This window comes from Pseudoalteromonas sp. S16_S37 (assembly GCF_014694405.1).
GTDB lineage: Bacteria > Pseudomonadota > Gammaproteobacteria > Enterobacterales > Alteromonadaceae > Pseudoalteromonas.
In genome coordinates, this window is sequence record NZ_JAAUWV010000038.1 from 1 (window position 1) to 44,832 (window position 44,832).

The 44,832-nt window shown below is 41.3% G+C and carries 41 protein-coding genes and 1 other RNA gene; 35 read left to right on the top strand and 7 right to left on the bottom strand.

The window, feature by feature from the left end; translation table 11 throughout:
* Nucleotides 1-742: 742 nt before the first annotated feature.
* The 12 genes from HC733_RS15355 to HC733_RS23560 are packed head-to-tail and all read left to right on the top strand — an operon-like array spanning nt 743 to nt 12,767.
* On the top strand, nt 743-1,876 hold the full coding sequence (locus HC733_RS15355) for a citrate/2-methylcitrate synthase (RefSeq protein ID WP_190365895.1): 1,134 nt from the start codon (nt 743-745) through the stop codon (nt 1,874-1,876).
* 17 nt (nt 1,877-1,893) lie between these two features.
* Nucleotides 1,894-3,054: an MFS transporter gene (locus HC733_RS23555; RefSeq protein WP_190365896.1), complete on the top strand. Its 1,161-nt coding sequence runs from the start codon at nt 1,894-1,896 to the stop codon at nt 3,052-3,054.
* 31 nt (nt 3,055-3,085) lie between these two features.
* On the top strand, nt 3,086-3,607 hold the full coding sequence (locus HC733_RS15365) for a nitroreductase family protein (protein WP_342366020.1): 522 nt from the start codon (nt 3,086-3,088) through the stop codon (nt 3,605-3,607).
* A gap of 14 nt (nt 3,608-3,621) precedes the next feature.
* Nucleotides 3,622-4,815: a LeuA family protein gene (locus HC733_RS15370; RefSeq protein ID WP_190365898.1), complete on the top strand. Its 1,194-nt coding sequence runs from the start codon at nt 3,622-3,624 to the stop codon at nt 4,813-4,815.
* Between the two features lie 17 nt (nt 4,816-4,832).
* Entirely contained in the window at nt 4,833-5,528 is a 696-nt protein-coding gene (locus HC733_RS15375; protein WP_190365899.1) for an iron-containing redox enzyme family protein, read from the top strand.
* A gap of 8 nt (nt 5,529-5,536) precedes the next feature.
* The gene (locus tag HC733_RS15380; RefSeq protein ID WP_190365900.1) at nt 5,537-6,679 is read left to right on the top strand and encodes an amidohydrolase family protein; all 1,143 of its coding nucleotides are present in this window, start codon (nt 5,537-5,539) and stop codon (nt 6,677-6,679) included.
* A gap of 40 nt (nt 6,680-6,719) precedes the next feature.
* Nucleotides 6,720-8,129 carry a 3-isopropylmalate dehydratase large subunit gene (locus HC733_RS15385; protein WP_190365901.1) on the top strand — a complete coding sequence of 470 codons (1,410 nt, stop codon included), beginning with the start codon at nt 6,720-6,722 and terminating at the stop codon, nt 8,127-8,129.
* A complete protein-coding gene (gene leuD / locus HC733_RS15390; RefSeq protein WP_190365902.1) occupies nt 8,113-8,703 on the top strand; it encodes a 3-isopropylmalate dehydratase small subunit in 591 nt (196 codons plus the stop codon). Before HC733_RS15385 ends, leuD begins: the two co-directional genes overlap by 17 nt.
* A 23-nt stretch (nt 8,704-8,726) precedes the next feature.
* Nucleotides 8,727-9,407, top strand: a complete 681-nt coding sequence (locus HC733_RS15395; RefSeq protein ID WP_190365903.1) for a Sua5/YciO/YrdC/YwlC family protein — start codon at nt 8,727-8,729, stop codon at nt 9,405-9,407.
* 13 nt (nt 9,408-9,420) lie between these two features.
* On the top strand, nt 9,421-10,101 hold the full coding sequence (locus HC733_RS15400) for an L-threonylcarbamoyladenylate synthase (RefSeq protein WP_190365904.1): 681 nt from the start codon (nt 9,421-9,423) through the stop codon (nt 10,099-10,101).
* Entirely contained in the window at nt 10,094-11,152 is a 1,059-nt protein-coding gene (gene leuB, locus HC733_RS15405) for a 3-isopropylmalate dehydrogenase (protein WP_190365905.1), read from the top strand. The genes HC733_RS15400 and leuB overlap by 8 nt, the downstream gene beginning before the upstream one ends.
* Nucleotides 11,153-11,192: 40 nt before the next feature.
* A complete protein-coding gene (locus tag HC733_RS23560) occupies nt 11,193-12,767 on the top strand; it encodes a hypothetical protein (RefSeq protein ID WP_190365906.1) in 1,575 nt (524 codons plus the stop codon).
* Between the two features lie 49 nt (nt 12,768-12,816).
* On the opposite strand, the gene dapD is transcribed toward HC733_RS23560, so the two are convergent.
* The 3 genes from dapD to map are packed head-to-tail and all read right to left on the bottom strand — an operon-like array spanning nt 12,817 to nt 17,069.
* Nucleotides 12,817-13,644, bottom strand: a complete 828-nt coding sequence (dapD, locus tag HC733_RS15415; RefSeq protein WP_190365907.1) for a 2,3,4,5-tetrahydropyridine-2,6-dicarboxylate N-succinyltransferase — start codon at nt 13,642-13,644, stop codon at nt 12,817-12,819.
* An 11-nt stretch (nt 13,645-13,655) separates the two neighbouring features.
* Entirely contained in the window at nt 13,656-16,274 is a 2,619-nt protein-coding gene (glnD, locus tag HC733_RS15420; RefSeq protein WP_190365908.1) for a [protein-PII] uridylyltransferase, read from the bottom strand.
* Nucleotides 16,275-16,283: 9 nt separating this feature from the next.
* Nucleotides 16,284-17,069, bottom strand: coding sequence for a type I methionyl aminopeptidase (gene map / locus HC733_RS15425; protein WP_190365909.1), 786 nt, complete (start codon nt 17,067-17,069; stop codon nt 16,284-16,286).
* A gap of 268 nt (nt 17,070-17,337) precedes the next feature.
* Between map and rpsB the strand changes: the two genes are divergently transcribed.
* The 19 genes from rpsB to HC733_RS15520 all read left to right on the top strand — a co-directional run bounded on the left by rpsB (nt 17,338) and on the right by HC733_RS15520 (nt 38,136).
* Nucleotides 17,338-18,066: a 30S ribosomal protein S2 gene (gene rpsB, locus HC733_RS15430; protein WP_190365910.1), complete on the top strand. Its 729-nt coding sequence runs from the start codon at nt 17,338-17,340 to the stop codon at nt 18,064-18,066.
* Between the two features lie 104 nt (nt 18,067-18,170).
* Nucleotides 18,171-19,022, top strand: coding sequence for a translation elongation factor Ts (gene tsf, locus HC733_RS15435; protein ID WP_190365911.1), 852 nt, complete (start codon nt 18,171-18,173; stop codon nt 19,020-19,022).
* 172 nt (nt 19,023-19,194) lie between these two features.
* The gene (gene pyrH / locus HC733_RS15440; protein WP_190365934.1) at nt 19,195-19,932 is read left to right on the top strand and encodes a UMP kinase; all 738 of its coding nucleotides are present in this window, start codon (nt 19,195-19,197) and stop codon (nt 19,930-19,932) included.
* 23 nt (nt 19,933-19,955) lie between these two features.
* The gene (gene frr / locus HC733_RS15445; protein WP_190365912.1) at nt 19,956-20,513 is read left to right on the top strand and encodes a ribosome recycling factor; all 558 of its coding nucleotides are present in this window, start codon (nt 19,956-19,958) and stop codon (nt 20,511-20,513) included.
* Between the two features lie 76 nt (nt 20,514-20,589).
* Nucleotides 20,590-21,363, top strand: a complete 774-nt coding sequence (locus HC733_RS15450; RefSeq protein WP_190365913.1) for an isoprenyl transferase — start codon at nt 20,590-20,592, stop codon at nt 21,361-21,363.
* 12 nt (nt 21,364-21,375) lie between these two features.
* A complete protein-coding gene (locus HC733_RS15455) occupies nt 21,376-22,242 on the top strand; it encodes a phosphatidate cytidylyltransferase (protein ID WP_190365914.1) in 867 nt (288 codons plus the stop codon).
* On the top strand, nt 22,239-23,432 hold the full coding sequence (ispC, locus tag HC733_RS15460) for a 1-deoxy-D-xylulose-5-phosphate reductoisomerase (RefSeq protein WP_190365915.1): 1,194 nt from the start codon (nt 22,239-22,241) through the stop codon (nt 23,430-23,432). Before HC733_RS15455 ends, ispC begins: the two co-directional genes overlap by 4 nt.
* A gap of 3 nt (nt 23,433-23,435) precedes the next feature.
* Nucleotides 23,436-24,788: a sigma E protease regulator RseP gene (gene rseP / locus HC733_RS15465; protein WP_190365916.1), complete on the top strand. Its 1,353-nt coding sequence runs from the start codon at nt 23,436-23,438 to the stop codon at nt 24,786-24,788.
* Between the two features lie 71 nt (nt 24,789-24,859).
* Complete coding sequence (gene bamA, locus HC733_RS15470) at nt 24,860-27,331, top strand: outer membrane protein assembly factor BamA (protein ID WP_190365917.1); 2,472 nt, start codon at nt 24,860-24,862, stop codon at nt 27,329-27,331.
* A 10-nt stretch (nt 27,332-27,341) separates the two neighbouring features.
* Entirely contained in the window at nt 27,342-27,860 is a 519-nt protein-coding gene (locus HC733_RS15475; protein WP_190365918.1) for an OmpH family outer membrane protein, read from the top strand.
* A complete protein-coding gene (gene lpxD / locus HC733_RS15480; protein ID WP_190365919.1) occupies nt 27,860-28,903 on the top strand; it encodes a UDP-3-O-(3-hydroxymyristoyl)glucosamine N-acyltransferase in 1,044 nt (347 codons plus the stop codon). The genes HC733_RS15475 and lpxD overlap by 1 nt, the downstream gene beginning before the upstream one ends.
* Nucleotides 28,904-28,915: 12 nt before the next feature.
* Nucleotides 28,916-29,368 (top strand): 3-hydroxyacyl-ACP dehydratase FabZ, encoded by a 453-nt coding sequence (gene fabZ / locus HC733_RS15485; RefSeq protein ID WP_190365920.1) that lies wholly within the window; start codon nt 28,916-28,918, stop codon nt 29,366-29,368.
* A gap of 2 nt (nt 29,369-29,370) precedes the next feature.
* Nucleotides 29,371-30,141 (top strand): acyl-ACP--UDP-N-acetylglucosamine O-acyltransferase, encoded by a 771-nt coding sequence (gene lpxA / locus HC733_RS15490; RefSeq protein ID WP_190365921.1) that lies wholly within the window; start codon nt 29,371-29,373, stop codon nt 30,139-30,141.
* Between the two features lie 81 nt (nt 30,142-30,222).
* Complete coding sequence (gene lpxB, locus HC733_RS15495; RefSeq protein ID WP_190365922.1) at nt 30,223-31,377, top strand: lipid-A-disaccharide synthase; 1,155 nt, start codon at nt 30,223-30,225, stop codon at nt 31,375-31,377.
* Entirely contained in the window at nt 31,367-31,963 is a 597-nt protein-coding gene (rnhB, locus tag HC733_RS15500; protein ID WP_190365923.1) for a ribonuclease HII, read from the top strand. Before lpxB ends, rnhB begins: the two co-directional genes overlap by 11 nt.
* Before the next feature lie 2 nt (nt 31,964-31,965).
* On the top strand, nt 31,966-35,457 hold the full coding sequence (gene dnaE / locus HC733_RS15505; protein ID WP_190365924.1) for a DNA polymerase III subunit alpha: 3,492 nt from the start codon (nt 31,966-31,968) through the stop codon (nt 35,455-35,457).
* A 16-nt stretch (nt 35,458-35,473) separates the two neighbouring features.
* Entirely contained in the window at nt 35,474-36,430 is a 957-nt protein-coding gene (gene accA / locus HC733_RS15510; protein ID WP_190365925.1) for an acetyl-CoA carboxylase carboxyl transferase subunit alpha, read from the top strand.
* Nucleotides 36,431-36,482: 52 nt separating this feature from the next.
* A complete protein-coding gene (gene tilS, locus HC733_RS15515) occupies nt 36,483-37,796 on the top strand; it encodes a tRNA lysidine(34) synthetase TilS (RefSeq protein WP_190365926.1) in 1,314 nt (437 codons plus the stop codon).
* The gene (locus HC733_RS15520; protein WP_190365927.1) at nt 37,789-38,136 is read left to right on the top strand and encodes a hypothetical protein; all 348 of its coding nucleotides are present in this window, start codon (nt 37,789-37,791) and stop codon (nt 38,134-38,136) included. Before tilS ends, HC733_RS15520 begins: the two co-directional genes overlap by 8 nt.
* A 51-nt stretch (nt 38,137-38,187) precedes the next feature.
* On the opposite strand, the gene HC733_RS15525 is transcribed toward HC733_RS15520, so the two are convergent.
* Nucleotides 38,188-39,084: a GGDEF domain-containing protein gene (locus HC733_RS15525; RefSeq protein ID WP_190365928.1), complete on the bottom strand. Its 897-nt coding sequence runs from the start codon at nt 39,082-39,084 to the stop codon at nt 38,188-38,190.
* 144 nt (nt 39,085-39,228) lie between these two features.
* Here HC733_RS15525 and HC733_RS15530 point away from each other — a divergent pair, with 144 nt between their 5' ends.
* Nucleotides 39,229-41,196: a monovalent cation:proton antiporter family protein gene (locus HC733_RS15530; protein ID WP_190365929.1), complete on the top strand. Its 1,968-nt coding sequence runs from the start codon at nt 39,229-39,231 to the stop codon at nt 41,194-41,196.
* 90 nt (nt 41,197-41,286) lie between these two features.
* On the opposite strand, the gene HC733_RS15535 is transcribed toward HC733_RS15530, so the two are convergent.
* The 3 genes from HC733_RS15535 to HC733_RS15545 form a co-directional block, all read right to left on the bottom strand.
* Nucleotides 41,287-41,562, bottom strand: coding sequence for a helix-turn-helix domain-containing protein (locus HC733_RS15535; protein WP_190365930.1), 276 nt, complete (start codon nt 41,560-41,562; stop codon nt 41,287-41,289).
* Nucleotides 41,562-41,909, bottom strand: a complete 348-nt coding sequence (locus HC733_RS15540; RefSeq protein ID WP_190365931.1) for a type II toxin-antitoxin system RelE/ParE family toxin — start codon at nt 41,907-41,909, stop codon at nt 41,562-41,564. Before HC733_RS15540 ends, HC733_RS15535 begins: the two co-directional genes overlap by 1 nt.
* A 67-nt stretch (nt 41,910-41,976) precedes the next feature.
* Nucleotides 41,977-43,131: a patatin-like phospholipase family protein gene (locus HC733_RS15545; RefSeq protein WP_190365932.1), complete on the bottom strand. Its 1,155-nt coding sequence runs from the start codon at nt 43,129-43,131 to the stop codon at nt 41,977-41,979.
* Nucleotides 43,132-43,287: 156 nt separating this feature from the next.
* On the opposite strand from HC733_RS15545, the gene HC733_RS15550 reads away from it, so the two are divergent.
* The 3 genes from HC733_RS15550 to gmtX all read left to right on the top strand — a co-directional run bounded on the left by HC733_RS15550 (nt 43,288) and on the right by gmtX (nt 44,748).
* Nucleotides 43,288-44,187 (top strand): DUF3014 domain-containing protein, encoded by a 900-nt coding sequence (locus HC733_RS15550; RefSeq protein WP_190365933.1) that lies wholly within the window; start codon nt 43,288-43,290, stop codon nt 44,185-44,187.
* Between the two features lie 123 nt (nt 44,188-44,310).
* Nucleotides 44,311-44,407: signal recognition particle sRNA small type (ffs, locus tag HC733_RS15555), an RNA gene on the top strand.
* Complete coding sequence (gene gmtX, locus HC733_RS23565) at nt 44,395-44,748, top strand: gamma-mobile-trio protein GmtX (protein ID WP_203219215.1); 354 nt, start codon at nt 44,395-44,397, stop codon at nt 44,746-44,748. Before ffs ends, gmtX begins: the two co-directional genes overlap by 13 nt.
* The last annotated feature ends 84 nt before the right edge of the window (nt 44,749-44,832 follow it).

The window sequence follows — 44,832 nt, forward strand, 5'->3', positions numbered from 1 at the left end:
CAATTCAACAATTCAACAATTCAACAATTCAACAATTCAACAATTCAACAATTCAACAATTCAACAATTCAACAATTCAACAATTCAACAATTCAACAATTCAACAATTCAACAATTCAGCAATTCAACAATTCAGCAATTCAACAATTCAGCAATTCAACAATTCAGCAATTCAACAATTCAGCAATTCAACAATTCAACAATTCAACAATTCAACAATTTAGAAGAATTTTAATCATAAGAAGCTTCAAATCGTTTCAAGCTCACTAGTTCTCAGTGACATAAAAATTTAATGGTAAGACTCAGTTATATATAAAGTTCAGAGCTATGCTAATTAAATAACAATCTATATTAAATTAATCTTCTGTTCTTTGATGCGAATGATATGTTTTCGTATTTTTTGAAATGTTCTAGCTGTGATTTTATTCTTCATTTTTATAGAGGTTGGCATAAAAGATGAACCTAAAAGAGCTAGTTTTTAATCTAACTCACATTTACCTGCCCTCATCAATTCCTAACTTTTTTGTATTAAATATTTAGATACATAATTAAGTATTTTTTATATCTTCAATCTAAATCCATGAAATTCAAAGTTGTGATTAGTCTTGGTTAAATTTAATTAAATTAATCTTAATGTTTTTTCATATTATAATTTCTATTTAATTCATTATTAGCATTATTAATTTTACGAAAATAATTGTGGTTGATAATATTTTTAAAATTTTTTTGATAGGAGTAATTTATGAAAGAGATGGAAGGAATTTATTCACCTAGTTTAGAGGGTGTATATGTTGGAGAGACAAAAATATCAAATGTTGAAGGTGACATTGGTCGATTAAGCTATAGAGGGTTAGATATTGAAACTCTCTCAGAAATGTCATATTTAGATGTAGTTGTAATAATTTTATTTGGACATCATGTTTGTAATAAAGTTAAAGATAAAGTAAATACTTTTCTCTTAGAAAACCAAAAAATAAACGATAAAGACATAACGTATTTAAAATCACTTCCGAAAACATTACATCCTATGCTGATGTTACAGTCTGCGGTTCCTTTACTGTCTAAGCCTAAAGGTGATTTTAGCTTCCTAAATGGTGATGATCCAGACTTGATTTTAGGTTTGTATATTGCAGCGAAGCTTCCTGCTTTAGTTGCAGGGTGGTACAGAATACAAAATGGAATGGAACCATTAAAGGATGTATGTGAAACCGGGATTAATGAACGATTTCTTAAATCGTTCACGGGTAAATCGCCTTCAAAAGAACAAATCAAAGCGCTTGATTTAATTCAAATATTACAGTTAGAGCACAGCTTTAATGCGGGTACTTTTACCGGTCGAGTTTGTGCAAGCGCACATGCGCCACTTCAATCCGTTATATCAGCATCCATTGGGACGTTGTTTGGCAAGCTTCACGGTGGCGCAGATCAAGCTGCACTAGAAATGGCATTTGAAATTGGCTCAAAAGATAAAGCTGCTGATTACCTTTCTAAGACTATTGCCGCAGGTGAAAAAATTATGGGTATGGGTCATAGAGAATATCGAACTGTTGATCCTAGAGCAAAAATTTTGAAACCTTTTGCAAAGGAATTTTGCACTGAAGGTGAAGGTAAAAGGTTGTTTGAGATCCTATTAGAATTAGAAGATTTATGCCAAGCACACTTTTCAAAGAAAGGTAAAAATATATGGGCAAATTTAGAGTTTTATAAAGGCCCAGTATTATATTCATTAGGCATACCAGGCCAATATTTCACTTCTGTATTCGCAATGTCTCGTGTTTTTGGATATTTGGCACACTATTTGGAATTCAAAGAAAATAGAAGAATTATTAGGCCTAGAGCAAGGTACACGGGCGTCTTGGATGTGAGAAAGAAATGATTATATAAGGCGGTTATGTGAAATGTTTATACTTTTATAATTTAATATTTCTTTCGATAGTAATAAATATAGGTTTCGGTATTGTAATACCCGTAATGCCATTGATTATTGGAGAGGGAAGTGGGACTTCTATTTTAGGGGTTCCATTTATATCCCTTGTGATAGGAAGGCTTACATCCAAAAAGGTTACAGGGATATTAATTAATAAAGGCTTTGGTAAAAACATACTCTCAATTTGTTTTCTTGCTTATAGTGCTACTTTTTTGATGTATTCTCTCGAGACTAGTATATATCTCATTGCTTTTTATAGATTTATTGAGGGTGTGATAGAGGGGGTTGTAGTTATATGCTTAACTGCACTTGCTGTTGAGGCTACTAATAAAGACCCTGAACGTGGTAAGAAAATGGGTTTTTTTGGTGCTTCTTTTGGTCTCGGTATGGTTCTTGGGCCCGTTATAGGTAGTTTTATATTTAGTTATTATTCATATAGATATGTATTTTTCTTTGCTTCGTTATTTGGTTTTATTGGGTTTTTAATTTCTGTTTTTTTAAGAAAACATTTTTGCATTTCAAACTCTGCAGATGGTAAAACTATAATAAAAATTGGTGGGGTGGAAGAGTTGCGACTGTTGGGTGTTTATATTCCCAGTATTGTGAGGCGGTTTACACTATTTTCTTGCATGTTAATAGCGCCAGTTTACGTTGTTCAGAGTTTGAATGGTGATGTTAAAGATGTAGGGGTTATGTTCTCTCTGTCCGGTATTATTTCTACACTTTTAATGCCTTTTATGGGGGTTTTAGCAGATAAGTTTGATCCTCTTAAAATATCATCAATAAGCATGTTTATTATGGGTTTTTGCTTTTTGTTAATGTCAATGTCTAACGAGTTTTATGTTTTTGTTTTCTTTTTTTGTATAGAGACAATAGTTTTTACCATGATGCTCCCGTCAGGGCTTAAGCAATTTGGTGATGTTGTTGATAATTTTGGTGAAAGAGTGAGTGTTATAGGGAGGTTTTCAATTTATACAGAGTTTTCTACGATATTTCTTGCAATAGTTGTTTCTTTTTTTATTGGTGTTGAATCATATTTTTCATGGGTTTTTGTTTCTGTGGTTTGTATGGTTTTATCGGTTTTATACTTTTTTAGTGTTGTTAGTATAAGAAAATTTTATAAATAGTTTAAAGGAGTTTCCTATTAATAATTTAATAATAAATAGAAGGTCTAGTATGTCTTTTTTGCCGCAAGGACCTACAGAAGAAGAGTTGAACGATATTATTAGTGCAGCAAACTCAGCTCCTGACCATGGGGGGTTAAGACCCTGGAGAATTCTCATTTTGGCGGAAGATAGAAGAGAATATCTATACGATAAGTTACTAAAGCTAGTAGATGAAGAGGATGATCTAAAGATTAAAAGGTTAAAGTCTCTTTGTTTTAAATCGCCAGTTTTATTAGTAGGTATATTTAGTCCAAATTTGGATTCTAGAATACCAGTTGATGAACAATTAATTACATCAGGGTTAGCTTTATATAACTCAAGTTTAATTGCGAACGAACTTGGCTATGGAACTTTTTGGTCTACGGGTTCAGCGGCAGTAAATAAAGAGTATATGTATGAGCTGGAACTTAATGATAATGAAAAAATTATAGGCTTTTTACATATAGGTGTTGCGAAAAGTAAAAATAACACAGAAAGGCAATTTAATATAAATGAGTATTCTAAGTTTATATGATTGATGGTTTTTAAATGAGAAAAAGAAAAATAGAGATATATGACACGACACTAAGAGATGGTGAACAAGCTCCTGGTAATAGTATGTCTATAGATATGAAGTTAAAATATTTTGAGCAAATATCTTCAATAGGTGTTGATTATATTGAAGCTGGATATCCTACGTCAAATAGGTGTGATTACGAGGTTTGCAGGATTATATCATACGAAAGAGAAAGACCAACTTTAGTGGTTTTTTCTAGACCAACTCTTCAAGATATATTGACCTCATCTGAGTGTATTGTAAATAAAGAAAATGTTCAGCTTCAACTTTTACTGAGTGTATCTGACTTACATATAGAAAAGAAAAGAAAATACTCATTAGATGATGCTGTATTTGAAACTATTGAAGGGTGCAAGTTAGCTAGGGAGTATGGCTTTACTGATATTTCATTGGGTTTGGAAGATGCCTCTAGAGCGAGTAAAAAGAACTTAAAAGCAATTATTGAAGCTGGTATAGAACATGGTGCAAATACAATTGTTTTTGCAGATACGGTAGGTTGTGCAACGCCAAAAAGTGTTGATGACAGTGTTAGGTATATTCGCAGCTTAGTTGGAAACGAGCGTAAGGTTTCATGTCATTTCCACGACGACTTAGGGTTGGCAACAGCCAACGCGTTGTCAGCAATAGAAGCTGGTGTAGATATTTTGCAGACAACACTTTTGGGAATTGGTGAGCGTTGTGGAAATACCGCGTTGGAGCAAATTTCTGCAATTACTAAATACAAGTCTGAAAACATTGGTGCATATATAGATATCAATTTTAATCGGCTCGCTGAAGTGTGTTTTGAACTAGGAGAAGATTTAAATATTCCACTAAGCCCTAATCGACCGATTGTTGGGAAAAATGCATTTACGACTGCAGCAGGAATTCATATTAACGGTATTCTTAAAGATAGAAGTGTTTATGAATATGTTCATCCGGAGGACTTTGGAAGAAAGCTATCATTTTGTTTTACCAAACATTCCGGTTATACGCTAATAAAAAAAATACTTAATGATAATGATGTATTGCCATCTGAAAATCAACTGAAACTTATTTATGAAGAAGCAATGAAGCGCTGTTACAAAAGTAGCTCAATAGAGCCAGGTGACTTCATGGAAATTTATAATGAGTTATTTGGGCGTATACAAGTTGACGTGGAAGATTACGGTCTTGTTTGTATTTAGTATTTGAGGTTTTTATTGTGATTAGTGAAGATTTAAAAAAAATATTTATAGATATTGATTCGTATATCGATAACAACAGAACATCTGAAAGTTCGTTTATTGGAAAACTGGAAGAGGGTGTTAATCTCACTTCATTTAAGAACTGGGCTATACAAAAATACCATCAAACATATCGTCAAAATTGTGTTTTCAGTGCCATTCACTCAAATACCCAAATTGAAGGTATTAGGCAGTATATGATGGAACAGTTAATAGGTGAAGAAACATCTATATGTGATGGAAGTGACTCCCATTATAACTTAATGAAGCGAGTTGCGTTGCGAGCTGGTGCAACGGAAGAGGAAATCGCACTAAGTAGCCCTTGTGAGGGAGTTTTAAATTTCACTGATTATCTTATCGGTATTTGTAAAAACAAACACCCTGTTATCGCCATGCTTGCAATATATGTAAATGAAAAACAAACGCCTTCAACCTCTATAAGAGCAAAGGATATTATAAAGGATTATTTCAATTTCAATGATGGAGATCTCGAGTGGTTTGAATTACATGGTACTTTAGATATATCTCATGCAGAGGAAGGTAAGTTAAAAATTATGGAATATTCTAGCACTTATGAAAATTTTATGGATGAAGCAATGCCGACAGTTATTAATGGTGTCGAGCAGTGGAAAAAACTTCACAGTGCGTATATTGAAATACTTAATTTGAAATAGGAAAAATTATGAAAGCTGTATTTAAGAATAGTAACTTCCCTTTTATTGATGCGGATTCTCATTTAGAGGAACCTGAAGATGTATTTAAATATCTTGACGACAAATATTCCAACAGAAAACCTTTAGTTGTCGACATTGGTGACGCAGTTACTTGGTGTCCTGATAGAAATAAAGTTTGGCTTATTGATGGTGAAATAAGACCTAAACTGTTTGGACCTGGTGGTTCTTGTTATGGCACACCGGTAACTTCTAATTTTGCAAAGAAAAAGCCAGTATCAATTGAGGTTCAAAGCTTAGCGGATCCAGATGCATATTGCGAAGGTATGGATTCAATCGGTTTAGATGTTGCAGTAATTTACCCAACACTTTTCCTACACCCGCTGTCCGAAGATGCTTATTACGAAGCTGCTTTGATGAAAGCTTATAATTCATACATGGCTGAAGCGTGCAGTAAGCGTGAAGATCGATTGCGTTGGGCAGCAGTCATCCCAATGGCTGCACCAGATGAAGCTGTCAAGGAAATAGAAAGGGTCCACAAACTGGGTGCTAGCACAGTAATGATGTTGGGAACGGTCGGGAATAAGATGCTTCACGACCAAGCGCATGATCCAATTTTTGAAAAAATTCAATCACTAAATATGCCGATCTCTGTCCATGTAGGTTGGTCTCATACCGGTATTCAAGAGACTTCAGACAGTATCGCCGCAGGGTTATTTTTGAACTTCGAAATGAGCCCATTATTTGCGTTCTTCTCGTTCGTTTCTGGTGGAATCTTTGACAAATATCCAGATCTACGTGTGGCGTTTATTGAGTCTGGTGTTAATTGGTTCCCGGTGGCGTTGGAGCGTATGTCTAAGTGGTATAAAACTCAGACAGCCCAACCTTGGCCTGCAAAAAAATCCCCAGCGGATTATGTTAGGGATCACCAGATTTACTTTACAGTCGAAGGCGATGAAGAAAATTTAGTTGAATTTATCAACTTCGTTGGTGCAGATAGAATACTGGGCGCGGCCGATTTCCCACATGTCCATTATGAAGGTGCGTCTTTGAGCACCGCGTTTACTGACCTTAAAAATTGTGAAGGCATATCGAAAGAACAATTAGATAAGATCCTTGGACACAATTCCCAGCAATTCTACAACATTTATTAATATAAACAGCTAGGTCGAAAGGCCTAGCTATGGACTTTTTATGAAGTACAACAATTATTTCGACAAAATATGGCGAACTCATGTCGTTACTTCACTACCTAGTAGCGAAGATCTACTTTACATTGACAGCCACTTATTACATGAAGTTTCAAGTCCTCAAGCATTTTCTAGTTTGAAGGAGAAGGGGCGAAGTGTTCGTAGGCCTGATAAAACTTACGCGACAAGTGACCACATTATTCCGACTAAGCACTATGATGATCAAAGCATCCCCGTAAAGGCGAAAGAGCTTCTAACAGCGATGGTGGAAAACACAGCTAGCAATGATATCCAATACTATCAACCTGGCAGTCCAGATCACGGTATCGTACATGTTATAGCTTTGGAGCATGCACTAGTATCTCCGGGCATGACTGCGGTATGCGGAGATAGTCACACCTGTACACTCGGCGCAATTGGTGCACTAGGATGGGGGATAGGGACTAGTCAAGTTGAGCATGTATTGTGTACTCAAACTTTGCCAATGAAAAAGCCCGAAGTTGTCAAGGTTGTGCTATCAGGTGCGTTGAGTCAGTTTGTTACCGCAAAAGATATTATTCTTTATTTGATCCGGACTTTCGGAGTGACTTTCGGTAGTAACAAAGCGTTGGAATTTATAGATCAAACAGAAACTTCCCTTTCAGTAGAGCAACGCGCGACTATCTGCAATATGGGTATTGAAATGGGAGCGCGTTTCGCGTTATTTCAACCTGATAGCATCACCGCTGATTTTATGCTCGAAGTTGCCGCTAGAAGGCAGGATAAAAACATCATTTGTGATCCGCAAGCTTTGATGGACAGTGTGGGCGATAGTTATTGTAATGAGCTTCTAATTAATATCTCACATATCTTGCCTCAGATAACATGGGGAACGACACCAGAAGAAGCGGTTGATGTAAATGGTTTGGTGCCTGCCATTGATGATGAACACTTGGTGAAGAATTCTCAAGGTGAATTTGTTCACCGTTATATGGGTGTCAAACCTAACGTTAGAATAAACCAATTATCAATAGATTACGTTTTTATCGGCTCTTGCACTAATGGTCGATATGAAGACTTAAAAGCGACTGCTCAACTAATCAAAGGTCACCATGTTTCTAATCGTGTAAAGGCAATAATTGTACCGGGATCACAAAGGGTGAAAGAGCGGTGTGAAGCTGAAGGTATCGATAGGGTTTTTACTGACGCAGGGTTCGAGTGGCATATGCCTGGGTGTTCGATGTGTATCAGTATTAATGGTGATTTACTTCCTCCATATGCGAGGTGTGTCTCTACTGCGAATCGAAATTTTGAGGGAAGGCAGGGTAATAATGTAAGAACACATATCGCCAGTCCACTTACTGCAGCAGTATGTGCAATTAAAGGCCGAATTGCTAGCCCGTATGAACTGGAGGTAAATGATGCAGCGGTTTGAAGAAAGGTTGGTAAGTACTGCTATTCCTCTGTTAGAGAATGATATTGACACGGATATTATTATTCCACAGCACGCGCTTATCACCGTATCGAAAGGTGGTCTGGGTAAAGGTTTGTTTGCAAACTGGCGCTATCGTGAAGATGGCTCTTTAAATCAAGATTTTATATTCAACAAAGAAGACTACAAAACTTCCGAAATTATCTTTTCTGGAGACAATTTCGGCTGTGGAAGTTCTAGAGAACACGCTGTCTGGGCATTGTTAGACAGTAATATCAAATGTGTTATATCGACGAGCTTTGGACCTATCTTCTATAAAAATTCGATTTTAAACGGACTACTTCCACTCATTGTTAATAAAAGTGATTGGTTAGTTTTAAAAGAGGAATCTTTGAAGTTTACAACTTTGGAAATCGACTTAGTGAAAGAGAAGGTGGTTTACCAAAGTGGAGAATGTTCTAAAGAAGTACATTTTCATATTAATGAATTCGACAAGAAATTTTTACTCGGTGGAAAGGACTTGGTAGATATAACGTTAGATTATAGCAGTGAAATTGATAGCTATGAGAGTGCTTAAATAAAATATATAAAGGAGTAGTTATGGAAGTTTATGAACCACGTTTAGCGGTTGATTCAATATCTCAAGGTGGGTTAGCACTAATTAAAGCGAATATTGGTTATGGCCTGTTAGGTAACACTGAATCGTCGATTAAGAAAATGTATAGAATAAAAGGGAGACCTTATAGTAACCCTTGTATTATACCTGCGAACCTTGAACTTGCGTCAGAAATTGCAGTGATATCTGACACGACGATGTCTTGGCTTGAGGAAATTACAAAAAAAACGACATTGGCTGTTGTTTTTAAGCTAAAAGAAGATGCTAAGTATATTGATAAACTGGATCCGTGGGTTAAAAATCAAGCAACAGTGAATAACACCGTTGCTCTGTTTTTGAATACGGGAAACTATATTGAAGATATGATTAAAATCGCTATTAAAAAAGACATGTTGCTCGTTGGTTCTTCAGGGAATATGTCTGGTCATGGTAATCAATATGATATCAGAACAGTAGGTGATGATATCGTTAACGAAGCTGACTTCTTTTATGATGGTGGAGAATGTATCTATAAAAATGATCAAAAAATGGCAACTACAATTATTAACGACTCTAACAAAACAATTAGAAGAAGAGGTGTTAATAGTGAATCTATAATTGAATCTTATGAACGTTATCATGGAATAAAACTGGGTAGTTCCGAATTTTTTAAAGAGACATTGTAGTTAGGGGGTTATTTTGGAATATAAAATTGAAGAAATTGTCGATTGTTTATTGAACGGTGGTGTAGTGGTGCTTCCCACGGCTACTAACTATAACGTTTTTACTATTTTTGATAATAAAGAGGGAGTAGAACGAATATATGAGGCAAAGGAAAGAGGGAAGCACAAGCCTTTAACTCTTTGTTTTGGTGAAAAGAAAGATATAAAAAAATATATTGATACAACAAATGAAAATAAAAAAATAATCGAACAGATTTTGCCAAATAATATTAGCTTTATTGTTAAAAAAAGTTCCATTGTTCCTGATTTTGTTACGTCAGGCTTTAAGACAGTGGCTGTGTGCTCACAATCTCATGAATTTCTAAATACAGTAATAAAAAAAGTCGGAAAACCTTTGGCCGGTACGTCTGCCAATAAAAGTGGTAACGGAAATGTAAGATCATTTTCCATGGCAGTGTCTGAACTGTCAGGCAATGTTGATATGCTAATTGACGGCGGAGACATAGATAGTAGTGATGCTAATACGATAATTGACTTAACCGAAGAGCAGCCTTTGCTAGTTAGAGCTGGTGATTTAGGTTCATTAAACGCAATTGCACTAGTGCCCAATTTGAATACATCGATATCAGAATCAGAATATAAGGAAAAAAAGAAGTCTGAGTACATAAAAAGTGCGTCTGGAGCGCTTAATGAATAGCTATGATATTACGCTGCTACCGGGCGATGGAATAGGTCCTGAAGTAACTCAGTCAGTACACGCTGTGATGGAAGTATTACAGCAACGCTTTCCTGTGAGATTTAATATAGATATTAAAGCAGTGGGAGGCGAAGCGATAGATAAATTTGGTGAGCCTTTACCACAAGAAACTATCGATAGCTGTCTTAACTCTGATGCTGTATTTTTGGGCGCGGTTGGGGGGCCTAAGTGGGAAAATAAAGGAGTGTATGAATCTCCAGAGTGGGGGTTGTTGAAGCTACGTGAAACTTTGAAAGTGTTTTCAAATATAAGACCTTTGTCAATTTACGAAGATCTTAATCAGTTTTCACCATTAAAGAATGACTTAATCCAAGGAGTTGAAATGGTGATTGTTAGGGAGTTGACAGGAGGTATCTATTTTGGAAATAAACATCGAAGTGATTTATATGCAGTAGACCAATGTACGTATACCGAAAATGAGATTATCCGGGTGACGAAGGTTGCATGCGAGCTCGCAATGAAAAGAAAACGACGTTTAGTGTCGGTAGACAAGGCTAATGTTTTGGAAACTTCTAAGTTATGGAGAGAGGTAGTAACTCGATATGTAACAGAGGCATTTCCTCAGATCCATCTAGAACATCAACTTATCGATTCATGTGCGATGCACTTGGTTAGTAACCCGCGGCAGTTTGACGTGATACTCACAGAAAATATGTTTGGAGACATACTGTCAGATATATCTGGTGCATTGTCTGGTTCTCTAGGCATGCTGCCGTCTTCTTCTATTGGGCACAAATATGCTCTTTTTGAACCTGTTCACGGTTCTGCTCCGAATATTAAAGGCAAGGGGATTGCGAATCCATATGCCTCCCTACTAAGTCTGGAAATGATGCTGAGGTGGCTCGGAGAAAGCAAAATTGCAGATCATTTAGCAAGAGCAATTAAACAAGCAATTCAAGATAAGTGCTTTTCTAAAGATTTAGATAAAAACTCACACTTTAGCACTACCGATATAACTTTGTCGGTAACATCGAATATCTTATCTATATAAAATATGTAGATTAATAGTAATAACAATTAATGGAGGTTTAGTGAAAAAAGTAGTTGTAGTGATGACTTTTTGGCTTTGCTCATGTGTTTCAAATGTTCAAAAATCAAATGAGGGCATTGTTAACTCGTTATTGTTGGAAAGTAAAATAAATAGCGCTCAAGTTATAAACACACTCTATCATTTTCCAAAAGGAGCAGACTTGCATAATCATGCCAGTGGCGCGGAGTATATAGAGCATGCATTAATCTTTTCTATGGAAAATGGCTACAACTACAATATTGATAGAAAAGCCATTTTTAATCCAAAAAATCACTCAGAAATTCCAGTAAATGAAGTAGACCAAAACAAATGTAGTTACGCTTATGAAGGGATTAGATGTGCTATATCTGTGTCTGAATTAATTAATAGGAAAAATGAGCTTAACTTATACTTAAACCTAGTGAGCAATCGAGGTGTTGGTCATACTCAAGATTTACCGATTGATCATTTTTTCAATGTTTTTGATTACATTAAGGTGCCTAATAGAGGTGTGGAATACATTTCCAATATTATATATAGGAACTATGATCAAAATATTAGATATTTAGAGCTAATGACGGCAGTTGTTGATAGCAATATAACGGAAAAAGTTTATAGCCTGTTGCCTCGTGAAAATTTTAATGCTGAAAACTACGAGCAAAGCTATAGTTATATTTCTGGCTATTTAGACAGCGAAGAATTTAAAATATTAATTAATAGGGCAATGGATGAACAGGAGAATCGCTTAAACAGACTTTTACTCTCTAAATACGATATATCAATATCAGGTGATTATCCTGATGTTATTGTAAAGTATATTCCTCAGCTCTATCGCATCCAAGACCCTTATTACACTTTTCTGGATTCTGCTATTAATATGAAAGCATCGATGGTAGACAAGCGAATTGTGGCTACTAATATGGTACACAGGGAGTCTGCTATTACATCGCAACTTTATTTTGATAAACAGATGGAGATACTGGATTTTTTTTGGCGTAAGTATGAGCATCCAAATATCGCTTTGCATGCAGGAGAGTTGACATTGCAAGAGTCTCCAGTAGAGCCAATGAGAAGCAGAATAAGTCAGTCAATATACACAGGTAAAGCATCGAGAATTGGGCATGGAGTGTCTATTGGTTGGGAGCGCGACATGGACAATTTGCTAAAATATATGAGAACACATGGGATTGCCGTTGAAATATGTTTGTCTAGTAATGAATCTGTATTGGGAGTTGATACCAAAGATCATCCCTTATCGCTATATTTAAATGCGAACGTTCCCATAACGTTAGCGACGGACGACGAAGGCGTGTTTCGGTCGAATTTAACTATGGAGTATGTAAAAGCCGTTCAAGAGCATGGGTTAACTTATTATCAAATAAAGGAAATATCTAAAAATGGACTTGAATACAGCTTTTTAACAGGGGAAAGTATCTATGAGAAAGGCGGTGAAATTAAGAGAAAGTACCAGCCTTATAAGTCGGGTGATCTTCCCAGCCGATATGAGTTAGGTGAAAAAGCCTACTTACAAATTCGTCATGAGCGAGACTTAGCGCAATTTGAAGAATCTGTCATGATCAGTGTTAAGAGTCGTTAGAGTGATAAAGGAGAGTTCTTTACTCTCCTAAACCCAATATAAAAGTTAGTTACTCTTCTACGGAACGAAGTAAGGCATTAATACCCACTTTTTCACGAGTTTGTTGGTCTACTTTTTTCACAATGATAGCGGCATATAGGCTGTGTGAACCGTCTTTACTCGGTAATGAACCCGGCACCACAACAGCACCTGCCGGTACGCGTCCGTAGTGAGTTTCACCCGTTTCACGGTCATAGATACGCGTGCTTTGTGAAATATATACACCCATAGAGATCACCGCGCCTTCTTCAACAATTACACCTTCAACAATCTCAGAGCGAGCGCCGATAAAACAATTGTCTTCGATGATAGTTGGATTCGCTTGTAGTGGCTCTAAAACGCCACCTATGCCTACGCCACCTGATAGATGTACATTCTTACCAATTTGCGCACAAGAGCCAACTGTGGCCCAGGTATCTACCATGGTGCCTTCGTCAACATAGGCACCAATGTTGACGTAAGAAGGCATCAATACTACGTTTTTCCCTACAAAACTGCCTTGACGAGCTACGGCATTTGGCACAACACGCATTCCGCCTTGTTGAAATTGCTCAGGCGTGTAGTCACTAAATTTTAATGGCACTTTGTCAAAGTATTGGTTAACACCATCGTGCATTGGTTGGTTATCACGAATACGAAACGATAGTAATACCGCCTTTTTTAACCATTGATGTACTACCCATTCGCCACTGATTTTTTCTGCAACTCGAGCTGCACCAGAATCAAGTAGGTCAAGCACTTGAATAATAGCGTTCTTTACCGGTTCAGAAACCTGTGTCGGTGTGATGCTGTCGCGTTGTTCCCACGCTTGCTCAATGATTAATTTTAGATCTGACATAACGTCCTCTTTTATTCCGATTCAGCGTTTAATTTTTTCATTAAATCACGGTGTAGTTCTGCTTTGTGCTCTTCGCTTAAAGCTTGATAATTTTCATCCGATACCACAAAGAAATCCTCTGCGCGCTCGCCCACGGTTGTAATTCTTGCCGCATGAATATGCAGTGAATTTGCTTGAAATACTTCGGCAATTTTTGTTAGTAAGCCCTGAATATCAATAGCCTGAATTTCAATTAAGTTTCGATCGTTACGGGCATGCGGACGAACAATAATTTTAGGCTTGATATTAAAGTCTTTAAAGCGTTGCGAGCGATTCTTTTTCAAGCGAATTTTTTTCTTAGGATCTTCTAAAATTGCCTCAATGCCTTTGCGAATAGAGTTTGCTCGCGTGCTGGCAACGGGATTGCCGTTTACCTCTAGGATAACAAAGCTAAAAACCACATAACCATCTTTGGTAGTCATGACTTGCGCGTGTTGTATTTGCGCTTTTTTAGAGCCAATAACACTAACTAATTTGGTAAACAAGGTTGCTTCATAGGGGCTGTAAACAAAAACTTGTGTACCGCCATGCATTGGTTTTTCACTGACCACGACACTGGCTTGACTTAAGTCTTTTGACTTCAGTAAGTGTTCACTATGCCAAGATATTTGCTGTTCGCTGAATGCAGTAAAGTAATTCGCTTTAAAGCGGGCCCAGCTTAAATCAATAAACTCTTCTTCATAGCCTTTGTTGATCAGTCGCTGTTTGGCTTGATGCTTTTTATCGCGAATTTGGTCACGCATATCCATGGGGTTTTCAAGCCCCAAGCGCAGCGCTCTTTGCGCATGCAAATATAACTCTCGTAATAGTGTATTTTTCCAGTCGTTCCACAGATTGTCGTTGGTCGCTCGAATATCCGCAACGGTCAAACAATACAAATAATCTAGCTGACGCTCATTTTTAACCACAGAGGCAAATTCATTTATCACTTCAGGGTCATTAATGTCTTTACGTTGTGCCGTAACAGACATGAGCAAGTGGCTTTTTACTAGCCATGCCACAAGGCGAGAATCTGAGGTGGTAAAGCCATGCATTTTACAAAATGCTAACGCATCAACTGCACCAAGTTCGGAGTGATCTCCACCTCGACCTTTGGCAATGTCATGGAATATGGCAGCTAAATACAATAGTTCAGGCTTATCCATGCGAGTGACTATTTCACTGCAAATAGGAAACTCACTTGGCTGTGTTTTATCAAAGTATTTATAGATATTGTTGATTAGCTTATGAGTGTGCTCATCCACGGTATAGGCGTGAAATAAGTCAAACTGCATTTGTCCAAAGATATTACGCCACTGAGGTAAGTAGGCGGCAATTAAGCCGTGTTTATGCATTAACGTAAATGCTCTACCCATGCCATTGGGATGTTTTAACAGACGCAAAAAAGCGTCTCTACAGCCCGCATAGTCTTGTAGGTCGCCAAGCAAGCGGCGACGAACTTGCCTCATGGTACGAATGGTATTTGGGTCAATACTGGTGATTTCTGGGTTGTCGGCAATATGCTCAAATAAAACAAATAATTGCTCACGCCGAAAAAACACTGAGGGGTTTTTAACGCGAATTTTATTGCCAACACGCTCAAAGTTCCTATCCAACGGGACAACGGCTTGCTCTGCGTGGCCGGGTAAAATGCTTTGCTCAAAGTAAGAAAGTAGCATTTGGTTTACTTCCCGCACACGACTCATGATCCTAAACAGGCGCTTCATCATGCGCTCAACAGAGGCCTTACCCTCTGCGCCAAAGCCAAGCAATTCCGCGGCGTTTGGCTGATGATCAAAAAGCAGACGGTTTTCATTACGTCCTGCTGCCAAGTGCAGCGCAAAACGAATATTCCAAAGGTTTTCAATACACTCTAACAGCTCTTGATATTCTTCATGAGTGAGGTAGCCGTGACTGATTAGTTCTTCAAGGGTTTCAGCGTGGAAATGTTTTTTAGCTACCCAAAAAATAGTTTGTAAATCGCGCAGTCCACCTGGGTTTTCTTTGATGTTAGGTTCAAGGTTATAAGCCGTGCCATGGCACTTTCTATGGCGAACTTTTTGTTCATCAACTTTGGCAATAAAAAACTCGTCTGAACGCCATATTGGTGTTTCTACAATGTGGCTTTTTAAGCGCTCAAACTCGATATGGTTACCACAGATCAAGCGGCTTTCTAGTAAGCTTGTGGTAAAGTGAACATCTTGCTTTTTTTGTTCGAGCACTTGTTCGTGTGTTCTGACACTATGACCAATTTCAAGGTTCAGATCCCAAAGCATAGTGACAAACTTTTCGATATTACTTTGCAATTGCTCATCGGGTGGCGTTTGTACTAGCAACAGAAAGTCTATGTCGGAATAGGGGTGAAGCTCACCGCGTCCATATCCGCCTATCGCAATTAGTGCGATTTCAGGGAAAAGCGCCAGCCCAGTATCGTTGAACAGTTTAATGAGCAAGCGGTCTATGAACTCGGCGCGTGCATTGATTAAATTACGAACAGGTTGTTTAGAGAATTCGTTGCTCAGCCATTTATAAAAATACGCAGAACAATCTTTATAATCAGCAAGCTGCTCGGCATTATCGAGCAGCCTTTTTAATTTGTTAGGCAGTGCCACCTAAGGCTCCTAGTGTTCTATCACTCGGTCAATGGTTTCATCGTTACGTAAAGTTAAAATCTCAACGCCGTTGTCAGTGACCAGTAATGTATGCTCCCATTGGGCAGATAGACTACGGTCTTTGGTGACAACAGTCCAGTCGTCTTTTAAAAGCTTACAGTGACGCTTACCAGCATTGACCATTGGCTCAATCGTCAAGCACATACCTGCTTTTAAGGCCTCACCAGTACCCGGTTTGCCATAGTGCATAACCTGAGGTTCTTCATGAAATTCTTTACCAATACCATGACCACAATATTCGCGTACGATAGAGTAGTTAAATCCTTCCGCAAACTTTTGAATGGCGGCACCGATATCACCTAAGCGTACTCCGGGCTTAACCATTTTTATTGCCAGATACAGGCTTTCTTGGGTAATTTCGCTTAAGCGCTTACCTTGAATTGTTGGTGTGCCAACATAAAACATTTTTGACGTATCACCGTGGTAGCCATCTTTGATCACCGTGACATCGATATTAATAATGTCGCATTCTTTAAGTGGTTTGTCATTAGGAATGCCGTGACAGATCACATGATTTACAGACGTACAAATTGACTTTGGAAAGCCATGGTAGTTAAGTGGTGCGGGTATCGCATTTTGTTCATTGACAATATAATTATGACAAATTGTATTTAGCTCATCTGTAGTGACCCCAGGCTTTACATAAGGCCCAATCATTTCCAATACTTCTGCGGCTAAACGCCCGGCAACACGCATTTTTTCGATTTCATCAGGGGTTTTAATCACTGCACTCATTGAGACTCCAAGTCGATATTTTTTAGTTAGCAACAACGCACAAATTTTGTACTTATCGTTGAGTTACGCTCTTTTATATGGTATAAAGCGCGCCGTCTTTTTACAAATAAATCTTACGAGGTTGTTTGTAGTTAAGATAAACACATTCATATTAACACACACACATATCGACACATACACTTGGGTGCATGTCTTGGTAAAACGCTGAGCATGTTGGTGCTATGGGATATGTGGAGGCTTAACCCTAAACTATTAGAGGAAATTTAAAATGGCAAACGTTTCAATGCGCGATATGCTTCAAGCTGGTGTTCACTTCGGTCACCAAGCTCGTTACTGGAACCCTAAGATGAAGCCTTTCATCTTCGGCGCTCGTAACCGTGTACATATCATCAACCTAGAAAAAACAGTTCCTATGTTCAACGATGCACTTAAGTTCTTACAGAACACTGCATCTAACAAAGGTAAAATTCTTTTCGTAGGTACTAAGCGCGCTGCAAGCGAAGCAGTTAAAGAAGCAGCTCTTCAAAGTGATCAGTATTTCGTAAATCACCGTTGGTTAGGTGGTATGTTGACTAACTGGAAAACAGTTCGTCAATCAATCAAGCGTCTTAAAGAACTTGAAGTTCAAAGCCAAGACGGTACTTTCGAGAAACTGACTAAGAAAGAAGCGTTAATGCTAACTCGTGAAATGGAAAAGCTTGAAAAGAGCCTTGGCGGTATCAAAGATATGGGCGGTCTTCCTGACGCTATCTTCGTTATCGACGCTGACCACGAGCACATCGCAATCCGCGAAGCTAACAACCTAGGTATTCCTGTAGTAGCTGTAGTTGATACTAACTCGAACCCAGATGGTGTTGATTACATCGTACCTGGTAACGACGACGCTATCCGCGCTATCCAGCTTTACACTGGCGCTGTAGCTGCTGCTATCACAGAAGGTCGTGAAAGCAACATCGTTGCTCAAGCTGAAAACGACGATTTCGTAGAAGCTGAGTAATTAGCTGTCATCAAGCCTTCATCTAAATGAGATGAAGGCTTGATATTCTTGAAGAGCGGTTATTCCGCTTCCCTAAAACAGAATTCATATTTGAGGATATTCTAATGGCTGTAACTGCTGCCCTAGTAAAAGAATTACGCGAGCGTACTGGCGCTGGCATGATGGATTGTAAAAAAGCGCTAACTGAAACCAATGGTGACATCGAACTTGCGATTGAAAACATGCGTAAGAGCGGTGCTGCAAAGGCTGCTAAAAAAGCAGGTAACATCGCTGCTGAAGGTACAATCCTTATCAAAGAAGGCGAAGGTTTCGCTGCACTATTAGAAGTTAACTGTCAGACTGACTTCGTTGCTAAAGACGCAAACTTCCTAGCGTTCGCTAACTCTGTACTAGACGTTGCTGCTGCATCTAAAACTTCGATTGCTGACTTACAAGCACAGTTCGAAGAAGCTCGTGTTGCTCTAGTTGCTAAAATCGGTGAAAACATCAACGTTCGTCGCGTTGAGTACATCGATGGTGCAAACCTTGCTACTTACCGTCACGGCGAGCGTATCGGCGTTGTTGTTGCGGGTGAAGCTGATGAAGAGACACTTAAGCACGTTGCAATGCACGTAGCTGCTTCTAAGCCTGAGTACGTAAATCCTGAAGACGTACCTGCAGACGTAGTTGAAAAAGAAAAAGCGGTACAAATCGAAATCGCGATGAACGAGGGTAAGCCTGCTGAAATCGCTGAGAAAATGGTTGTTGGCCGTATGAAAAAGTTCACTGGTGAGGTTTCTCTTACTGGTCAACCTTTCATCATGGAACCTAAGAAGACTGTTGGCGAAATTCTTAAAGAAAAAGGCGCGACAGTATCTAACTTCGTACGTTTAGAAGTTGGTGAAGGCATCGAGAGAAAAGAAGAAGACTTCGCTGCTGAAGTTGCTGCACAAATCGCTGCTGCAAAAGGCGAATAAGTTTGTTCAGTAGCAAAAGTAAGCACCGCAGATTTATCTTAGGGGTGATCCCAAGGGTAATTGTTGATTTGCTTTTGCTTCGATGCTGAAAATTCTTTAAAATAGCCGCGCATTTATGAATATCATAAGCGCGGTTATTTTTTATCTCACTTTTACAAATGGCCCGGAAAATATGACTATCAATCGAAAACCTGTTTTTAGACGCGTTCTTCTTAAATTAAGCGGTGAAGCTTTAATGGGAGATGAAGGCTTTGGTATCGATCCAAAAGTGTTGGATCGCATGGCGCAAGAGATCAAAGAACTTGTAGAGCTCGACGTAGAAGTGGGTTTAGTTATCGGTGGTGGTAACTTTTTACGTGGTGGCTCGCTTGCCGAAGCAGGTATGAATCGTGTTGTTGGCGACCATATGGGCATGCTGGCAACGGTTATGAACGGTCTTGCGATGCGCGATGCGCTACACCGAGCGTTTGTTAATGCACGTTTAATGTCTGCAATCCCGTTAAATGGGGTGTGCGATGCATACAACTGGGCAGAAGCAATTAGCCTGTTAAAATCAGGCCGCGTGGTGATTTTTGCGGCGGGTACAGGTAATCCATTCTTCACAACTGACTCAGCGGCGTGTTTACGTGGTATTGAGATTGAAGCCGATACTGTGATCAAAGCAACAAAGGTTGATGGTGTGTTCAGTGATGACCCTGTTAAGAACCCAGATGCCACACTTTATCGTCATTTGACGTATAATGAGATTATTGAAAAAGAATTAAAGGTGATGGACTTAGCGGCATTTACGCTGGCCCGTGACCATAATATGCCATTGAGCGTATTTAACATGAACAAACCAGGCGCGTTGAAGCGCGTTATCATGGGCGAAGAAGAGGGCACTTTGATCTCTTTAACCGCTTCGGAATAATCAGTTAAGACTAGGATTGAATTGTGATTAACGATATTAAAAAAGATGCGCAGGAGCGCATGAAAAAAAGCGTAGCAGCACTTGCTAGCCAATTATCAAAAATCCGTACAGGCCGTGCACACCCAGCATTGCTTGATGGCATTACTGTGTCTTACTACGGTGCTGATACACCACTTAACCAAGTAGCAAACGTATCAACTGAAGATGCGCGAACGTTGACTATAAGTGTATTTGACAAATCTTTAGCGCAAGCCGTTGAAAAAGCGATTATGTCTTCGGATTTAGGTTTAAACCCAATGTCAGCGGGCACGATCATTCGTGTACCACTTCCTCCGTTAACAGAAGAGCGTCGTAAAGATCTTATCAAGATCGTACGTGGCGAAGTTGAAAATGGTCGTGTAGCGATACGTAATATTCGTCGTGACGCTAACGGTGATATTAAAGCGCTGTTGAAAGACAAAGAAATTTCTGAGGACGAAGCACGTCAAGCTGAAGATGAAATTCAAAAGCTAACAGATAAGTTTGTTAAAGAAATGGATACGCAATTGAGCGCGAAAGAAGCTGAATTGATGGAAATCTAAGCAGTTCAAAACTATTAGTTTTGCAACGCCGTCTAGGGTATACTAGGCGGCGTTTTTTTTTATCTAAATCGGGATTATGGTTTTAAACGCTGAAACGATTTCACAGCAATCTTTGCCAAAGCACATTGCTATCATTATGGATGGAAATGGTCGCTGGGCACAGTCGCGCAATAGGCCTAGAACATACGGACATAAAAAGGGTGTAGACTCAGTTCGTAATGCGGTCCAGTTCTGCTCGAATCTCGGGATTGAGTCTTTGACGCTGTTTGCTTTTAGTAGCGAAAACTGGCGTCGTCCAGAGGACGAAGTGAGTACATTGATGGAACTGTTTTTATTGGTCCTGACAAAAGAGGTGAAGAAACTCCACAAAAACAATGTAAAGTTAACTGTGATAGGTGACTTAAGTCGCTTTCCTGCATCTTTGCAAGAGCGAGTTAATACAGCACATCAGTTGACGAGTGCAAATACTGGACTACAACTTAATGTTGCAGCTAACTATGGTGGCCGCTGGGATATAACTCAGGCTGCGCAAAAGTTAGCATTACAAGTGGCTGAAGGAACTTTAGCGCCCGAACAGATCACGGAAGAGGAAATATCAAAACATCTTACTATGGCAAACCAAAGCGAACTTGATTTACTTATACGCACCGGTGGTGATTATCGAATAAGTAACTTTTTGCTTTGGCAGGCAGCTTATGCTGAGCTTTATTTTACAGATACTTTATGGCCTGACTTCAATGACGAAGCTTTTTCAGAGGCCATCGCATGTTATGTATCAAGAGAAAGACGCTTTGGCTGCACCGGCGATCAAATAAAACAACTACTCGCTGCGTCCAAAACAACAAGTTAAAGGTAAATTAGTTTGCTAAAACAACGTATTTTAACCTCGGTGGTGCTAGCACCATTGGCGATGCTGTTGGTGTTTTATACACCTTTGGCACTATTTAGTTTTATCGCTGCTGCGATTGTATTGCTTGGCGCTTGGGAGTGGTCCGCATTTATGGGCTTATCTTGTGCGAAGAAGCGAGGCGGCTTTGTTGCCCTAATGGGGGCTATTTTGTTGCTACTGCATTGGCATTGGCCCATCACCTCCCTTTGGCACGGTGGGCAGTTACAAGCAGATGCCAATTATGTTTTCACGCTGGCTTTTGCTTGGTGGTTGGTCGCGACGTTTTTAGTTTTTAAATACCCATCTAAGGCAAGAGCTTGGAATGAAGGGGTTATGATGCGAGCTGTTGCCGGCGTGCTTACCTTAGTACCGCTTTGGCTGGCTCTAAACGTATTACGCAGCGCTGAATATCAGCAAGCTCACCAATATGGTTCGACGTTGATCATGGTCGTGTTGGGGATTGTTTGGAGCGCGGACATTGGCGCTTACTTTGCGGGCAAAAACTTCGGCAAACATAAACTAATGCCTAACGTGAGCCCTAACAAGACCATTGAAGGGTTAATTGGTGGTGTGATCACCGCGGTGATCTTTGTGGTGGTATTTTGTCACTTTGCACAGGTCGAGCAAAAACTATGGATAATTTACGCCGTTATGACTGTTTTTATCGCGTTGTTCTCGGCTATTGGAGACTTACTGGAAAGTATGTTTAAGCGTGAAGTTGGACTAAAAGATTCAGGTACTTGCTTGCCAGGACATGGTGGCATTTTGGATAGAATTGACAGCCTAACAGCCGCAGCTCCTATTTTTGCTTTATGTTACGCGTGGACGGTTACTTTATGAGCCAAAAAGAGCAAGTTGTTATTCTTGGCGCAACCGGCTCTATCGGTTTGTCTACCCTTGATGTGATCGCTCGCAACAGTGAACGTTATCAAGTCTTTGCTCTGGCCGCAGGTCGAAACGTAGATAAGATGGCTGAGCAATGCTTAGCGCATCGTCCTCAGTATGCCATTATGGACTGTGAGAAGGCAGCAAAAAGCCTCACAGAGCGTCTTGTTGGTATCTCCACCGAAGTGCTTTGCGGCACAAAACAAATGGCGCAGATAGCTGCCCATGGCGATGTTGATATTGTAATGTCAGCAATTGTTGGTGCGGCAGGTTTAATTCCTACTTTAGCTGCGGTTGAAGCTGGCAAAAAAGTACTTCTGGCCAATAAAGAATCATTGGTAATGTCAGGCCAGATATTTATGGACAAAGTTGTTCAGCATGGCGCTACTTTGCTTCCTATTGACAGTGAACATAATGCAATTTACCAATGTTTACCGAGTGCTTTGCAACAAGATACAAAACAGAGTCTAAGTAAGTTTGGCGTCAGCAAGATACTGTTAACTGGCTCCGGTGGACCATTTTTAAATCGTGATATTAGTACGCTCAAAGATGTCACTGTGGCGGAAGCCGTTGCACATCCAAATTGGTCAATGGGGCAGAAGATCTCTGTTGATTCTGCAACCATGATGAATAAAGGGTTGGAATTTATTGAAGCCAAATGGTTGTTTGCTTGTCAGGCGCAAGATATTGAAGTCGTTATTCATCCACAAAGTATGATCCACTCTATGGTGCAGTACACTGATGGTTCTATTATTGCGCAAATGGGTCAACCAGATATGCGCACACCCATTGCTTATGGCCTTGCATATCCTGAGCGTATTGACGCCGGGGTACAGCCACTTGATTTCTCTTCGTTATCAGAATTTACCTTTACAAAGCCTAACTTTGAGCGTTATCCAAACTTGGCTTTGGCAATTAATGCATGTAAGTCAGGGCAGGCGGCAACAACGGTTGTTAATGCGGCCAATGAAATCGCAGTTGCCGCATTTTTGAATAAACAAATTGGCTTTTGCGATATTTATAGAGTGAATGCTGAGGTACTTGATAAATCGAGGTTACATTCTTTAAACTCGGTACACGAAGTGATGGCACTGGATGCTCAAACCAGAGTGCTTGCTCACGAAGTTGTGAACCGTATAAGGTAATTTATGTTTGATTTTTTTTGGAATCTCGGCTCATTTATTTTTGCACTCGGTATTCTTGTCACGGTCCATGAATATGGCCACTTTTGGGTTGCTCGCAAAGCCGGAGTAGAAGTACTTAGATTCTCTATCGGTTTTGGCAAACCACTTTGCCGTTGGTATGACAAATATGGCACTGAATATGTGATAGCGATGATCCCACTCGGGGGCTACGTTAAGATGCTTGATGAGCGCGTGGATGATGTACCCAGTGAGAAGAAACACCTAGCTTTCAATAATAAGCCGGTGCTATCGCGTATCGCGGTGGTTGCCGCGGGGCCTATCGCCAATTTTTTGTTCGCGATTTTAGTACTTGCTGTTATGTATATGATAGGTGTGCAAAGCGCTAAACCAATTGTTGGAGATGTGCAGGCAAATTCTCGGGCTGCGATGGCAAACATCCAAACGGGCGACCACATAATTAGCATGTCGGGCAAGCAAGTGAGTACGTGGCAAGATGTAACCTTCAGCTTGATGAGTCATCTTGGTGAAGATGTTATTGAGGTAAAAGTTCAAGATGCACAGCAGCAAATCGCGATTAGAAAAATAAACGTAGATGGCTGGAAACTTGATAAGCAAGATGAAGCGCCATTGACTGCCATAGGCATTACCCCTTTTAGACCAGCCCTTACGTTAACCCTTGGACATATAGCAAAAGATTCAGCCGCAGAGCTTGCTGGGCTGCAAATCAACGATACAATCAAAGCGCTAAATAATGAGCCAGTCACAAGTTGGCCACAGTTTGTTCAGATAATTCAATCTTCCCCTAACCAAACCCTCTCTTTAAATATTGAAAGAAATGGAATAAACCAGATTATTCAAATTACTCCGCAAGCACGCCAAGGTCAAGATGGTACTATGCAGGGCTTTTTGGGGGTGGTTCCGTTGCTTGAAAAATGGCCAGACGGATACATAGAAACTAGACATTATGGTCCTTTGGATAGTATGGTGCTCGGCGCTGAGAAAACTTTTGAGCTGGTCCGTTTAAGTTTCGACATGATTGGTAACTTGCTTACAGGGCAGGTATCAGTGAAAAATCTTAGCGGGCCCGTTGGTATAGCTGTGGGTGCTGGCACTAGTGTTAGTTATGGTATTGTTGCGTTTTTAAGCTTTTTAGCGCTAATTAGTGTCAACCTAGGTGTTTTCAATTTATTGCCTCTGCCAGTCTTAGATGGTGGGCACTTAATGTATTACATAATTGAACTAATTCGCAAAAAACCAGTCTCTGAAAAGACACAAGAGTTAGGGTTTAAGGTAGGTGCGATAGTACTTATTGCTTTAACTTGTTTTGCATTACTTAACGATGTCTCGAGGTTGTAACTCGAATGGCGAATATGACGCCCATCAAAGCGCGTAAGGCGCGAACTGTTGTAAAGGATAAAGATAATAAAATGCCTATAAAAAAACATCTTGCAGTAACGAGTTTACTTGGCGCTAGTTTTGCCGCTTTGGGGCAGAACTCCTTTATCGTTGAAGATATGAAAGTAGAAGGGTTACAGCGCGTTGCGTTGGGAGCGGCATTGACGCATATTCCAATTAACGTAGGCGACTCAGTTGATCAGTACACGATTTCTCAAACCATTAAGTCGCTATATAAGTCAGGTCACTTTAACAATATCGTCGCATATCGAGACGGTGGGCAAATTATCTTCAAGGTACAAGAAAGGCCAACAATTGCGGGTATAGATTTTGATGGCAATAAAGACATCAAAGACGAGCAATTAAATGAAAGTTTAGAGCAGCAAAATATTCGTATCGGTGAGCCGCTGGATAAAACCGTAGTCGATAACATCGAAAAGGGCCTTATTGAATTCTTCCACAGTATTGGTAAATATAACGCCAAGATTGAGGTGAGCATTATTGAGCTGCCACGTAACCGTGTGCGTCTAAAGTTAGAGTTTGATGAGGGCGATGCTGCTTCTATACGCCAGATTAACCTCGTGGGTAATGAACTATTTTCTGATGAGGAGCTGTTACAGCTTGTTGAATCTCAGCAAGATTTGCCATGGTGGAAGTTTATGTCAAACGACCGCTACCAAAAGCAAGCGATTGAAGGCGACTTAGAAAAAATTCGCACTTACTACTTAGACCGTGGTTACTTGCGTTTCAATATTGACTCGACACAAGTATCAGTAAGCCCTGAGCGCGAGTCAGTATACGTAACGGCAAATATTACAGAAGGCGAGACATACACGGTTAAAGGCTACGACTTTATTGGTGACTTGCTTGGTCGTGAAGAGCTTATTAAGAGTATTATTCCGCTGCGAGCAGGTGAACTATATAACGGTTCAATCGTTACCTCATCAGAAGAATTTATCAAAGGCTACCTTGCGCGTTTTGGCTATGCAAACGCTGAAGTTCGTACCATTCCTGAAATTGACGACGAGAACAAAGAAGTTCAGTTAACCTTGTCAGTAAATCCCGGCAAACGCGTTTATGTACGCCGTATTTTGGTTAATGGTAACCAAGTTACTGCTGATGAGGTGGTACGCCGTGAAATGACACAGCTTGAAGGTGCCTGGCTTTCAAACCAAAGCCTAGAGCGTTCTAAATTGCAAATTCAGCGTCTACCATACATGGAAAAAGTAGACTTTGAAGTTAAGCCGATTGCTGGTGTTGACGATCTCGTTGATGTCGATTTTACTGTGAAAGAGCAGCCAGCGGGTAGTTTCCAAGCGGGTGTTGCTTATGGTTCATACGGTGGGTTGCAGTTTAATGTTGGTGTAAGTGAGTCAAACTTTTTAGGGACTGGTAATCAGTTGGCTTTTAGTATTAGCACTTCAAAAAGCTCTGATAGCTATAGCATTTCATACACAGATCCTTACTTTACCCCTGATGGTGTATCTCAAGGTAGCAATATTTTCTACAGTAACTTTGAAGGTAGTAAAGTTGGTCTAATTGGCTATGACTCTCGCCAATATGGTATTGGTACGAGTTTTGGTTTTCCAATCAACGCGATAAACCGTATCAACTTTGGTGCTAGATGGGTCGATGAAAAGCTTGATTATATCCCAGATTATGAACAAACGCGTATTTTACGCTTGGCATTCTTAGACCCTACAGACCCCGATGGCTCGTATGACTTTACTAAGTACGAACTGAGTGCTGGTTGGTCACGCGTAACGGTTAACCGTGGTATGTTCCCAACGGATGGTTCTCGTCAGAGTTTAACCCTTAGAGCAACCACACCGAATTCGGATCTGAACTACTTTAAAGTTGATTACGATTCACGTTATTACTGGCCAATCAGTAACGATCATCAGTGGGTATTCTCAACTAGAGCTGGTCTGGCATATGGTAATGGCTATGGTAAAACCAATGGTTTTGAACAAACCTTACCGTTCCAAGAATTCTTCAGAATTTCAGAAAACGAACTGCGAGGTTTTGAGCGCAACACTATTTTACCTAGGGCCATTCAGCGTAGCATGACTGAAATCCCTGGTTCAACGTTGCCAGATGGAACGACCACTTCGAATATAGGTGGAGACCCTCAATTTGATACTTTGTACCCAGGAGGTCGTATCGGTGGTAACGCAAAAGCGACGCTTGGTGCTGAACTAATTGTACCAACGCCGTTTTTAGATGAAGATAATACCAGTTCAGTACGTACCAGCTTGTTTGTTGATGCAGCAAACGTATGGGATACCGAGTTTGATGTAGATAGATATTCAAACTTACATGAAGACCAATATAAAAAGCTCTCGGATTACTCAGATCCAACCCGTTTTAGGGTTTCTACCGGTTTATCTATTCAGTGGATCTCACCGATGGGCCCAATGCTGATCAGTTTTGCTTATCCGCTTAAGAAAGAAGAAGATGACGAAACGAAGACGATCAGTTTTAATATCAGTAATACATTCTAAGGAGTTAATTGTGAACAAACTTATAAAAACGACAGCAATGGGTTTAATGGCGGCATTGATGATGGGCGCTTCAGCAAGTGCGTTGGCTCATAAAGTGGGTATTGTGGATATGCAGAGTATCTACAAGCAACTACCACAAATGGCTAAAATTGAACAACAGCTACAAAGCGAGTTTGCGGAGTCTCGTCAAGCGCTTGAAAAACTACAAGGTGATATTCGCTTTGAAGTTGAAAAGTTTCAACGTGAAGGCGCAACTATGAGCGACGCAGATAAAGAAACTCTACGTACAAAAATTCAAGGCATGCAAAAAGAGCTAGCAGAAAAGGGTCGTCCTTTGGAGCAAGCAATTAAACAGCGTCAAAATGAAGAATTAGCCAAAGTACAAAAATTAATTATCGATGCAATCGAAAGTGTTGCTAAAAGCGGTAAGTTTGACGAAGTTAAAGTAAAAGATACGACAATTTACTTTAACCCTGATAAAGTAGCGGACCTTTCTGACAAAGTTGTTGAAGCGGTAAGCAAAAAGTAATGACTAGACATTATAGTTTAGCTCAGCTGGCAGCATCGATAGATGCAACGCTGGTTGGCGACGGTGAGTGTCAAATTAATAAAATTGCGACACTCACACAAGCGACAGACAAAGATATTAGCTTTTTAGCAAACAGTAAATACCGTGCTCAGTTGGAAACAACGAACGCTGGCGCTGTGATTTTATCGGAGTCTGACGCAAAACATTTTGACGGCAATAAATTGGTCGTAAAAGACCCTTATATTGCTTATGCCAAATTAGCGCAATTGATGGATACAACACCGAGGGCCGCAGAAGGCATTCACCCCAGTGCTGTCGTTCATCAAAGCGTTAAATTAGGTAAAAATGTCGCAATAGCGGCAAATGCGGTGATTGAAGCAAATGTAGTGCTTGGTGACAATGTTCAAATTGGCGCAGGCTGTTTTGTCGGTAACAGCGCAAAAATTGGCGAGAACACAAAGCTTTGGGCGAACGTAAGTGTTTATCATGAGGTTGAAATTGGTAAAAATTGCTTATTTCAATCGGGCGCTGTGATAGGTAGTGACGGATTTGGTTATGCAAACCAATCTGGAAAATGGGTTAAAATACCGCAAGTTGGACGCGTTATTATTGGTGACAGCGTTGAGGTAGGTGCAAACACGGTGATTGACCGAGGTGCACTTGATGACACAGTTATCCATAATAATGTGGTTTTAGATAATCTAATCCAAATTGCACACAATGTTGAAATTGGCGAAGGCACTGCAATTGCAGGCGCTTCGGTGGTTGCAGGTAGCACCAAAATTGGCAAACACTGTCAAATCGCGGGGTTAGTTGGTATCAATGGTCATATGGAAATTTGTGATGGCGTGATCATCACAGGTATGTCGATGATCACCAAATCTATCACTTCTGCGGGTGTTTATTCCTCTGGCGTGCCTCATAGCACCAATAAAGAGTGGCGACGCAACATGGCTCATTTACGCAATCTGACTGATTTTAAACAACGCTTAAAAGCTTTAGAATCTTTAACAGAACAGCTCAAAACAATAGACGAAGAATAAAAGGACGCTATTTTGGCAAACGAACTGAACGGTTTTGATATCCAAGAAATCTTAAAGTTATTACCGCATCGCTATCCAATGCTGCTAGTTGACAAAGTGATCGACTACAAAGCTGGTGAGTATCTGCACGCGGTAAAAAACGTCACGATAAACGAACCTATTTTTACAGGACACTTTCCTGAACAACCGATTTTCCCGGGTGTCATGATCTTAGAATCAATGGCGCAAGCCACGGGCCTACTTGGCTTTAAAACGGTCGAGAATCGTAGCGAGAACGAGCTATACTTATTCGCAGCAATAGACAATGCACGTTTTAAGCAACCGGTACTTCCTGGTGATACTATGCATTTACACATCGATTTTGTGAAAGAGCGTCGTAACATTTGGAAGTTCTATGGTGAAGCAAAGGTCGATGGTAAAGTTGTGTGTAGTGCCGACCTAATGTGCGCAAGAAGAGAGTTTTAATAGTGATCCATCCTACTGCGATTATTGAATCTGGCGCACAGTTGGGCGATAACGTCTCTGTGGGTCCTTACAGTTACATCGGGAATGATGTAGTGATAGGTGACAATTGTATCATCGAGTCACACGTGGTAATCAAAGGACCTTCAACCATCGGCTCTGGTAATCATATTTACCAGTTTGCATCTGTGGGTGAAGCTTGCCAAGATAAAAAGTACAAGGATGAACCAACTCAACTTATCATGGGTGATAACAATATCATTCGTGAGTGTGCCACTATCCATCGTGGTACTATTCAAGATCAGGGCGTAACCAAAATAGGCAGTAATAACCTGTTTATGGCATACACCCATGTCGCACATGACGCTGTGATTGGCAGCAATGTTATTTTTTCAAATGGGGCAAGTGTTGCAGGCCACGTTCATGTAGGTGATTGGGCAATCCTAGCTGGTAATACTGGGGTTCACCAGTTTTGCAAAGTGGGTGCACATGCTTTTATTGGCATGTATTCGGGCGTAAGCAAAGACGTCCCGCCATTTGTAACTACTACTGGCACGCCAGCAAGACCTGCAGCGATTAATACCGAAGGTATGAAGCGTCGTGGTTTTAGTAGTGATGAAATTATGGCAGTGCGCCGAGCATACAAAGCATTGTATCGTAAAAGCTTAAACTTAGAAGACGCAGTGGCAGCAATGCGAGAAGATGCGTCAGAGTTTGCTGCGGTGCAGCAAATGATAGACTTTTTAGATACCTCAGATCGCGGCATTATTCGTTAGATAATGCTTGTGATAGCAAGATGCTGATAAACGCCATACGATGCTTTGTATGGCGTTTTTATTTATAAATAGATTAATGTGATGACTAACAACAAAAAGTTAACTATTGGCCTTGTGGCGGGTGAATTGTCAGGTGATATTTTAGGGGCGGGACTTATTGAAGCGTTGAAGGAGAAATACCCTGACGCTGAGTTTGTTGGTATTGCTGGTCCTAAAATGCAGGCGGCTGGTTGTCGCACCTTGTTTGATATGGATGAATTAGCTGTAATGGGCCTCGTAGAGGTGCTAGGGCGGTTACCCAGATTGCTAAAAATCCGCAAGCAACTAGTACAGTACTTTATCGATAATCCGCCTGATATTTACGTGGGGATCGATGCGCCTGATTTTAACCTGCGAGTTGAAAAGCCGCTAAAAAAGGCCGGCATTAAAACGGTTCAATATGTTAGCCCATCAGTGTGGGCATGGCGCCAAAAGCGTATTTTTACAATAGCCGAAGCGACGAACTTAGTTTTATCACTGCTGCCTTTTGAAAAAGCATTTTATGATAAGCATGATGTACCTTGTAAGTTTGTCGGTCATACATTAGCAGATGAGATAGCGCTTGATCACGACGGTAGCGCGGCGCGACAAGAGCTAGGTTTAGGTAATGACGATTTAGTACTGGCCTTATTGCCCGGTAGTCGTGGCTCAGAAGTTGGGTTGCTTAGTGAAACTTACCTGCATGCGGCACAAAAACTATGCCAACGATTACCTAATTTGAAAATTATTGTGCCTTTGGTAAATGCCAAACGTCGAGCCCAGTTTGAAAAGATTTTACAGCAAGTTGCGCCTAACTTATCCCCTATTTTGGTAGATGGCCAGTCAAGCAAAGTGATGGCAGCGGCAGATGCAGTTTTGCTCGCCTCGGGCACTGCCACATTAGAAGCAATGCTGTATAAAAAACCCATGGTCGTGGGTTATAAGTTTAAGCCACTGAGTTATTGGATCTTCAAGCACTTTTTTACCTTTAATATTAAGTATTTTTCGTTGCCAAACTTACTTGCAGATGCGCCTTTAGTACCTGAGTTCTTACAACAAGACTGTAACTCGGATGCATTGGTAGATGCCTTATACCCGATGTTAAAAGGCAATAACGAAGCACTTATTCAAAAGTTTTATGATATTCACCGAAATATCCGTCTAGATGCCAGCAAACAAGCGGCAAATGCAGTTGAGGAGTTGATTGATGCAGATTGAACGCCCTGAAGTACAGTATATCGCTGGTGTAGATGAAGTCGGTCGTGGTCCTTTAGTGGGGGATGTGGTCACTGCCGCCGTTATTCTTGACCCTAACAATCCGATTGAAGGGTTAGCGGACTCAAAAAAGCTAACCGAGAAAAGGCGCGCACAATTGGCGGATGAAATAAAGCAAAAAGCCCTGTGTTATTGTATTGCCCGCGCATCGGTTGAAGAAATCGACGAACTTAACATTTTGCATGCAACTATGTTAGCAATGAGTCGTGCGGTTGAAGGGTTAAGCATCACCCCTGATTTCGTGTTTGTCGATGGCAATCGCTTACCTAAGCTGGAAATGGCCGCGCAAAGTGTGGTGAAAGGCGATAGTTTGGTCGCTGAGATTAGTGCCGCTTCAATCATCGCCAAGGTCGCTCGAGATCAAGAAATGATGGATTTAGATGCGCAATTTCCTGAATTTGGCTTTGCGGGTCATAAAGGCTACCCAACCAAAGCACATTTTGCTGCGCTAGAGCAGCATGGCATTACACCACACCATAGGAAAAGCTTTAAGCCAGTGCAACGTATTTTAGCGCTGAAGGAGTTGTAATTATGGCTGCGCCTCAGTTTGTTCATTTACGTGTGCATAGTGATTTTTCTATGGTAGATGGATTGGCGAAAACGAAACCTATCGTTGCCAGAGCACAAGAATTAGGGCTACCAGCATTTGCTATTACAGATCAGATGAACTTATGTGGTTTGGTACGTTTTTATGGTGCAGCCCATGGCGCGGGGATCAAGCCAATTGTTGGTGCTGATATTTGGCTCAAAAGTGACGAATTTCCAGATGAGCCGTGCCGCCTCGTGGTGCTGGCTAAAGATAACGAAGGCTATAAAAACCTTACGTTATTGATCTCAAAAGCGTATCAACGCGGTCATGTGTTCCACCGTCCAGTGGTCGATAAGCAATGGTTAGCTGAACATAAAGCTGGCCTTATCCTGCTCTCGGGTGGCAAAGATGGTGATGTGGGTAAAGCGCTGTTAAAAGGCAATCAGCAGCTTGCACTCGATACGTTGGCGTTCTATGAGCAACACTTTCAAGATCACTTCTTTATGGAGCTAATGCGAACGAGTCGCGCCCAAGAAGAGGAATATTTACATGCCGCAGTCGCCCTTGCCAGCGAGCGTGACATACCGGTTGTTGCTACCAATGAAGTGGTGTTTTTACACCAAAAAGACTTTGAAGCGCATGAAATTCGAGTCGCTATTCATGATGGTTATACACTAGAAGACAAACGTCGCCCCAAGCGTTTTTCAAAAGAACAGTACCTTAAAACGCCTGAACAGATGCTGGAGCTATTTAGCGATATTCCTGAGGCTATTGAGAACTCAGTAGAGATAGCAAAGCGTTGTAACGTCACGGTACAGTTAGGAAAATATTTCTTACCTGATTACCCTACTGGGGATCTAAAAATTGAAGACTTCTTAGTTAAGGTATCACGTGATGGCTTAGAAGAGCGTTTACAGTTTTTATTCCCTGATGAGCAAGAGCGCCAAGAAAAGCGCAAAGAATACGATGAACGATTACAGATTGAACTGGACGTTATCAACCAGATGGGGTTTCCCGGTTACTTCTTAATCGTAATGGAGTTCATCCAGTGGAGTAAAGATAACAACATCCCTGTAGGCCCAGGGCGGGGTTCTGGTGCGGGTTCTTTAGTAGCCTATGCGCTTAAAATTACCGATCTAGACCCATTAGAGTTCGACTTACTTTTCGAGCGATTCCTAAACCCTGAACGTGTCTCGATGCCCGACTTCGACGTTGACTTTTGTATGGACCGTCGTGATGAAGTAATCGACCACGTAGCTATGCTCTATGGGCGAGATGCGGTATCGCAGATCATTACCTTTGGTACCATGGCAGCCAAAGCGGTTATCCGAGATGTTGGACGGGTACTCGGTCACCCATATGGCTTTGTTGACCGTATTTCTAAATTAGTACCGGGCGACCCAGGTATGACGTTGGCTAAGGCATTTGATGTAGAACCACGCCTTCCTGAAGCGTACGACGGCGATGAAGAAGTACGCGATCTGATTGACATGTGTCGAATTTTGGAAGGTTGTACACGAAACGCGGGTAAACACGCAGGGGGCGTGGTTATTTCTCCCACCACGATTACCGATTTTGCCGCTTTGTATTGTGATGAAGAAGGTAAATTCCCGGTAACGCAGTTTGATAAAAATGACGTAGAAACCGCGGGTCTGGTTAAATTCGACTTCCTTGGTCTGAGAACGCTGACGATTTTGCAGTGGGCACTGGATATGACCAACGAGCGACTGGCAAGAGAAGGCAAGGAGCCAGTCGACATTAATGCCATTCCTCTAGATGATAGAAAGAGTATTGAGCTGTTACTCAGAGCAGAAACCACCGCGGTATTCCAGCTCGAATCACGAGGTATGAAAGACCTAATTCGTCGCCTAAAACCTGACTGCTTTGAAGATATGATAGCACTGGTGGCGCTGTTTCGTCCTGGTCCATTGCAATCAGGCATGGTAGATAACTTTATCGACCGTAAGCATGGTCGAGAAGAGCTGTCTTATCCAGATGTACAATGGCAGCACGAAAGTCTTAAACCTATTCTCGAGCCTACCTACGGTATTATCTTATATCAAGAGCAGGTAATGCAGATTGCACAGGTGTTAGCAGGCTACACGCTTGGTGGCGCCGACATGTTACGTCGTGCTATGGGTAAGAAAAAGCCCGAAGAAATGGCCAAGCAGCGCTCAACCTTTGAAGAAGGTGCAATAGCCAACGGTGTTGATGGCGAACTTGCTATGAAAATCTTCGATCTTGTAGAGAAGTTCGCAGGTTATGGCTTCAACAAGTCGCACTCTGCCGCATACGCTTTAGTGTCATACCAAACACTTTGGATGAAAACCCATTATCCTGCTGAGTTTATGGCTGCGGTAATGTCTGCGGATATGGATAACACAGATAAAATCGTCACCTTGGTGGATGAGTGTGAAAACATGAAGTTGACACTGCTTCCACCTGATGTCAATGCGGGAATGTATAAGTTTACCGTTAACCGTCAGGGCGCAATCGTGTATGGTATCGGTGCGATTAAAGGCGTGGGCGAGGGCCCTGTAGAAGCAATATTAGAGGCCAGAGAGAAAGGCGGCGAATTCAAAGATCTTTTTGATTTTTGCGCGCGAGTAGACTTAAAACGCCTCAATAAGCGTGTTGTTGAAAAGCTTATTTATGCGGGCGCGTTAGATAAACTTGGCCCAGAGAAAAACCAACCGGGTCGCGCCACTTTACTCGCTAGCTTAGCAGATGCGATGAAATCGGCAGAACAGCACCATAAAGCCGAGTCGCTTGGCCAGTCAGACTTATTTGGCTTGCTTGCTGTGGAGCCTGAGCAGGTAGAGCAAGCGTTTACCAGCGCAGTGCCGCTGACCGATAATCAATGGCTTGACGGTGAAAAAGAAACATTAGGTTTATATCTTACAGGGCATCCGATTAATCAGTACAGAAAAGAGCTGAAACATTATACATCGGGTCGATTGATAGACTTGCAACCAACTAATCGTGATGTGCAATCTACCGCAGCAGGGTTGGTTATTAATGCAAGAACTCTAATAAATAAGAAGGGGAATCGCTGGGGACTGATAACTTTAGATGACAAGAGTGCCCGGATTGATGTACGCTTATTCCCTGAACAGTTTGAAGTTTACCAAGAATTGCTGCAAATTAACCAAATCTTGGTCGTAACCGGACAGGTCAGCTTTGATAACTTCTCTGGTGGCATTACAATGACCGCTAGAGACGTATGTACTATAGCTCAGGCGCGAGAAAAACGCATAAGAGCAATAAAAATGACATTAAATATGGTTCAAATTGAAGCAAACTTCTTCGAAAATTTACGAAAAGTGTTAGAACCTTATAAGTTTGGTACATGTCCTATCAAGATTATGTACCAACGTCCGGATGCATTAGCCGAGCTAACGCTGGGAACCCAATGGTGTGTGACGCCAACCGATGATCTTTTGACTCGATTATCGCAGATGGCGGCGCAGGAAATAGAACTAGAATTTAACTAATTAGGTAGTTTAGAGCATGAGCCTCAATTATCTTGACTTTGAACTTCCAATCGCAGAATTGGAAGCGAAAATTAAAGAGTTACAAAATGTTAGCCGCTCAGGTAGCTTAGATCTGAGCCTAGAAGAAGAAATCACGCGTTTGAAGGAGAAAAACGTTGAGCTAACCGAAAAGGTCTTTGCAGGCTTGGGTGCTTGGCAGGTTTCTCAATTAGCTCGTCATCCGCTTCGCCCATATACTCGTGACTACATCAAGCGCATTTTTACCGAGTTTGATGAGTTTGCAGGGGACCGTACTTTTGCTAACGACCCAGCAATTTTAGGTGGTGTTGCACGTTTAGACGGTAAACCAGTTATGGTGATCGGGCAGCAAAAAGGTCGTGACACAGCTGAAAAAATCAAACGCAACTTTGGTATGCCAAAGCCTGAAGGTTACCGTAAAGCATTACGCTTAATGGAAATGGCTGAGCGCTTCAAAATGCCAATCATCACCTTTATCGATACACCAGGGGCATACCCAGGCGTAGGTGCAGAGGAGCGTGGTCAAAGTGAAGCAATCGCCCGTAACCTAAAAGTGATGGCGGCGCTGAAAGTGCCCACTATCTGTACCGTAATTGGTGAGGGTGGTTCTGGTGGTGCGCTAGCGATTGGTGTAGGCGATCGTGTAAACATGCTGCAATACAGCACTTACTCGGTTATTTCACCTGAAGGCTGTGCGTCAATTCTTTGGAAGAGTGCTGAAAAAGCGCCTTTGGCCGCAGAGGCAATGGGTGTATCAGCGCAGCGCGTTAAAGAATTAGACTTGATCAACAATATCGTAGAAGAGCCGCTAGGTGGCGCACACCGTGATTACGACGGTATGGCTAAAAACCTCAAAGCGCAGCTTAAACGCGATTTAGCAGAGCTTGAAGAGCTTGGTACTGAAACCATGCTTGAGCAGCGTTACCAAAGACTGATGTCTTTTGGTTACTGCTAAGCCAATGTTAAACTAAAAAAGCCGCTTAAGCGGCTTTTTTACGTTATGAATTATGAAAAATACCACGCTTTATAAAAATTTTTTTGTTGCGATAAACGGGTCAAATCCTGAGCAAAAGCCATTGAGTATCGCCCTGTCTGGCGGGGTGGACTCGGTTGTTTTACTGCATTTGTGTTACACACTTCGTGAGCAGATATCAGGATATGTTATAGAAGCCATCTATATCGATCATGGCTTATCAGCAGACTCTGACAAATGGCGAGACTTTTGTCAGCGCTTGTGTGAGTCGCTTGATATCGACTTTAAAACAGCCGCTGTAGAAGTAAAGGCAAAAGCACGTCATAGCCTTGAAGCACAAGCAAGAGATGCCCGATATGCGGCTCTAGACTCACTGGCAATGGTAAACAGTCTCATAGTGCTTGGACAACACGGCGACGACCAGCTTGAAACCTTTCTGCTACGTTTAAAACGCGGCTCGGGCCTTGATGGACTGACGTCGATGCGTACACAACGTATTTTAGACTCGGGCAGGGTCTGCATCAGACCTTTATTAAATGCCTCTCGAGAAGATATCGAAGCATTTGCGCGGATGTTTGCCATTGAACACATTGAAGATAACTCGAACAAAGATGACCGCTTCGATCGTAATTTTTTGCGTAACCAAGTGATCCCTTTGCTTAAATCGCGTTTTCGTGGCTTTTTGCCAAGCGCACTTCGTAGTATAGACATACTTCAGCAGCAACAAGGCTTGATTGAAGAGATAACCCAGCAAGACTTACGGCAGTGTAGCGCAGGTAAAAACCGGCTAGATCTGCAACAGCTCGACGCACTCAGCAAGCTTAGGCAGGCAAATGTTGTGCGCGCTTGGTTAGCGTCATGCAATGAGAAAATGCCCTCGAAGGTACAACTTGAGCAGCTACTTCATCAGGCCTTAACCAGTAAACAAGACGCGCAGGTAAATATCTTGATGGGTAGAGGGTGTGTGAAAAAGCACCGAGGCTTGCTTTACTTTGTGGTTGCACAAGACGCCCCGAATGCGTGTTTTGATATCGCGCTTGAGCCAATAACACTTAATGATGGCCGTGCTTTATCGGTAGAACATGGTAAGGGGATAAGGCTACCTGCCAGCAATGAGCGTGTGTCAATTCAGTTTGGTTTACTCAACGCAAAAATAAGGCCTTGTAATAAACCAGGTAGAAACACTGTCAAACACTGGTTGAAAGAAGCGGGTGTGCCAAGTTGGCAGCGAGCTCAAGTGCCGTTGATCTTTTATGATGAGCAGCTAGTACAAATTGTTGGTTATTATTTTGAACACTCTATGTATGTTGCAAAGCAAGGTATTCGTTGGGAAGTAATTGATGGTTAATAACAAAGATATTGGCCGCTCGTTAGCAGATAAAGCTGTTTGGGCGCTGTTGTTTAATATTTTGCTGTTTAGCGTATTTGGCATCTTTGATGGCATGCCTATTTTGAGCAATATTGCGTATGCGTTGCTATTTGGCTTTGCAAGTGCCGCTACATTGTTGGCTTATTGGCATGAAAAAGGTGGCAGCTTTTTTATTTTGGCGCTGCTTATGCCATTGTTGTTGATCATTGTTAGTGAACTGACCAGCTTCATCGCATTGGCTTGGCTTATTAATGGCTACTTTTTTGGCTTTGCATTGGCACTCGTTATTTATAAGCTCATGTTTTTAAATAAAGAGTAACACAGAATACCGATTCGGCTCAGCTAGGGGAGCCAAGCCGAATCAGACTCACTATATGGTTCTTGCGCAGTTTCTACCATCGGCCTTAGCTCGGTAAAGTCCTTTATCTGTGCGCGAGAAAATGCTGTTTTCACAGTCTTGAGAGTTAGACAATGTAAAACCAATACTGGTTGTTACGCCATATTTAGACAGCATATGGCAAGTACGTACAGCATGCATAATTCGCTCTGCTATCACTTTATTGGTGGTAAATGCAGGGTCGTCGATAATAATCGCAAATTCATCACCACCAAATCGATACACGGTGTCTGTGCTACGTACCGACAACTTTAAAATATCAGCAAACCGTTTTAATACCTCATCGCCCGTGCTATGGCCGTGTACATCATTTACTTGCTTAAAATTGTCTAAATCAAGCAGCATCAAGCTAAACTTACTTTGCAGACGACGGCCGCGTTCAACACGCTGTGCTAAATTGTCGGTAAACTGGCTACGGTTGTTAAGCCCAGTTAGTGCGTCTTTGGTAGCAAGTTTTAGCACTCGGTTGTAGGTGAGCGCATTACGCAAAGGGTATAACAAGGCGCTATGCAAACGGCATAGTTTTGCTCGAATGCTCTCGCTCAATTGGTATTGGCAATAGTAAACAAGTTGCCCTAAATGCTCTTCATTAAGCTCTAATTCAAATTTGTAAGGCGCAAACTGGTTATCACTTTCGTACATTTGATTCACACCTAAAGACGAGTGAAACTGCAGCCCTGAAAGCTTAATGATACGCTGAGCATGTTCGGCAAATACGGTCAACAGCTCGTCGATATGCAGCGTGGTTTGCAGCTGCTCAACAAGCTTATAGATGGGATCCGCACTTGTATTTATAAATTGCTCAGTATCGAACGGCAAATAATCGCCGCGTGTAGATACGCGCTGAGCTAAAATATGGACATTTTCCATCGAGTATTCCCCTAACTACTACTATTTACTTACTTTAAGCTAAAAGTGTGCCAATAATTTAAACTGGCTGAAAAACAGTTGCTTGCTATAGTTAATGACGAGTACTTTCGATAATTTCCGCATTTTTGACACTTTGGAGGCCGTTTGCAGAGTATTTTTGCCGAGGTTTTTGCCTTATTGCTTGCCGCTGTGATTTTAGTGTGGCTTTTCAAGCGTATTGGCTTACCCGCCATTTTGGCGTACTTAGTAACGGGCGTATTGGCCGGCAGCCATGGTATTGGCTGGATGAGTATCAGCTATGAAATGCACTTTATTGCCGAGTTAGGTATTGTATTTTTATTGTTCAGCCTAGGGCTGGAGTTTTCAGTGCCTAAGCTTATGGCAATGCGCAACTTGGTGTTTGGCTTGGGCAGTTTACAAGTACTCATTACCACCATCGTTGGTATGTTTGTGATCAAAGCGCTTGATTACGATTGGCTCAGTGCCTTTATTATCGCCAGCTTGATGGCGCTATCGTCAACCGCAGTGGTGGTTAAAATTCTCAAAGAAAGCGGTAATCTTAATTTACGCCGAGGTCAGCTAGCAATTGGCATGTTGCTGTTTCAAGACATTGCTGTTGTGCCTCTACTAATTGCTTTGCCTTTAATCGCTCAATCAGATAATCAAGTATTAATAGGCGCACTGATGTTTGCCTTAGCCAAAGGCGCCTTTGTGTGTGTTTTGCTATGGGCGATAGGTAAGTGGTTTTTGCCGAAAATATTTAACGAAGTTGCCTCTGTGCGCACCGATGAGCTGTTTGTACTGACCACCATAGTGGTGGCGCTTTGCGCAGGTGGCCTAACTTATTTGTTTGGTTTATCGATGGCTTTGGGCGCCTTTTTAGCGGGGATGATGCTTGGTGAAAGCCAGTATCGTCATCAGTTAGAAGCCGAGATCAGACCGTTTCGCGATATTTTGATGGGGTTATTTTTTGTGACCGTAGGTATGCAGCTAAACATACCTTATGTTGTTGATAAAATTGGCTATATTGTTTTGGCTTTAGCCGTTTTGCTACTGCTAAAAGTATTAATTATTGCGTTGTTAGCCCAGCTAATGGGAGAGCGTAAAAAAGACGCCGTTGCAGCGGGTATTTTGCTGTGGCAAATGGGGGAGTTTGGTTTTGTGCTTGTAGCCCTTGCCAGCAAACATAATTTATTAGACCTAAATAGCGCGTCATTCTTGATTGCACTTGGGGTGTTATCTATGGCGGTTACTCCTTATTTGATTGACCGAACCCCCGTTATTTTACAAAAGCTCAATGTTAATGGAGATCACTATCAACATGACTTTGGGCAAAATATTATTAATGAAAGCTTGAGTAACCATGTGGTTATTTTAGGGTATGGTCGAGTTGGGCAAACCATTGCACGCTTTTTAAAGCCCGAGGCAATTCCGTATGTGGCAATTGAACGTAACCCGCGCATTGTAGAAGAGGCGCAAACAGCGGGGGAGCCGGTCATGTTTGGCTATTCAGGTTCACAAGTATTACTTAAACAAGCCAATGTTGATAAAGCCCGCTTGGTGATAATTACCTGCTCTGACTTTAACCAAAGCCAAGAGGTGATAGATGCCATAAAACGTGTCGCACCTGAGGTTAAAATACTGGCGCGTTCAACCGATGATAGCCACCTTGATGCACTTAAAGCCTTAGGCGTGACAGAGGTGGTTCCAGAGGCCTTAGAGGCCAGCTTAATGTTAGTGTCGCATGTGCTGCATATGTCGGGTGTACCCATGCGCCGTATCTTTAAGCGAGTGAGCAAAGAGCGCCATAATCGTTATGAGTATTTACACGGATTTTTTGCCGGTGATGACCAAGAGCCACAAGGTGATAACATCGACAGGCTTGAGTATTTGCATGCTATGGCTTTGCCTGAGTCAGCGTTTGCGGTAGACAAAAGCATTGAAGAACTCAGCCTAGATAAACAAAAAGTGGCAATCACCGCGTTGCGCCGTGACGGCCAGGAGCTGGCTGCGCCACAGCAAAGTATGGTGCTCAAAGCCAATGATGTTTTACTTCTTAAAGGCAAGCCTAGACGCGTTGAGCGCGCTGAGCAGTACTTACTCAATGGCTAACGAGCCTGTAGAATAATGTGTGAGGTTAGTTTAGTATTTCAAAATGACAAATTATCTCGAATCACGATTCATTTTCTTGTTAGCTGTCCACTACACTAACTTTATTTCTAACTTTTTTCCTAATGCTGACGCAAATTTCTCTAAAGTTGATAGCTTTACATCTTCAGAGTGATTTTCAATTCGTGAAATTGCACTTTTTTGAGTATGCAGTTTATCTGCAAGATCCAACTGTGTAAGACCTGCACTTTTACGCGCCTCTTTAAGCAATACTCCAAACTTAAACGCTTGATACCCTTCATCATAGTTTTCAGCAAATTCTGAATCATTGCTTTTTCTCTTAACTAAATATTTTTGAAGATCACTCATTATGATTTCCTCCGCAAATAATCTTTTTTACGACTTTCTGCTATTTTAATTTCTTTGGATGGGGTTTTTTGGGTTTTCTTTTGGAAACCATGGTTTAAAACTACCAAGTTATCACCTTCAAAAAAACCAAGGAGTCTAAAAATATTTCCACTTATTTGAACTCTGACTTCCCAAATTCCATCAGTATTAACAAGCTTCTTTAGGTACGTTGTAGGAACAGTATCCAATTCTTCAACTAATTGAAGTACCCAAGCAACTTTTTGAGCTTGTCTACTGTTTAGAGAGTCCAAAAACTCTTCAACAGGACACTTTCCATCATCGGTGCAGTAAAAGTTTATCTTTCTCATCTGTAAATGTTAACATAAAAGTGAACTTTGTCAATTGACAGAAGCGCTTGATGGGCAATTAACAACGTTACTCATCTAACCCTAAAAAGTGACGTATTTCGTCAAGCCTTGCCATACCGTCTTGATAGCCAATATCTATCAAGTGACGAGTGTAGTTTTTTTCAAACAATAAGTAGCTGGTTAAACTCGAACTAGAGTGGCGTTTTACCCCGATAGTACGCAGTAGCAACTTAATGGCTAGCGGCATATCATCGTAATATTGGTCGGCAATATCCCTAAAATTAACCGTAGGATTAACCACCAATGTCTCTATGGGCTTAAGCTCTCGGTGTTTATCGCGGGTTTTTGGAGGCAGCAAGCCAATGGTACGATTAACACGCTCTAACCGTTCTAGGTCTGATTGCAGCGTATCGCTAAACACACTATCGAGTAAGTGACCGGCAATGGCCGACATACCCGGAAAATGCGGCTCGTAACCCAACGGCGCACGGATCTTAGGCTGCTCTACACCAATCACAAAAATTTTCTCGGCGCCTAAATGAATAGAAGGACTCAGCGGCGAGAGTTGGTGAATGGAGCCATCACCATAGTAATGATGTTTTACCCGAACACTTGGAAACACCATGGGAATAGCACTGGATGCCATTAAAACATCTAAAGAAATACGACCGGGCACGCCTTGGCGCTTTACACGTTGCCATGCCTGAGCGTCTTTAGCTTGATAGTACGCGACAGAGCGACCCGTTGAATAGCTTGATACCGTAACCGATACCGCATCTAAAAAGCCTTTATGAAGATTACGCTCGATACGCGTTAGATCTAACACTTCGTTCAATAAGCCACGAAGCGGGGAGTTATCTAACAAACTGGCGGGAGGATGATTTAAATGCCCAGACTGAAAGCTGCGCATTACATTACCTAGCAAATGGCCAAACGCACCAATAAAATCGCTACGGTACACCATGTGAGAGTTAAAGCTTTTCCACACCCATTCAATTTTGCGTACCGCCAAATGCATACAAGAGGCGTAACAGGCTAACGCTGCAGAATTTATAGCGCCTGCGGATGTGCCATTAATAATTTGAAATGGAATAGGCGCGGCACGAGGCATACTCAAAGCCAGCGCTTTTAGCACTCCTACTTGATAAGCAGCACGTGCACCACCACCTGTTAATAATAAGGCGACTGGCGGGCGGTTTGCTAAACGTTGTTTTAAATTCATAAATCCTCTAAAAACAATGAACTTTTTACTAAATTGCTCGTCAGTAGAATTAGTCCTGCTATCATCGCATTATAAGTGCTATAACTTTTACTTTATGTTTTAATTTTTAAATATTCAAAAGAATATTGTTTTTCAAGCTAAATTTATGGAGCTGTTATGTCTGAGTCCGGTGCAGATCATTCTCAAAGTGCTAAACCTTCGCGTAGTCAATTGCTACTGGCCGCTACCGTTGTAGTGGCGTTGGTTATTGTTGTAGTGTTTGTTTTATCAAAGCAAAATGAACAAAAGCAAACCAACGCTAAGTATTCTCAAGATGTGGTAGAGCAACAATCGCAAAATACTGAGCAGATTAATACTGCGCAATCTAACGCAATTGACCCGCAAACAATTGAAGCGCCAGAGCCTGTTGCCCAGCCACCACAAATGGACCGCAATGAGACGCCTGTTAATGTACCAACAGCAACTGCAAATGAAGTGCCATTACCAACGCTTGATGACAGCGATGAGTTGGTAAAACAAACCGTTGCTGAAATTATGACGGAAAAAGCTTTATCTTTGATAGTAAGCGATGACATGGTACGCCGTGGCGTGGTGTTTGTTGATAACCTTGCCAAAGGTAAAATTGCTGAAAAACACATGCCAGTCAAAAAACCAGAAGAGCCATTTATGGCGCTAGAAGACGACATAGTGGTGACTGATCCAAACAGCTTTGAGCGTTACACGCCTTATGTAGATATACTCACCGGTATGAGCACTGCACAAATGAAACGCATGTTAGATAAGTTTCAGCCGCTGATCGCACAAGCCTATGAAGAGATTGGCTACGAAGGCAATGACTTTAACGCCACGCTTAACAAAGCCATTACCGAGCTGTTAAATACGCCTATTCCACAAAGCAATGTGCCACTTATCAAAGACTCAGTAACCTATCGTTATGCTTACCCTGAGTGGGAGCAACTATCGGAAGCGCAAAAGCAATTTTTGCGTATGGGCCCTGAAAACATGGAAAAAGTAAAACAGCGCCTAAGTGCCCTACAAAAATCACTTAATCAGTAACTCACAAGCGCCGACTGCTTAAACATCCAGCAGTCGGCGCGAATAAATGAGTTTTCCCTTGAAACTCAACCCGAAAGTAGAGATAATCCTTCCCGCGCCAAACAAGGCCCTCAATGGTAGTCTTATTGGTCCTCTCGCAACAATAGCAGGTGAACCTGGTCAGGCCCGGAAGGGAGCAGCCACAGCTTGTGACTTGTGTGCCGAGATGTGGCTGGTAAGACTGCCACCCAATTCTTTTTTCTATCTACCAAAAATACTTTTACTAATTACCCATATTTTTTTAAAGTTAAAGCTATAAACTCATTCTTAATTGACTCGCCCAATTATATTTCTTCTAGCGAAATTCATTTACATACCACAAGAACCACCAATGCTTTAACGGTATTGAATGCAGTGCTTGAGCAACAAAGTAGAATAACGCCTCTCGACTTTTCTATGGCAACGATCGGGCGGCTGTCTAAAGAACTAGGCGGCCCATCAACACAAACCATCCGTAATCGCACAGGTAAGCATTTTCAGCAATTAATTGTGACCTTACGGCAAGATAGCGCAAATAAGTAAAAACCATCCGGCATACTTGATTGCAACCTAAACAACTAAGGTGTGATCAATGAATACCACAACATCATTAGAGCAAATTAAAGC

Bases quoted from the DNA above. Each gene is read 5' to 3' on its own strand.
- HC733_RS15355 (WP_190365895.1), top strand. From the start codon at position 743: ATGAAAGAGATGGAAGGAATTTATTCACCTAGTTTAGAGGGTGTATAT.
- HC733_RS15370 (WP_190365898.1), top strand. From the start codon at position 3,622: ATGAGAAAAAGAAAAATAGAGATATATGACACGACACTAAGAGATGGT.
- HC733_RS15380 (WP_190365900.1), top strand. From the start codon at position 5,537: ATGAAAGCTGTATTTAAGAATAGTAACTTCCCTTTTATTGATGCGGAT.
- HC733_RS15385 (WP_190365901.1), top strand. From the start codon at position 6,720: ATGAAGTACAACAATTATTTCGACAAAATATGGCGAACTCATGTCGTT.
- leuD (WP_190365902.1), top strand. From the start codon at position 8,113: ATGATGCAGCGGTTTGAAGAAAGGTTGGTAAGTACTGCTATTCCTCTG.
- HC733_RS15395 (WP_190365903.1), top strand. From the start codon at position 8,727: ATGGAAGTTTATGAACCACGTTTAGCGGTTGATTCAATATCTCAAGGT.
- leuB (WP_190365905.1), top strand. From the start codon at position 10,094: ATGAATAGCTATGATATTACGCTGCTACCGGGCGATGGAATAGGTCCT.
- dapD (WP_190365907.1), bottom strand. From the start codon at position 13,644: ATGTCAGATCTAAAATTAATCATTGAGCAAGCGTGGGAACAACGCGAC.
- map (WP_190365909.1), bottom strand. From the start codon at position 17,069: ATGAGTGCAGTGATTAAAACCCCTGATGAAATCGAAAAAATGCGTGTT.
- rpsB (WP_190365910.1), top strand. From the start codon at position 17,338: ATGGCAAACGTTTCAATGCGCGATATGCTTCAAGCTGGTGTTCACTTC.
- tsf (WP_190365911.1), top strand. From the start codon at position 18,171: ATGGCTGTAACTGCTGCCCTAGTAAAAGAATTACGCGAGCGTACTGGC.
- pyrH (WP_190365934.1), top strand. From the start codon at position 19,195: ATGACTATCAATCGAAAACCTGTTTTTAGACGCGTTCTTCTTAAATTA.
- HC733_RS15450 (WP_190365913.1), top strand. From the start codon at position 20,590: ATGGTTTTAAACGCTGAAACGATTTCACAGCAATCTTTGCCAAAGCAC.
- ispC (WP_190365915.1), top strand. From the start codon at position 22,239: ATGAGCCAAAAAGAGCAAGTTGTTATTCTTGGCGCAACCGGCTCTATC.
- rseP (WP_190365916.1), top strand. From the start codon at position 23,436: ATGTTTGATTTTTTTTGGAATCTCGGCTCATTTATTTTTGCACTCGGT.
- bamA (WP_190365917.1), top strand. From the start codon at position 24,860: ATGCCTATAAAAAAACATCTTGCAGTAACGAGTTTACTTGGCGCTAGT.
- lpxD (WP_190365919.1), top strand. From the start codon at position 27,860: ATGACTAGACATTATAGTTTAGCTCAGCTGGCAGCATCGATAGATGCA.
- lpxB (WP_190365922.1), top strand. From the start codon at position 30,223: ATGACTAACAACAAAAAGTTAACTATTGGCCTTGTGGCGGGTGAATTG.
- rnhB (WP_190365923.1), top strand. From the start codon at position 31,367: ATGCAGATTGAACGCCCTGAAGTACAGTATATCGCTGGTGTAGATGAA.
- dnaE (WP_190365924.1), top strand. From the start codon at position 31,966: ATGGCTGCGCCTCAGTTTGTTCATTTACGTGTGCATAGTGATTTTTCT.
- accA (WP_190365925.1), top strand. From the start codon at position 35,474: ATGAGCCTCAATTATCTTGACTTTGAACTTCCAATCGCAGAATTGGAA.
- tilS (WP_190365926.1), top strand. From the start codon at position 36,483: ATGAAAAATACCACGCTTTATAAAAATTTTTTTGTTGCGATAAACGGG.
- HC733_RS15520 (WP_190365927.1), top strand. From the start codon at position 37,789: ATGGTTAATAACAAAGATATTGGCCGCTCGTTAGCAGATAAAGCTGTT.
- HC733_RS15525 (WP_190365928.1), bottom strand. From the start codon at position 39,084: ATGGAAAATGTCCATATTTTAGCTCAGCGCGTATCTACACGCGGCGAT.
- HC733_RS15535 (WP_190365930.1), bottom strand. From the start codon at position 41,562: ATGAGTGATCTTCAAAAATATTTAGTTAAGAGAAAAAGCAATGATTCA.
- HC733_RS15540 (WP_190365931.1), bottom strand. From the start codon at position 41,909: ATGAGAAAGATAAACTTTTACTGCACCGATGATGGAAAGTGTCCTGTT.
- HC733_RS15545 (WP_190365932.1), bottom strand. From the start codon at position 43,131: ATGAATTTAAAACAACGTTTAGCAAACCGCCCGCCAGTCGCCTTATTA.
- HC733_RS15550 (WP_190365933.1), top strand. From the start codon at position 43,288: ATGTCTGAGTCCGGTGCAGATCATTCTCAAAGTGCTAAACCTTCGCGT.